Here is a 49,617-nt window from a genome sequence, read left to right as displayed (position 1 = left end):
TCCGAATTGAAGCCCCGGTAAACGGCGGCCGTAACTATAACGGTCCTAAGGTAGCGAAATTCCTTGTCGGGTAAGTTCCGACCTGCACGAATGGCGTAACGACTTCCCCGCTGTCTCCAACATCGACTCAGCGAAATTGAATTACCTGTCAAGATGCAGGTTTCCCGCGGTTAGACGGAAAGACCCCGTGCACCTTTACTACAGCTTCACATTGGCATCAGGCACAACATGTGCAGGATAGGTGGTGGGCTTTGAAGCAGGAACGCCAGTTCCTGTGGAGCCTCCCTTGAGATACCACCCTTGTTCTGCTTGATGTCTAACCGCGGTCCGTTATCCGGATCCGGGACCCTGTGTGGCGGGTAGTTTGACTGGGGCGGTCGCCTCCCAAATCGTAACGGAGGCGCGCGAAGGTTGGCTCAGAGCGGTCGGAAATCGCTCGTTGAGTGCAATGGCAGAAGCCAGCCTGACTGCGAGACTGACAAGTCGAGCAGAGTCGAAAGACGGCCATAGTGATCCGGTGGTCCCGAGTGGAAGGGCCATCGCTCAACGGATAAAAGGTACGCCGGGGATAACAGGCTGATGGTGCCCAAGAGTCCATATCGACGGCACCGTTTGGCACCTCGATGTCGGCTCATCTCATCCTGGGGCTGGAGCAGGTCCCAAGGGTACGGCTGTTCGCCGTTTAAAGAGGTACGTGAGCTGGGTTTAGAACGTCGTGAGACAGTTCGGTCCCTATCTGCCGTGGGTGTAGGATACTTGAGAGGAGTTGCCCCTAGTACGAGAGGACCGGGGTGAACGATCCACTGGTGGACCAGTTGTCATGCCAATGGCAGTGCTGGGTAGCTATGATCGGAAAGGATAACCGCTGAAGGCATCTAAGCGGGAAGCCCCCCTCAAAACAAGGTATCCCTGAGAGCCGAGGTAGACCACCTCGTCGATAGGCCGGAGATGTAAGCGCAGCAATGCGTTCAGTTGACCGGTACTAATTGCTCGATAGGCTTGATTTGATCCAGTAAAAGCCAGGTTCAGCCTGCTTTACGGACAAGTCATACACACACAAAGTGAAATACTTGGACTTCTGATGGTGTTTTGAAGTTTCTTTCTCGGTTTGGTGGTCATAGCGCAAGTGAAACACCCGATCCCATCCCGAACTCGGCAGTTAAGCACTGTTGCGCCGATGGTACTGCGTCTTAAGGCGTGGGAGAGTAGGTCACCGCCAAACCTAGTAAGAAACTTGAGAACACGTATCTCTCTGACGATGATCAATAGCTTCAGGCCGCCCCTTGGGGCGGTTTTGTTGTTTCTGGACCAGTCTTTCCTTTGTATTCCCGCACGGACAGGCGACACTCAGCCCATGGATTTTGTTCCGACTCGCCCAACCACCACGATGTTTTTGCTTCGGCATGCGGAGGCCGAGGGATGGGGGCTATCTGACGGATTGACCATCGAGGGCGCGCAGGCTTCCGAGGCTCTTGTTCCCGTGTTCCAATCGCTCGAAATTGACGGCGTTTTTACAAGCCCAGCAATCCGCGCGCGTGAAACCGTTCAGCCTTTCGCGGATGCTGCCGGGTTAGCGCTGACGACATTGCCAGATCTGCGCGAGCATCAGACGTCACTTCAGGGCCATATCCCCGACGACGCACTCATTGAGCGCCGCTTCAAGGAACGTAACTTGTCCCGTCCGGGTGGAGAAAGTTTCAACGACGCCGCAACTCGATTACGAAATGCGATCAAGTCGCTATCTCGAAGGCCAGTTTATGCACCCCTTTTATCGACCCATGGCGGCCTGATCGCCTCTGTGATGAGCGCGCTTTATTCAGACTTTGGCTATGATCAATTCTTGCAGATGCCCCGGCCTGCCCTGTTCAAGGTGACGCATAATCACGGAACGATCCGAGAAATTCAGCCATTGACCCTTCCTTAGCGGCTTCACACCTAGACTGTCAGAAATTCGTTACGTTTTCGTCCCGCTAGGGGTTGCGACTCCCTGCGCAAAGGCCTAAATCCCTCACACGTTGGCGCGGGATGGAGCAGCCCGGTAGCTCGTCAGGCTCATAACCTGAAGGTCGTAGGTTCAAATCCTACTCCCGCAACCAACGCAAAATGGCCGCCTTTCGGGGCGGTTTTTTCGTTTCTGGAGGTCGGTCTCTATAAAGATGTGTCTCTAAAACCATCAAACAGGTACAAATCCTTGCTCGATAAGCGGTTTGGTGGGATCGTCTGTTACCTAATGACGGCAGAGCATATATGACCCCTCGCCAACAAACCGCTGCTCTCTCGATGCTGTCCACTGCGATGGACGAGACCCATGACGGGTTGGCGCAGTTCACCCACCAGATGAGTACCTTGCAGGACATGCCGTCGTTCTGGTGGAATGACGTTCCTGTCTGGCTGACCGAGACGCCTGTCGATCCGTTGCATCGTTGGCCTATCCTGTCGACGCGCGAAGACATGGTGTCCATCACTCGTTCTGTAAGGGCGGGCGCGTTCCAACTGCCCCTCACCGCGTTGGCGCAAGTCTTAAATGACAAACAAGAGACACCCCTCAGCACCGCTGAATTTTGCCTTTTCGTGGATCTCGCCCAAGGCCTCACCCTTGAAGAGAGCGCAGCACGCGCCGGGCTTGCAACCTCGACCCGGCGCAAGCAGTTACAGAGCGTTTTTGGCAAGCTGTGTGTCAAAAGTCAGGCCGAGCTCATCAGCCTTGCAAGCCAGCTGGTCCACCGATTGCAAACCCATCTCGAAGACCAGTTAAAGGGACAGTCAGAGCATTGGGGCGCTTACCTGCCGCATCTTCCAAATGGTGTGCGCTACGGCACCTTGGGAACGCGCGGCACTTCGCAGGTCCGTTACCTTGATATTGGCCCGGTGAGTGGCCAGCCGGTGCTGATCCTGCACCCGATGATCTTCCCGAATATTGATGCCATGGATGTAGCGTTGTTTCACCAGCTTGGGTGGCGCACGATCTGGCCCATCCGCGAAGGATGTCTGAGCCTGCAAACATCGAGGGATAAGAACTGGGCACGCCATTGCGCAAAAACCGTCAAAGATCTCTATACGACTTATCAGTTTATGGCCGACACACCCATCCCGGTGATCGCGCTTGTTTCCTCGGGCAGTTATGCCGTTGAGTTTGCCCGCACTCATTCCAATTGTGTCTCGCGGATCGACTTTGTCTCTACCTGCTTTTCAGCCGGAGGGCGAAAGACGCGCGATGTCTATTTCGGTGATTTCCTGCTGCGCAACTTGCGGTCCAACGGACGCATGGCGATGCTTGCGATCCGCCATCTTGCAGGTCGAGTTCATGATAAGGACCGACTGGAGAAAACGCTGCGCCGCGTCTTCGCCAGTAGCCCGCCAGATCAAGTCCAGCTTGATGCCGATTTCGCGACCGAGGCGCGAACAGACCGTTTGAAGACGGCGATCCTTAGCTCCATCGACGCGATGCGTCATGATTATCTGGCTCAACTGCATTTCTCCTGGCGCATTGCAAAGTCGCTAGGCGTCCCAATGCAGTTCTGGCATGGCGCCGAGGATAAGGTGCACTGCCTTGACGATCTTACCGATTTGGCGCGCAATGTATCGGGGCACGCGCCCGAGGTGATCCCGACCATGGGGCATTTGACCCAAGGCGCGCCCTTGCGCGACGCGTTCGAAGGTATCGCGGCTGCATACCTCAAATGAGGTAAAGCCTTCATATTCTGTCTTCTGATGTTGCCTCTCTGCTGCCACTTATTGCGCAAGCGGACCTTTGATCGCGCGTGTTCCCAAGACACCTCGTCCGCAGCACTAATTCTGGAGACCGAAATGAGAGCACTTCTTCTAACCGCAGCCCTGGGCCTTCTGACCGCCTGTATGTCACCTACATCTGATGGCGATAGCAGCATGGCGGACAAGGCAAGCATGGCTGCCGACGGTGCCGTAACAACCGAAGCCCAGTTTCGGGAAACGCTTGTGGGCCGGACGTTGACCTTTGAAGGCAAGTCGCTTGTCGTGAATGCGGACGGCACGATTTCCGGGCCGTGGGACGGGCAGGGCATCACAGGCACGTGGACCTGGAACGACGGTGCGGTCTGCCGCGATGCCAAGATTGGCTCGCGTGTTCTGGCTCCTGATTGCCAAGTTTGGACGCTTGACGGGTCCACCGCCATTGTGACCCGCGATCGCGGTAACGGGGCCAGCTTCGTTTACACGATCAGCTAACCGATCCTTACTGGGTCACAAAGGATAGCCGCTCCGAACATTCGGGGCGGCGTTTTCACGTGTGTCACCCGTTTCTTGGCCCAAAGCGCGCCTGCGCGCAGAGCGGGTGAACACTGTGCGAAAATCCGGGTTTAGCTTGCCCGTCTCCCCCTCTACGGTGCGCCCAAGAGGAGAGTTCATGCCAGCCATTGTTCAGGTCAGCGATGTTGTAAAACGCTACGAGTCCGGTTTCGAGGCGCTCAAGGGCGTAGATCTTGAAATAGAGGAAGGTGAAATCCTTGCCTTGCTTGGCCCGAACGGTGCCGGCAAGACGACACTGATTTCGACGATCTGCGGCATCAGCCATCCGACCAGTGGCACGATCACTGTCTCTGGTCATGATGTGGTCAAAAATTATCGCAAGGCGCGCGCTTTGATCGGTCTGGTGCCGCAAGAAATTGCGTTGGAGCCGTTTGAGACCGTTTGGAACTCTGTCAGCTTTACCCGTGGTCTGTTCGGCAAGGCCAAAGACGACGCGCATCTCGAAAGCATCCTGCGGCAGTTGTCGCTCTGGGATAAGAAAGACGCTCAGACAAAGGAACTGTCGGGCGGCATGAAGCGGCGTGTTCTCATCGCCAAAGCACTGAGCCATGGGCCGCGCATCCTGTTTCTGGATGAGCCCACCGCAGGCGTCGATGTCGAGCTGCGCAAAGACATGTGGGAGATTGTCGGCAAACTGAAACAAGACGGCGTCACGATCATTCTGACGACCCACTACATCGAAGAGGCCGAGGCCATTGCCGACCGCGTGGGCGTGATCAACCAGGGTCAAATTCTGTTGGTGGAGGACAAAGCCACATTGATGGCTCAAATGGGCCGCAAGCAATTACGCATTGCCTTGCAAGAGCCGATCAGTGCGGTTCCAGAGAGTCTTGGAAGCTACACGCTTGAGATCGCCCCTGAAGGCGACGCTCTTGTCTATCACTACGATACGACGAATGAACGGACCGGGATCACCACCTTGCTGAACGACTTGCAAACCGCTGGTCTGACGATGACGGATCTTAAGACACAAGAGAGCAGCCTTGAGGATATCTTCGTTGATCTCGTGAAGGAAAAGCCATGAACCTGCAGGCGATCAAAGCGATCTATGTGCATGAAATGGTGCGTTTTTTTCGCACACTTATGCAGTCTTTTCTGTCCCCGGTTTTGTCGACATCTCTTTACTTCGTAGTGTTTGGTGCAGCCATCGGCAGCCGTATCGACCAGATTGAAGGCGTCAGCTATGGGGCGTTCATCGTGCCTGGTCTCATCATGCTGAGCGTCATGACGCAGAGCGTCTCGAATGCGTCTTTCGGCATCTATTTTCCGAAATTTATCGGCACGGTGTACGAGCTTCTCTCGGCCCCGGTCAGCTTTCTGGAAATCGTGATCGGCTACGTGGGGGCCGCAGCGACCAAGTCGTTCTTCATTGGCGTGATCATTCTGGTGACGGCTCATTTCTTCGTGGATCTCGACATTCAACACCCCGGTGCGATGCTCGCTTTTCTGGTGCTGACCTGCCTTAGCTTTTCGCTGTTCGGTTTCATCATCGGCATCTGGGCCGGTAATTTTGAGCAGTTGCAGATTATCCCGCTTCTCATCATCACACCGCTCGTTTTTCTGGGTGGCAGCTTTTATTCGATCACGATGTTGCCGGGGATTTGGCAGACGATCACCTTGTTCAATCCGGTTGTTTATCTGATCTCGGGCTTCCGCTGGTCTTTCTTTGGAACAGCCGATGTACCGATCATCGCATCCTTGCTGGCAATCAGCGCATTTACGGCGATCTGCCTTGCGATCATCTGGTGGATTTTCCGCACAGGCTACAAGATCAGATCGTAAAAACCGTTGACCTGCCGCAACAGTGATCCGCGCGGATACGGCGTCCCTTGTTCCGGGGGCATGTGCACTCTACATGGCAGTGAATGAAACGCTTTCTTCCTTTCGTAAAATCAGACCCGCGCGTCGCCGTCATTCGTTTGCAGGGCTCTATCGCTGCCGGGACGCGTGGCACCTTGTCGGATCAAGGGCTTGCCCCGCTTATCGAACGTGCTTTCAAGAAGGGTAAGCCGCAGGCGGTTGCACTGGTGATCAACTCCCCCGGAGGATCGGCCGTGCAGTCGTCTTTGATCGCCTCGCGCATTCGACGCCTCTCGAAAGAAAAGGACATTCCGGTCTACGCGTTTGTAGAGGATGTTGCCGCCTCGGGTGGGTATTGGCTCGCCTCTGCGGCAGAAGAGATCTGGATTGACCCGGCCTCTATCGTCGGGTCCATCGGGGTGATCTCAGCCTCGTTCGGCGCACATGAATTTCTTGACCGCTACGGGTTGGAGCGTCGGGTTTATACCGCTGGTAAATCGAAATCCATGCTGGACCCGTTCAAGCCGGAAAACCCTGACGATGTGGCGCGCCTGAAAGATATTCTTGAGCACTTGCACGAGGTCTTCAAAACACAGATCACCACCCGTCGCGGGGCCAAGCTGCCCGAGGACCAGGATCTTTTTACCGGAGAGATCTGGGTTGGCGAGAAGGCAATAGAGGTTGGCCTTGCCGATGGCATCGGGCATGTTGTCCCGAAGATGAAAGAGCTCTTCGGTGATAAAGTGCAGTTTCAGGTGTATGGGCAGAAAAAGCCGCTTTTGCAGCGGCTGGGTGCGCAGATCGTCGGGGACGGTTTTGCAGCACTTGAGGAACGGGCGCTCTATGCCCGGTATGGCCTCTAAGTGATCTCGAAGATCGTCTTTCTGTTTCTGATTTTCATCGCGGTGTTGGCGATGTTCGGCAAGCGTCGCTTTCCCGGGCAGGCCCGTCTGGCATCGAAGAAATGTGCGTCTTGTGGCCGGTTTCGCATCGGTAAGGGGCCATGCCCCTGCCAGAAAGGCACCTGATGCTGATGGACTGGGTCTATACCGGGCTGGGTTTGTTGATCCTGCTGCTGGCCGGTGACGCGCTGGTCCGCGGCGCTGTGAATTTCTCGCTTCGGCTTGGGATCCCGGCCCTGATTGTCAGCCTGACGATTGTTGCGTTCGGCACCTCGGCGCCAGAACTGCTGATCGCGATCGCGGCGATCAAAGACAATGCGCCGGGCATCGCGATGGGCAATGTCGTCGGATCGAACACCGCCAATGTGCTCTTGGTGTTGGGCGTGCCTGCGTTGCTGGCCACGCTTCATACCAGCGAATGCGATACGCGGCAGAACTACGTTTACATGATCCTCGCAACGTTGCTGTTCATCGCGGTTTGTGCCGTAAGTCCGATCACCTGGGTGCACGGCCTGGTGCTGGTGGGGGCGCTTGCTGCGATCCTGACCAAAGCGTTCTTTGACGCAAGGGCCCATCGAAATGGCGATGGGGAGGACGATCTCGATGATCTGGAAGGCGCCGATCCGTCCCTGCCATGGTGGCGGATCATCCTTTATCTTGTACTGGGCCTCATCGGTTTGCCGCTGGGGGCGGATTTGCTGGTAGATGGCGCCGTTTCGATCGCAACGGATTTCGGGGTCTCGGAAACGGTGATTGGACTTACGCTTGTGGCGATTGGCACATCGTTGCCAGAGCTCGCCACCACCGTGATGGCTGCATTGCGCCGTCAGGCGGATGTCGCCATTGGTAACGTTATCGGCTCGAACATGTTCAATCTGCTTGCGATTATCGGGATCGCCAGCTTCGTAGGCGACATCGAGGTCGGCCCGGAGTTCCTGCGATTTGACCTTTGGGTAATGCTGGCTGCGTCACTGATCCTTTTGCCATTCGTCTTTTTCAAACAAAACATTACCCGGATATGGGGTGTGCTGTTGACCGGGCTTTATGGGCTCTACCTTATCGTCATCTTGATCTGACGGAGGGTGCAATGGCTCAGGCTTTGGTGACAGGCGCGGGGAAGCGTCTGGGGCAGGCAATGGCGTTATTCCTCGCAGACAAGGGGTTCGACGTGGCTGTGCATTATGCGGCGTCGCGCGATGCCGCCGATGCGCTGGTTGCCGAAATCAAGGCCAAGGGCCAGCGCGCGATTGCCGTGCAGGCAGATCTTCTGAATGAAGACGAAATGCACGCTTTGGTTCCGCAGGCGGTCGAAGGATTGGGCGGACCTCTGACCTGTCTGGTGAACAATGCGTCCATCTTCGAATACGACACGATCCAGAGCGCGACGCGTGCTACTTGGGATCGCCACATGCAAAGCAATCTGCGTGCGCCCTTTGTGCTGACCCAAGCCTTCGCCGCACAAGTCCCGAACGCTGTTCTGGATGCGCAGGACGAGCCTGTTGCCCAAGGTTTGATCGTCAATATGATCGACCAGCGGGTCCGTGCACTGACGCCGGAGTTCATGACCTACACGCTGGCCAAGATGGGGCTGTGGTCGCTGACCCAGACCGCAGCGCAAGCGCTGGCACCGCATGTGCGTGTGAACGCAATAGGACCGGGACCGACCTTGCAAGGAGGGCGCCAAGCGCCTGATCAGTTTAGCAAACAACGCGGTGCGACGATCCTGAGACGGGGTGCGAACCTAGACGATATCACCGCCGCTCTAGGCTATTTCCTGTCGTCGCCAGCAATCACGGGGCAGCTTTTATGCGTAGATGGTGGTCAGCATTTGGCGTGGGAGACGCCGGATGTGTTGGGCGTCGAGTGATACGGCCCGGATAAGTTGTGCACCGCTCACGCCGCCGTTACAAATCGTTTACAGTTTTGTTAAGTTTTTCAATGGTTTGTGCTGTGGAAAGAAAAATAAGCCTTACAATCAATGGCTTATGTTTGCGCCTAAAAATTAGGCAAATTAACGACTGGCCCGAAAAACAAAGGAAAATTCGCGCTGCCCAAAACATACACACGGAGTTATCCACAGATCGCGTGGACAGGTTTCCTCTTGAGCCTCTCGCGATATCATTGCAGCGCAGCATAGAATCGCCCACCTCAACGCCATGACAGACGAGACACAAAAAACCGAGACGCCTTTGAAGGGCCATGAGCGTATTCAGGCATATCTGAAGACGCTCGATGGCTCACCCGGCGTCTACCGCATGCTCGATGAGCAGGCGCGGGTTCTCTATGTTGGCAAGGCCCGCAATCTGAAAGCGCGCGTCAGTAGTTACGCGCGGCCGTCCGGCCATTCGGGCCGTATCGCCCGCATGATCCGCGAAACCGCGTCGATGATGTTTCTGACGACCAAGACCGAAACCGAAGCGCTTTTGCTTGAGCAGAACCTCATCAAGCAACTCAAGCCGCGCTACAACGTGCTGTTGCGCGACGACAAGAGCTTTCCGAATATCCTGATGACAAAGGATCACCCGTTTCCCGAGATCAAAAAACATCGTGGGAAGAAGTCTCAGAAGGGCAGCTATTACGGTCCTTTTGCCAGCGCGGGTGCTGTGAACCGCACGCTGAACCAATTGCAAAAGGTCTTCTTGCTGCGCAACTGCTCGGACTCGGTCTTTGAAAGTCGGTCGCGCCCCTGCCTGCTGTATCAGATCAAACGCTGCAGTGGGCCTTGTGTTGGCCATATCTCGGAAGAGGACTACGCCGAAAGCGTCCGCGATGCAGAGAAGTTTCTGTCTGGCAAATCCACTGGGGTGCAAGAGCGTTTGGCCAAGCAAATGGCCGAGGCGTCTGAGGCGATGGAGTTTGAACGCGCCGCTGCATTGCGTGATCGTATCCGTGCGATGACCCAGGTGCAGACTGCGCAAGGTATCAACCCGCGTGGCGTGACCGAAGCCGACGTGATCGCGTTGCATATGGAAGGCGGACAGGCCTGTGTGCAGGTCTTCTTCATCCGCGCCAACCAGAACTGGGGCAACCGCGATTACTATCCGCGGGTGGGCAATGAGGTTGATGAGACCGAGGTGATGGAGGCGTTTGTCGGCCAGTTCTATGGTGACAAGCAGCCGCCGAAACTGGTTCTGCTTTCTCACCCGGTTGAGAATGAGGATCTGGTTGCCGAGGCGCTGAGCCAAAAGGCCGAGCGCAAGGTCGAGATTGCCGTGCCTTTGCGCGGCGAAAAGGCAGAGCTGGTGTCAGGTGCGGCCCGCAATGCCCGCGAAAGCCTGGCCCGGAAAATGTCCGAGACAGCGACGCAAGGAAAGCTGCTTAAAGGACTGGCCGAGGCCTTTGATCTGGACGCCCCGCCACAGCGGATCGAAGTCTATGACAACTCTCATATCCAAGGCACGAATGCCGTCGGTGGCATGATCGTGGCAGGCCCCGAAGGGTTCGTGAAAAGCCAATATCGCAAGTTTAACATCAAGGGCGACGACATCACCCCCGGCGACGATTTCGGAATGATGAAAGAAGTGCTGACCCGGCGGTTCAAGCGGCTTTTGAAAGAGGACCCCGACCGCAAAGGTGACACCTGGCCGGACCTTCTGTTGATCGACGGCGGGGCCGGGCAAGTCAGTGCGGTGCGCGAGATCATGACCGAGATGGGCGTGACGGATATCGCCATGGTGGGTGTGGCCAAGGGGATCGACCGCGATGCGGGTAAGGAGGAATTTTACCGCACCGGTCAGCGCCCCTTCGCGCTAAAACACAACGATCCGGTGCTCTATTTCGTCCAACGCCTTCGGGATGAGGCGCACCGCTTCGCCATTGGCACGCATCGCGCCAAACGTGCGAAAGCCATCGGTGCGACCCCTCTGGATGACGTGCCGGGTGTCGGCGCCACGCGCAAACGCGCGCTGCTGGCGCATTTCGGATCGGCCAAAGCTGTGGGTCGCGCGAACCTTGCAGATCTTAAGGCAGTTGATGGTATCTCGGACGCGATGGCCGAGACGATCTACGACTATTTCCACGAGCGTGGTTAAGCCCTTTCTCACGTTCCTCAGACGCGATAGACCAAGAGTATGGTTTGGAACCTCCCCAATATTCTGACGGTCCTCCGTCTGCTTGCAGCCCCCGGCGTTGCGGTGATGTTTCTTTACTTCACAAGACCTTACGCGGATTGGTTTGCGTTGATTCTATTTGTCAGCGCCGCCGTGACAGACTGGTTTGACGGTTATCTGGCGCGCGCGTGGAAGCAGGAAAGCAAGTTCGGGGCAATGCTTGATCCGATTGCCGATAAGGCGATGGTGGTGATCGCGCTTTTGGTGGTGACGGGCTTTTCCGGCATGAACCCTTGGATTTTGCTGCCTGCGACAGTGATCCTTTTTCGCGAGGTTTTCGTCTCGGGCCTGCGCGAATTTTTGGGTGACACTGCCGGTACGCTCAAGGTCACGCAACTGGCCAAATGGAAAACCACAGCGCAGATGGTGGCGCTGGCGGTGCTGTTTGCCCAAGGCGTCTTTGAGCATTACTTTGGCATGCATGCATGGGGCATGGATGAGGCGCTGGTCAGCGACATTCTGAACGGGCGCGAAGAGGATGTTCTGGGCCTGAACTGGAAGTATCACGCGATGAATATCAGCTGGATCGTCGGTGTGATCTTGCTGTGGATCGCAGGGCTTTTGACGATGATGACGGGCTGGGATTACTTCACCAAGGCAAGGCCTTACTTGAAGGATAACTGATGGACGTTTTGTATTTCGCATGGGTTCGTGAGCGGATCGGGATGCCGAAGGAAACGGTTGAGACAAACGCCGCGACCGTGATGGAACTGGTCGAGGAATTGCGCGCCCGCGAAGAGCGGTATGAGGCTGCCTTTGCCGATCTCAGCGCGCTCCGTGTTGCAGTGGATCAGGACCTAACCGAATTTGACGCCCCGCTAAAAGGCGCGCGTGAAGTGGCGTTCTTTCCGCCGATGACGGGCGGGTGACATGACGGTTCGCGTTCAGGAGGCTGCGTTTGATCTGGGGGCCGAGGCGAACAGCTTTGCCGCAGGCCACAGCGATATGGGCGCGATGGTGACCTTTGCCGGTATTGTCCGCGATTTGGCGCAAGGTGATCTGGATCGCATGGTGATCGAGCATTACCCGGGCATGACTGAACGCGCCTTGGAAAAGATCGCTGGTGAGGCAAAAGACCGGTGGGGTCTTGGGGATGTGCTGGTCATTCACCGCTATGGCGAGATGGCTCCGGGTGAGCAGATCATGATGGTTGCGGCGCTGGCTCCGCACCGCAAGGATGCGTTCGAGGCGGCGGAGTTTCTGATGGATTACCTGAAATCGCGCGCTCCGTTCTGGAAGAAAGAGTTTACCTCGGACGGGGCCGATTGGGTTGCCAGCAAAGCCGAGGATGAGGACGCTTTGACCCGCTGGTAGGTGGGTTTGCGCCGCTGGGCGCAAGTGGCCCTTGCTCCTGTCCGGAAAGCCGGTATCCGTCACCGTAATTTCTGAGTTCCGCAGGCAAATAAGTCATGCCACGACCACACATATATCGACGAGATTTCCTGGCGCTGGGCGGCGCAACTGTTCTTTCCGCATGCGCACCGCGCGGTACGTTAGCTGTCCATCCGGGGCTGTCTGTTTCGCAAACTCAAAGTGTTTGGGCTGTCGCAATTGGTGAACAGCACCCGCTCGCTTTGCATGGCACAACGTCTCTGGAGACGACGGGGCTGTCGCGGTTCGTGCGTCATGAAGTGTCGATTCCGCAAGATCGCGAGGTTGGCCAGATCAGTTGGCCCGGCGAGCGGATTGACCCGATGCGGGATTTCTACGTCGCTGGGCTAGAGCAGTTGGACGGCATAGACGCGATGCTGGATCAGGTCGCGGCGCGCGTGCAACCGGGTCAGGACGTCACGGTTTTCGTGCATGGCTACAACACCAACTATGCCGAGGCCGTTTATCGCCACGCGCAGATGGCCCATGATTTTGAAGATGGCGGCGCGCATATCTCGATTGTCTGGCCTAGCGAGGCCTCGACCACGGGTTACCTGACGGATCGCGATTCCACGCTGATCGCACGGGATTATCTAGAGCGGATATTGCCGCGTCTCGTGCGGCGCTTTCCGGGGCGCGTTGTTTTGGTTGGCCATTCAATGGGCGCTTTTCTGACAATGGAAACGCTTCGCCAGATGTCCATCGGCGGGACGGATATTACGGGTGATCTGGGCGGTCTTGTGCTGGTCTCCCCAGATATTCGGATCGACGTCTTTCAGGCGCAGGTTGCGCGGATGGCGCAGCTGCCCGAGGTGACAGTCGTGATCTTGTCGCAACGTGATCGCGCCTTGCAATTGTCCAGTCGGCTGGCCGGTGGCAAGCCTCGGCTTGGGTCAGCTGCCGATATGGAAGTGCTGTCGGATATGGATCTGCTGGTCGTCGATCTCAGCGATTTGCCCAATAGCGGGCAGGGCAACCATCTTGCGATCACCACCTCACCAGCCGCCGTCGCGTTTATTCGCGGGCTGAGTTCCGATGATCCTGTTTTGCGTGACCGCCGCGAGTCCGGGCTGTTGGTCGTGCGTGTGCCGTTGCTTATCCCGCGTTGATCCGCTCGATATAGGCGCGCATCTCTTCGGCTTCCTGGCGTGCATCTCGCAGGCCGTCCATGGCGGCGCGCAGCTCGGCTTCGGTCTGGCTAAGCTGGTTCGTCATCTCGGCTTCACGCTGCTGCAGATAGGTGATGGCCTGATCTCGCGTTTCCTCGGCCTCGTGCAAGGCTTGCGCCATCTTGTCCAACTCTCCGATATCGCTGCGCGAAACGCGGGTGAAACGGTGGATCAGCCAATTGGCGAACCATCCAAGGCAGAACGCGACGAAAAGAATGATCGCTGTGACGATGATAAACTCGGTTCTATTCATCGGTGGCCTCGGTTTCTTCAGTCTCTGTTGCGTCGGACGGGGCTTCTTCACGGTTCGGTGCGAGGAAGACCCGTTTGAACTCGATCCGGCGGTTGGATTCTCGCCCTTCTTCGGTCTCGTTATCGGCGATTGGGCTGGTTTCGCCGTAGCCCACAGCGGTTAGTTTTAACGTGCTGACGCCGCGCTGCAAAAGTTGCTCCAGCACTGCCTGCGCGCGTTGTTCGCTGATCCGCTGATTACCTTCTTCGCTGCCTTGGCTGTCGGTATGTCCGCCAATCTCGATCTCGAAATCAAGGACATCGCATTCTTCAAAAACAGCCGAGATTGCATCCAAAGTGGGCCGCGCAGAGGCATCGACAACGGCAGAACTGGGCTCGAATGTGATCTTTTGCTCAGTGCCGATACGCTTGATGTCGCCCACGCATTCATCAACCGTCGGCAATGAGGCAATAGGGTCCAGCGCTTCTTTATAGGTCACGAAAATCTCGAACCGCGCCCCTTCGCCAAGTTTATCGGACAGAAGGCGCGAGATCGCGGCGCGCGCATCCACATTGCCGGTGTCACCGCGCACGGTCACCAGATCGGGCTGCACGATGACCGCCCCGTTGGCCAGTTCGGACAACGCTTCAAGTGCCGCCAGCACCCGCACGGGCCAACCGTCAGGCAGGTTGTCGACATTGCGGGTCGCGACATAGACTTTGTCGATACCAAAGCGCGCCTGGGCAAAGTTTTCTGTTACGCCGCGCACCAGATCGCTGGGAAGCCGTCCACGCAATTGCACTTGGCCTTCCGGACTAAGCGTCGCGATGAACTCGGGCGGTCCGTCGCCATTATTTGCGTCGGATTTGGGTAAGACAGCGGTCAGCGAAAAGACCTCGGGCAGGGCGGTGTTCAACTCGCCGGCAACGCGGTCGAAAAGACCTTCATCGGTACCTTCGAGCGCTGCGAGTGTCACATCTGCATCGGCAAAGGTGATTGACCCGCCGCCAAGTTCGGTCAGCGATTCGATGCCAAGGGCGACACCGTTGCCCCATTGAGGGGTCGGGACGCCAAGACCCAGAACACAGTCGATCTGCCCTTCCAGACCAGCGGCGCGTGCGGCGGCCAGAATGCGGTCGCGCGAGGGCTCATTATCGGCCGAACAGGTGTCAAAACGCGCGCCATCCGCGTCGATCAGGAAGCGCGCGGTGAAAGGCGTTATGACGGGGCGCGGTGCTGAAATTTCCATCGCGAGCCGCACGTCGTTGGGCTTGGCCCGCGCGATGTCGGTTTCCAGACGGCGCTTGTCTTCGGTGCTTTCCGAGATGGCCGTAATTTCCACACCGTCTTCGCTGACCGAGATTTTCGAGCGCGGCAATTGTGCGAGCGCGTCAAAACTGAACGAAAGCGCGACATCGAAGCCATCAGGCGTCGGGTAATCTGCGCTTTCCAGCAGGTCCGTCACAGGTGTGTCCGGCGCGAGTTCGGTGATAGCTTGCGAGATATCCTCGCGATTGATTTCAGTCGGGATCAGCCCGATCAGAGAGATACCACTTTCGTTGCGCAAAATCTCGACCGAAAAGCGCGGGGCGGCGAGGGCTGCCATATCTTCAACCTGCATGCGGTCGATAACACGGGCCGCGTCGACAATGCGCCCGGCGGTCGAGATCGCACGAAAGCGCTGGGCTTCGTCCGGGGCGGTGCCTGTCAGCTCTACGCGCAGCCCGTTGGATTGCACTTCTGCCCAACTCAGTTGGTTTTCGTCCAGCGCGAACCGCACGTCGATCTCGGAGCGTTGCTCGATAAAAGTCGCGCCGGTGCTTGCGGCCAAGAAAGCTCCTAGCCCGGCAGCGCCGAAGGTCGCGACAAGTATGAGGGCAGAAGACAGGCGCATCGAACAGAGGCTGCTTTACTCAGGATCGGTTGCGATCTGTCTATGCGTGTTGGCGAGCGGGTGCAATCACGCCAGAAGGCACAAGGCGAAAAACAGCACCGGGATCAGGCCTGCATCCCGGTTGGACCTGAAGATGCGGGTCAAGCCTTCGTGATCGTCCGCATCAAAGCGCCTAAGCTGCCATGCAAGGTGCCAGCCCATTGCCCAAGGGGCGGCCAGCGCAAGGACCAGTTGCAGCGGGTTTCCGTTTGGTAGCAGGGCTAGAAGGATGGCCAGCGCCATCAGCATAACCGTAGCCATCAAAAAATTGCGCAGCCATCGGGGCGAGTTTTCGGCAAACAGGCGCGCGGTGGATTTGATGCCGATCAGGGCGTCGTCTTCGGTGTCCTGATGCGCATAGATCGTGTCGTAGAACAGCGTCCAGGCAATGCCTGCAAGGTAAAGCAGGACAGGCGGCCAATCGAGGCTGCCGGTATGGGCGACCCATGCCAGCAGCGCGCCCCAGTTGAAGGCGATGCCAAGAAACGCCTGCGGCCACCATGTGAAGCGTTTGGCGAAAGGGTAGATCGCAACGGGCACCAGCGCGATGACACCCATGAGAATCGCAGCGGGCGGGAAGGTCAGCAGGATGCCAAAGGAGATCAGGGCTTGGGCCACCATCCAGATCACAGCGCCTTTGACCGTGACTTGGCCCGACGGGATGGGGCGCGATTTGGTGCGCTCGACCGAGCCGTCGAAGTCGCGGTCGGTAATGTCATTCCAAGTGCAACCTGCGCCGCGCATCAGGAAAGCCCCGATCGCACAGCCAAGCGCGATCCATGCGTCGTAAAGCGTTGCGGTGCCGGTGTGCAGGGTCGCAAGCATCAGGCCCCACCAACAGGGCAGCAGCAAAAGCCATGTGCCGATGGGCCGGTCGGCGCGGCTGAGGCGCAGATAGGGGCGCGTCGAAACCGGGGCGAGCGTGTCGACCCAGTTGCCTTTCACGGCGTCGGCAACTTGGCCGTTCTGCTCTGGTCTCTGGCCGGTGTCGGTCATAAGGTCCGCCCATGGCATCCATCGTTCGGCTTTATGTAGATCACGCCTTGGGGCAGGGGCAAACGGTTCCTCTGACCCGCGACCATGCGCACTACCTGTTTGGGGTGATGCGGCTGGGGGTCGGGGCCGAGATTTTGCTGTTTAACGGTGTCGATGGCGAGGTTGCGGCCGAGGTTGTGGAGGCGGGCAAGCGGGGCGGTGTGCTGCGCTGCGTTCGTCAGACCAAGCCGCTGCAACCACCGCCCGATCTTTGGTTGCTCTTTGCGCCGATCAAGAAGGCGCGGACGGATTTTATCGTCGAGAAAGCGACCGAAATGGGGGCCTTGCGAATTTGCCCGGTGCAGACCGCGTTTACCAACTCTGAGCGTATCCGCCAGGACCGCTTGCAGGCCCATGCGGTTGAAGCGGCAGAGCAATGCGGCGGCACCTTCGTGCCAGAGGTGGCTGCGCTGCAAAAGCTGGGTGCTGTGCTGGATCACTGGCCGGAAGGGCGGCGGTTGATGTTTTGTGATGAAGAGCAGGTCGGCGCTGGGTTGGAACTGGATGGCGATCCAGGGCCGTGGGCGATCCTGATCGGGCCCGAGGGCGGCTTTTCACCACAAGAACGCGCGCGGTTGGCGGCGTTGCCGTTTGCCACCACGGTCAGCCTTGGGCCGCGTATCCTACGCGCCGACACGGCGGCGGTCGCAGCGCTCACGCTTTGGCAAACGGCGCTGGGCGATTGGCGATGAGCTTTATTCGACCAGAGGCCCAGAAGACCATCATGCGGTTCCGCGAGGTGCTGGTGGGTGCCGGGCTGGATGTCCTCGGGCTTGTACTGATCCTGACCGGGCGCGGTCTTGCGGTCTGGATCGGGGTCGCGATCTGCATTGGGGCAAGCATCCTGCTCGTTGCCGGTATTCAGCGCGCGCGTTTTCGCAACGGGGCTGGCGGCGCAGGCGTTGTGAACGTCGTTGAGGGCGCTGTGAGTTACTTCGGGCCGCTGACTGGTGGCGCCGTTTCGATCCGCGAAATGAACCGCCTCAGCTTTGACCCTCGCCAGACGCCACCTCATTGGGTGCTGGAACAGACCGGCCATGACCCGCTTTTTATCCCGATGGACGCAGAAGGGGCCGAGGCGCTTTTTGATGCGTTCGAAGGGCTCAAGGGCCTTAACACCCAGTATATGTTGCGCGTGATGAACGATCCGCCCGCTGCGCCAGTCACAATTTGGCAGCACGAGAGCAGCACGGTGCGTCGCCTCACATAATCTTGTGCATGGGCACAGCCCTTGCCGTGATTGACAGCCACGCCATTTCGTCTCACCACTGACATCCTTAGACCCTAACGCCCGGAGCCCCCCAGCAATGTCTATTCCCCAATCCGGCGGTGGCCAGATAGAGCGCCACGAGCAACTGGCTGAGTATTTGGCTGACGGGAGTAAGCCCAAGAAAGACTGGCGTATCGGGACCGAGCACGAGAAGTTCGGGTATTGCAAAGATACGCTCAAGTCGCTGCCTTACGAAGGTGAACGGTCGATCCGCGCGATGCTGGAAGGGCTGCGCGACGGCTATGGTTGGGCCCCTGTCGAAGAGGCGGGCCATATCATCGGTCTGACCAAGGACGGCGCGAATATCTCGCTGGAACCGGGCGGCGCGCTTGAGCTGTCGGGTGCGCCTTTGGAGACGATCCACGAGACTTGTGACGAGGTGAATGTCCACTTGCGCGAGGTTAAGGACATCGCTGACAAGATCGGCGTGGGGTTCATCGGGCTGGGGGCGGCTCCGATCTGGGAGCATAAGGACATGCACCAGATGCCCAAGGGGCGCTACAAGCTGATGGATGCTTATATGGACCGTGTCGGAACCATGGGAAAATCCATGATGTATCGGACCTGCACGGTGCAGGTGAACCTCGATTTTTCCTCCGAGGCCGACATGGTTCAGAAGATGCGCGTGGCGATTGCGTTGCAACCCGTGGCCACCGCCCTTTTCGCCAATTCGCCGTTTTTCGAGGGCAAGGTAAACGGGCACAAAAGCTGGCGTTCGCGCATCTGGCGTGACCTTGACCCGGATCGTACGGGCACGGTGCCGTTTGTGTTCGAGGATGGCTTCGGATTTGAGCGTTGGGTGGAATATGCGCTCGATGTGCCGATGTATTTCGTCTATCGCGACGGCGTTTATATCGACGCATTGGGCCAGTCTTTCCGCGATTTCATGAAAGGCGAACTGCCCGCATTGCCGGGTGAGAAACCGATGCTTTCAGACTGGGCGGATCATCTGACAACGATCTTCCCAGAAGCCCGTGTGAAGCAGTTTATCGAGATGCGCGGCGCTGACGGTGGCCCGTGGCGGCGGCTTTGTGCGCTGCCTGCTTTCTGGGTTGGTTTGACCTATGACCAAGGCGCGCTGGATGCGGCATGGGATCTGGTGAAGGGCTTTGATGCGGACACCCGCGAGGCGCTGCGCGTGGCCGCGTCACAGGATGGTTTGCAAGCGAAGGCTGGCGGCGTGAACATGCACGATCTGGCGCGCGAAGCGGTTGCGATAGCCGAGGCTGGCCTAAAAGCCCGCGCCCGCCCCGGTGCGGGTGGTATGGTGCCGGACGAGACCCATTTCCTGAACGCGCTGAAGGACAGCATCGAAAGCGGGAAGACCCCCGCCGACGAGCTTCTGGAACGCTATCACGGCGACTGGGGCGGCGATCTGACGAAGATTTACGGCGAGTATTCCTACTAGTCGCGCGGCACGTTCGGCACGCGGGACGGCGTCAGCGCGTCGTCGAAATCCGCGGGGTCGAAACGGGGGCCGCCCGAGCTTCCGCCATCGCCCGAGCCTCTGCGCAACGGGTCAAGGCCGAAGCGGTTGGGGCCTTCGGTGCCGCGCGAGCAGGCGAAGTACAGGAAAACGAAAAAGCCGACGATCGGGACCAGTTGAATCCACCACCACCAACCTGACCGGTCCGTGTCATGCAAGCGCCGCACCGCGACCGAGATCATCGGTAGCAGAATGGCCAGACCGACAAGGCTTTGGATCGGGCCGTCTCCGTCATCGTTGAAGGTGATGCCCAACAGATTGTCGAGGATCGCCGCTGCGACACAGACCAGAATGACGAACAGCACGAACCACCAGTATTCCGAGCGCTGGGCGCGGCCCGAAAAGGTCACGTAGTTGGACAGACATTTCTGAACGGCAATGGCGAACGGCATCTGCATCGGAAGGCTCCTTGTCTATGAGCGCAGGTTGGCTCAGGCGATGGGGCGAAATCAACCCTCGATCACAACGCCCGTGACAAAGGCGATGACCTTTTCGGCGGGCATCTCGCACGGTTTGAGCAGCGGGCCGCTGGCAGGCTGATAAGGGTTGAGGCTGATATAATCAGGGCCGCCCAACTCTTCTGCGACCAGCTTTATCGACTTTCCACCGGCATAGGTCGTCTTGCTGATCGCGTAAGGACGGCCGTTATAGCGCCCGCGCGATGTCCCGCGTGGAATCGCAGTGAGCGCGTCGAGAAAAGATGTCACTTCTGACCGATCTTGCTTTCTGTGCCCGCGCGCAGGCGCTGGATGTTCTGCCAATGGCGCGCATAGGTCAAAAGACCCAGCACAAAGCCCAGTAAAATCGCGCTGCCCGCGCCCAACAGGGCGGCCCAGACCGGAGCCATGCCCGCGGCAAGCAGCGCTGACAAGGATGAATAGCGCGAGATTACCGCGCAGACGAGCCAGGTCGCGCAGACCGCGAGGCCCAAGGGGAAATAGAGCGCAAGATAGATGCCGATCAGCGTGGCGACGCCTTTGCCGCCCTTGAACTTTAGCCAGACCGGAAAGCAATGGCCGATGAAGGCCGCAAGGGCGGCAAGTTGAGCGGCATCTTCGCCCGCGAAATGGCGCGCAAGCAAAAGCGGCACGATGGCTTTGCCAGCATCAAACAGCAGCGTCAGCGCGGCGGCGGCCTTGTTGCCGGTGCGCAGGACGTTGGTGGCTCCGATATTGCCGGACCCGATCTCGCGCAGGTTTCCAAGGTTCATCACCCGCGCAAGGATCATGCCGGACGGGATCGAGCCAAAGAGGTAACCAATAACGGCCCAAAGCATCAATGTCGTCGGATCAGAGGTCAGGAACGGCATCTCAAAGGTCCCCGTAGACGCAGGTGCCGCCAACGAATGTCGCCAGCACCCGGCCTTGCATGCGCTGGCCATCGAAAGGTGTATTCTTTGACTTGGAACGTAGCTTCTCGCGGTCGAGCACGAAAGGCGCATCCGGGTCGAAAAGGATCAGATCGGCGGGGGCGCCGACCTCCATGCGGCCTGCGTTCAGGCCGAGCCGTTTCGCGGGGTTCAACGACAGCGCGCGGAACAGTTGCGGCAGGCTCAGATCGCCGGAATGAAACAGGCGCATCGCGGCGGGCAGCAGGGTTTCAAGGGCCACGGCACCGCTGGCAGCTTCCTCGAACGGCAGGCGCTTGCTTTCCTCGTCCTGCGGGGTGTGGAAGCTGGAGATGCAGTCGATCAAACCGCTCGCGACAGCGGCGACCATGGCTTTGCGGTCGTCCTCGGACCTCAGCGGCGGCTTGATCTTGAAGAAGGTGCGGTAGTCACCGACGTCGAGTTCATTGAGCGTGAGGTGGTGGATGTTGACCCCAGCTGTCACGTCCAGACCGGCGGCCTTGGCACGTTCCAGAACAGGCAGAGACAGCGCGGTCGTCAAGCTGTCGGCGTGATAGCGCGCGCCTGTCATTTCAACCAGCGCCATGTCGCGCTCCAGCCCCATGCGTTCGGCCATGGGCGACACGGCAGGCAAACCGCGGAGCGAGGCGAACTTGCCCGAGGTCACTGCCGCCCCGGACGACATCACCGGTTCCTGCGGATGGGCCATGACCAGAGCACCGAGGCTGCGGGCATAGGTCAGGCAGCGCGACAGCACCTTGTTGTTGGTCGTGACGTGATCGCAATCGGTGAACGCAACGGCGCCTGCGTCTTTCAAAAAGCCGATCTCGACCATTTCGCGCCCGTCGCGGCCTTTGGTCAGTGCGGCCATGGCGACAACGTTGACGGGGGCAGCTTCTTGCGCGCGGCGGTTCACAAATTCCAGCGTTTCAGGGCTGTCGATGGCGGGAAGCGTATCTGGCCGGGTGACCATCGTGGTCACGCCACCAGCAGCAGCGGCAGCCCCTGCGGTGCGGAAACTTTCCTTGTGACGCTCGCCCGGTTCGCAGATTTTCACGCCGATATCGACGATGCCGGGGGCCAGCACCTTGCTGCCGCAATCGGTGCCGTCGCGATGGCCTTCACCGATTTCCGCGATGCGGCCCGCCTCAATCCGCAGCCAGCCTTCGGTTTCGGTGCCAGCTTCAGGGTCGATCAGACGAAGGTTTGTCAGAATTTTCGGCGTCATGATGTGCCACCCAGAGATGCGAGCAAAACGTAAACTCCGTAGCCGACCACCACCAGCCCGATGAGGATGACCAGCAGGCTGGTTAATGGCATGCGCGGCGGCGGATCGGTTTTGCCCGACACACGGGCATCAATCACGCCTTGCGCGCTTGTCGTGCTGAGATCGATAAACGCGGTCTGCGGTTTGTCTTCGCGCAGGGCGGTCACAAAGGTGACGGGCGCAGAGGGGACGATGATGTCGGGGCCCTCGAATGCGGCGCTGGCGATCACGGCGATATGGCCCTCAAGGCTGTTGAGACGCGGCAGGGCATCGGCGTAGACATCCTTTGGCACGCCCAACCCGTCGGTGATATAGGTCTCGATCCCGATGGTTTTGAGTTCTGTCTGATCAAGGATCTGGACATGCTGTTCATCCAGATAGGACAGCCCCAGCGCATCGCGCAGGGGATAGTCATCATCGCCAATGGCGTTGGGTTCCGGCGTTGTGAACGCTTCGATTTGCGCCGGTGGCAGATCAATCGAGAAGATACGGTAGAGGCCGGTTTCATTGGCGCTGACGGCGAGTTGGTCGCTCATTCCGGGGCCCCGCTGGCGGCGCGCAGACGGGCGATCACGGCGTCTTTGTCGGCCTGATATTTGATCAGATGCTTGTCGCCCTTTTCGGTGACAACCTGCACGGCGCTGCCCAGACCACGGACTTTGGTGATGTCGCGCAACATCACCGTTCGGCCTGGCGGGCCAAGCAGGCGGCTGTCGGTCAGAAGCCATGTCACGGACAATTCTTCGGATTGCAGATACCATCCGCGAATTGCGATGGCGGCAAGGCCTGCGACAGCGCCGGTCCAGATATGCGGGTTGCCCATCCACCATAGAACCAGCATCGCGCCGCCCATGGCAATCGCGGCCATGACGGAATGGTCGCGCAGATAGGTGGCGCGATCCGCGGGAAATTCCGCGATCAGGTGCTCACCATCAGCCAAGGCGCGTGGGTCACTCATCAGCCGCTTCCCACAACAAGAAGCACGACGAGCGCCGCCATGACGATCAGTGCAATCATCGCAACGCGGCCAGACATTTTGGGGTCTTTGGGTTCGTTCATACCATCACCTCTTGCGGGGTGGCCCGCTGGTTGCGCGCCAGAAGATCCATCGCGGCCATGCGCACGGCAACGCCCATCTCGACCTGCTCCTGAATGACGGATCGGTTGATGTCATCAGCCAGCGTCCCGTCGATTTCAACGCCGCGATTCATGGGGCCGGGATGCATGACGATGGCGTCGTCTTTGGCAAAGCCCAGCTTTTCCGCGTCGAGCCCGTAGCGGTGATAATACTCACGTTCCGACGGGATAAAGCCGCCATCCATACGCTCTTTCTGAAGCCGCAGCATCATGACAACATCGACGTCCTGAAGCCCCTCGCGCATGTCCTCATAGACCTCGACACCGAACTGGTCGATCTGGGAGGGCATCAGCGTTGGCGGGCCGATCAAGCGGATGCGGTTCTCCATTTTGCCAAGCAGCAGGATGTTCGATCGCGCCACGCGGCTATGAGCAATATCCCCGCAAATCGCGATGTTGAGGCGATGCAGGCGGCCCTTCTCGCGCCTGATGGTCAGCGCATCCAGAAGCGCTTGGGTCGGGTGCTCATGCTTGCCGTCGCCTGCGTTCAGCACCGCGCAATTCACCTTTTCAGCCAGCAGGTTCACGGCCCCGGAATGGGGGTGGCGCACGACCAACAGATCGGGATGCATCGCGTTCAGCGTCATCGCCGTGTCGATCAGCGTCTCGCCCTTTTTGATCGAGGAGGCCTGCATCGCCATGTTCATCACATCCGCACCCAGCCGCTTGCCTGCCAGCTCGAAACTGGCCTGCGTGCGGGTCGAGTTCTCGAAGAACATGTTGATCTGGGTCAGGCCCGCCAGCGCGTCGCCATGCTTGATCTGTTGGCGGTTCAACCGCACGTAATCATCGGCCAAATCCAGCAATGTCGTGATTTCATCGGGGCCGAGATGCTCGATCCCCAGAAGATGCTTGGCCCGAAAACTCATGCTGCGCGTCCCGATGATTTTCGGGTTTATATTCAGCGCGTGCGCGGGCGGCAAGGCATTTACCTTGCGCGCGTTCGGGCATAGCTTCGGCATATGACCGACATGAGCGATTTTCATCAGATGAAGGCGCTGCTGGACTGGCAGATCGAACTGGGCGCGACGGACGCGATCAGTGACACGCCGGTGAACCGCTATGCGTTGGAGGCCAAACCGCCGAAGCTGGAAACGAAGGCGGCGACCCCTGCGCCGGTCGTTCCGATGGCCGAGGTTGATCCGGTTGCCGTCGCGCGCAAAGCGGCTGAAGCGGCGGGCGATCTGGAAGGTTTGCGCGCTGCGATGGCCGCGTTTGAGCAGTGCGAGCTGAAAAAGGGCGCGCGCAATCTGGTGTTCTCTGACGGGGTGCCGGGCGCGCGAGTCATGGTGATAGGCGAGGCGCCGGGACGCGATGAGGACCAGCAGGGCAAGCCCTTCGTGGGGCGGGCTGGTCAGCTTCTGGACAAGATGTTTGACGCAATTGGGATGGGGCGTGCCGCTGAGACGCCGATCTACATCACGAATATTCTGCCATGGCGCCCCCCGCAGAATCGCGACCCCAAGCCTGATGAAATCGCGATGATGATGCCGTTTGTCGAAAAGCATGTGGCTCTCGCCGCGCCGGAACTGATCGTCGTGATGGGCAATATCGCCTGTCAGGGTGTGCTGGGGCGCAAGGGCATCACCAAGTTGCGCGGCAATTGGGGAGAGGCGCTGGGCAAGCCGGTGCTGCCTATGTTCCACCCGGCGTATCTGCTCAGAAACCCGGCGGCCAAGCGCGAGGCTTGGGCCGATCTGCTGTCCCTTCAAGCGCGCCTGAAAGGCTGACCCATGTCGAGAATTGACGAAAGCCTTGAGTTTATCCCGGTGCGGATCGCCGTGCTGACCGTGTCTGATACCCGCAAGATCGAGGAGGACCGTTCGGGCCAAGTGCTCGTTGACCGGCTTGAAACTGCAGGCCATGTCTTGGCCGCGCGCGAGATAATTCGGGATGAACGCGACCAGATTGCAGAGCAATTGCGCAGTTGGTCCAAAGATCCCGAGATCGACGTCATTATCTCGACCGGTGGCACAGGGCTGACCGGGCGCGATGTGACGGTCGAAGCCCATCGCGATGTTTACGAAAAAGAGATCGACGCGTTTGGCACCATTTTCACCATTATCTCGATGGAGAAGATCGGAACCTCCGCCATTCAAAGTCGTGCGACGGGGGGTGTGGCGAATGGCACGTATCTTTTTGCGCTGCCCGGCTCGCCCGGTGCGTGCAAGGACGCCTGGGACGGTATCCTCGCCAAACAGCTCGATTTCCGGCACCGCCCCTGCAACTTTGTCGAGATTTTTCCGCGTTTGGACGAACATAAGCGACGGAAATAGCCCGCGCATCCGTATCACATCTGTGATTTGGTGATCGGTGATGTAAGCCTATGTTTACAGAACGACTTACCCATCCTTCAGAGAGGGACTGTTGATGCGATTTCTGGGACGCAGCCTGATTGGCCTGTTCCTTTGGGCGATGACGCTGGGCTTGCTTGCCTGGGCCGGTGCCGTGGTGACCGGCGCGGTGCAAGAACGCATGGCTCAGGAAGATCGCGCGTTTCCGGCCCGCGAGCGGGTTTTCGCGGTGAATGTCCAGGAAGTGACGCCGCAAATAATCGCGCCCACGCTGACCGCTTTTGGCGAGGTGCGAAGCCGCCGCACGCTTGAGCTTCGCGCCACAGAAGGCGGACGCGTTGTGGCGCTGGACGAGGCGTTTGAGGAAGGTGGTGTGGTTGCGGCTGGCACAGAATTGGTGCGCATTGACCCCTTTGAGGCGGACGCAAACCTTGCCCGTGCACGCACCGATCTGCGTGAGGCTGAAGCGGAGGAACGCGATGCTGCCCTCGCGCTGGAGCTGGCCCGAGAGGAAGCCGCCGCTGCCCAAAGCCAGCTTGATCTGCGGGCGCGGGCGCTCCAGCGTCAGCGCGATCTGCAGACACGCGGAGTTGGCACGGAAGCGGCGATTGAAACGGCCGAATTGGCCGCCCAAGCCGCGCAGCAAACGCTTCTGGGTCGCAGGCTGGCTGTGGCTGCCGCGCAAGCCCGGCTGGAGCAATCCGCCATCAGTTCCGAACGTCAGCGCATTGTGCTGGACGAGGCTGCGCGCCGGGTCAGTGAAACGGTCATCACGGCACCTTTTGACGGCACATTGTCCGATGTGGATCTGGTCGTTGGCGGCGTCGTTGCCCAGAACGAGCAGATCGCGCAATTGATCGACCCCAATGCGCTGGAAGTCGCGTTTCGGGTCTCAACCGCGCAATATGCCAGCTTACTTAGCGATACCGGCAGCCTGATAAATGCACCGATTGAGGCGGTGTTAGATGTGTTCGGGGCTGACATTGTCGTGCCCGGTAAGGTCTCTCGTGAAAGTGCGGCGGTTGGGGAAGGCCAAACAGGCCGCGAGCTTTTTGCCCAGCTCGAGCAGAACGCTGCCCTGCGCCCCGGTGATTTCGTCACCATCCGCGTGCGTGAGCAGGAGTTGGACAATGTCGCACTGATCCCCGCGGCTGCCGTGAGCGGGGCTGGCACAGTGCTGGTTTTGTCCGAAGATGAGCGGCTAGAGGAAGCGCCTGTCACCGTGCTGCGCCAGCAAGGTGATGATGCGCTGATCGAAGCCACCGCGCTTGCGGGCCGCGAGGTTGTCACCGCGCGTTCTCCTCTGCTGGGAGCGGGCCTGAAAGTACGCCCCTTGCGCGGTGGTCCGGCCCCGGAACCCGACATGATCGAGCTGACAGAGGAGCGCCGCGCCAAGCTCGTCGCGTTTGTCGAGAATAACGACCGCATGCCTGACGCCGCGAAAGAGCGGCTTTTGGCGCAGCTTCAGCAAACCGCCGTTCCGGCCCGCATCGTCACGCGGCTGGAAGGGCGTTTGGGCGGGTAAGCCATGCGCGCGCAGGTGCAGGGTCTGACTGGCGGTGTTCTTTCCTATTTCGTGCGCCATAAGACGGCGGCGAACCTGCTGTTGGTCGTTCTGATCTGTATTGGGATCGCTGCCAGCCCTCGGATGCGGGCGCAGTTTTTCCCCGATGTGATTGTCGAAAACGTCAGTGTAAATGTCACCTGGCAAGGTGCCGGGGCGGAGGATGTGGATGCGGCCATCGTGCAGGTCTTGGAACCTGCCTTGCTGGCGGTTGATGGTGTCGACGAGACCGAAAGCCGGTCCCGTGAAGGAAGCGCCTCTATCACATTGGAGTTTGAGCCGGGTTGGGACATGGCCCGCGCGACAGATGATGTGCGCGTTGCGGTCGATGCGGTGACAACATTACCCGAAGAGGCCGAAGAGCCGACCGTGCGCCGCGGTGCGTGGCGGGACAGGGTGACGGATGTGGTTATCACAGGCCCCGTCTCGGTCGATCAACTGGGGCTTTATACGGACGAGTTGGTCACCCGGCTTTTCGCCGAAGGTGTCACCCGCACGACTATTCGCGGGATCGCCGCGCCAGAGCTGTTGGTCGAGGTGCCCTCGGTCGCTTTGATCAAGAACGATGTGTCCATGGCCGAGATCGCAGAGGCGATTGCGGGCGAAGTGGCCACTGATCCTGCGGGCGATATCACCGGTGGCAGCACCCGCGTGCGCACCGGTGTCGAGAAACGCACGGCGCAGGATATTGCGGCGATTGTGCTGCGCTCGAACACAGATGGCACGACGCTGACGGTGGGCGATGTCGCGACGGTCACGGCTTTGGGCATCGACCGGGAACGTGCCTATTTCGTAGGCGACGAACCCGCCATGTCGATCCGCGTGGACCGGTCCGATCAAGGGGATGCCATCGGTATTCAGGAAACCGTTGAAGAGGTCGCCGCTCGGATGGAGGCGACGCTCCCCGAAGGCGTCTCGGTCGATCTGATCCGCACGCGGGCCGAGGCGATTACAGGGCGACTCAACATTCTTCTGGATAACGGCCTGATGGGGCTGGGCCTTGTGGTGATGCTGCTGTTCCTGTTCCTGAACGCGCGCACGGCATTTTGGGTCGCGGCAGGTATCCCCGTGGCGATGCTGACCGCCGTGGGGATCATGTATCTGGCTGGGATCACGCTGAACATGATCTCGCTTTTCGCTCTGATTATCACGCTGGGCATCGTGGTGGATGACGCCATTGTCGTGGGCGAACACGCCGATTTTCGCGCGCGACGATTGGGCGAAGACCCGGCAACAGCGGCAGAAATGGCAGCGCGGCGCATGGCCTCTCCGGTCTTTGCGGCGACGCTGACGACCATCATTGCATTCTTTGGGCTTGTGGCCATCGGCGGGCGCTTTGGCAATCTGATCGCCGACATCCCCTTTACCGTGATCGCGGTGCTGGCGGCGTCTTTGGTCGAGTGCTTTCTGATCCTGCCGCACCATATGAAAGGTGCTCTGATCCACACGGCGAAAGAGCATTGGTATGACTGGCCTTCCCGGCAAGTGAACAAGGGTTTCCGTTGGGTTCGCGAGAGCCTGTTCCGCCCGTTCATCGCTTTGGTGATCCGCGCCCGCTATCCGGTCTTCGCGCTGGCGGTACTGGCGCTGGCCTCCCAAGCCGCGCTTTTCATCAAGGGCGACGTGGATTGGCGCTTTTTCAACGCGCCAGAGCGTGGCTCTGTGACCGGCAATTTCGCTATGGCGCCGGGGGCCACGCGCGAGGATGCACTTGAGCAGATGCGCATGATGCAAGACGCCGTCGACACACTGGCTGCGGATTACGAGGAACGCTATGGGCGCAACCCGGTTGATTTCGTCATGGCCGAGATTGGGGGCAATGCGGGGCGTGGTTTGTCAGGCAGCGATACGAAAGACATTGACCAGCTTGGCGGTATCTCGATCGAGTTGATCGACGCGGATTTGCGGCCCTATTCGTCCTTTGCATTTGTTGGCGAACTGCAAGACGCCGTTCCGCGCCACCCGCTGGTCGAAACGGTCAGCTTCCGTGGCTGGCGCTCGGGTCCCGGTGGGGACGCATTGGCGGTCGAGTTTTCGGGCGCGAGTGCCGAGACGCTGAAAGCCGCGTCCGAGGCGTTGCAGGATGCGCTGCGGGTCTATCCCGAGGTTTCGGCTGTGCAGGACAATCTGGCCTATGACAAGGAAGAGCTGGTGCTTGAGCTGACTGCCCAAGGCCAAGCACTGGGCTTTGATATCGACACGCTGGGTGGCGTTCTGCGCAACCGTCTGAACGGTATCGAGGCGGCGACATTCCCGGATGGACCTCGCTCGGCTGAGATCAGGGTCGAGCTGCCGACAGGCGAGTTGACGGCGGATTTCCTGACCCGCACCCAGATGCGCACCGAGGCGGGTGATTACGTGCCACTGGCCGATATCGTCTCGGTCGAAAGCCGGACAGGTTTCTCCACCGTGCGGCGCGAAAACGGCATTCGGCTGATCGAAGTGACAGGCGATATCTCTGAAGATGATCCGGCCCGCGCGACCGAGATTATGGCAGCCTTAGAGGCTGATATCCTGCCGCGCATCGCGTCCGAGCAGCAGGTCGAATGGCGGCTTGCAGGGCTAAGCGAGCAGGAAGATGAGTTCCTGAATGACGCGCGCCTTGGGCTGATTTTCTGTCTGACGGGGATCTACCTGACGCTGGCCTGGATTTTTGCCTCATGGACACGGCCTGCGGTGGTGATGTCGATCATTCCCTTCGGGCTCGTTGGAACGATCTGGGGGCATTACGTCTGGGACGTGCCGCTCAGCATGTTCTCGGTCGTGGGGCTGATCGGCATGACGGGGATCATCATCAACGACTCGATTGTGATGGTTACGACCATCGACGAATACGCCAAGACGCGGGATCGGATCACTGCGATCATCGACGGGGCAGCGGACCGCCTGCGGGCGGTTTTGCTGACGACGCTGACGACAGTGCTGGGCCTGACGCCGCTGCTATACGAGCAATCCTCTCAAGCGCAATTCCTCAAGCCGACAGTGATCACGCTGGTCTATGGCTTGGGCTTCGGGATGCTGCTGGTGCTGATCGTGGTGCCTGCGCTGATGGCCATGCAACTGGACGTCTCGCGCCAATTAACCGCGATGCGACGCGGCTTGCGCGCACCCCATCCTGCGCGCCGGTTGGTCTGGGCGGCGGTCGGTCTGACGGGTCTCGCCTTTGTGGTCCTCGTCGGCCCCGTCGCCTTGCAAGGCAGCCTTGCCGCGCCGCTCGTTCAGGTATTGCCGATGCTTGAAGGTGCGCCAGCGTTCCCGACAGCGCTGGGCCTTCTGGCCGTTGTGGTTTCAGTCATCGGAGTGGGGGGTTACGCCCTCGCCGCACTCACACGGAGACGCGTGGCTTAACCCGCTTCGCAGCCGCGAATGTCGACGGCTTGTCCGGCGCTGAGGACGGTGATCCTGACATCGCTCCGGTTCAGTGCGAAAGGCTGTCCGGACGGGCTGACCATTTCTGCAGAGGCAGTCAACATATTGCCCTCACGCCGGGTGGCGGCTTCGGAAATCCAAATCTTGGGGTCGGCTGTCTCGAAGACGGCAACCTCGCCTTGGCCCAAGGCGGGCATCGCGATTGAGGCTGTGATACGCAGGCCGTCGGCAATCGGATCGACGGCACAGGTTACGGCAGCCACGCTCGCCTCTGCCTCGCTGTGAGGCCGGTCTGACAGCGCTGCGCGGATCGCGCCATCAGGCGCACCCTTGGCTGGAAGAGCTTCGTCAAACTTCAAGGTGACTGGCACGCAAATCTCTTCACATACACCGATCTGGACCGAGCCGCGCATTCGGATTTCTCCATCTGCGTGCGGTGTGACCTGCATCGGAATAACCACCTGATTTTCATAGCCGATCGTGCGCATGCCGTTGGTCATATAGACATCCGGCACCGGCCAGTGAAACGCGACGGCTCGCATGTTGTCAGCCCCGCGCCAGTCAAATTGGGGCGGGATGCCTGCATCTCCAGGGGCACGCCAATAGGTCTTCCAACCGGGATCAAGCGTCACCCGCAAAGCGGCCATATGTGTACCATCGGCTTCGCGCCAACCGGGAAGCACGTCCAGCTCAACCATATCCTGCGCCAGCGTCGCCGCAGGAGCAGCGAGCAGGGACGATGTGATGAGAAATGCGCGAAAGGTCATATTCGCAAGATACGGGGCCGCGCGAGGATGGAAAGTCACATCCGCGCGAATTGTCGTGAGGCGCGTCTTTCTAGACACTTGCGTGAACCCCAGCGCGCGCCCATCCTTGAACGCATGCAAAGCGAGTCGTCTGATTTCACGAGTAAACTGTTGATCGCGATGCCGGGGATGAGTGATCCGCGGTTTGAGAAAAGCGTCATCTACATGTGTGCACATTCAGACGAAGGCGCGATGGGGCTGATCGTCAACAAGCCCGCAGAAGACCTCGCCTTTGCGGATCTGTTGGATCAGCTGTCGATCAAGCCTGCCTCCATCAGCCGTGATGTACCGGTGCATTTCGGAGGACCCGTTGAACATGGTCGGGGCTTCGTTTTGCACACGTCTGACTACAGGTCGAACGCATCCACGCTGGAAGTGGATGATCAATTCGGGATGACCGCGACGTTGGATATCCTGGAAGACATTGCGCGCGGTGAGGGGCCTGCAGCCTTGGTTATGGCGCTTGGCTATGCGGGCTGGGGGCCGGGTCAGCTGGAAAGCGAGATTGTGCGCAACGGGTGGCTGACCTGCGATGCGACGCCTGAGATTGTCTTTTCGGTTCCCGCAGAACGCAAATGGGAAGCCGCACTGAAAACCTTGGGTGTGGATGCGCTGACCTTATCAGCGGCAGCGGGACGGGCTTAGGCCGTTTTTAAGTATTTTTGCAAAGATGAAACAGCTACCGGGGCGCTGCGGCGCGGCGCAGACGGTCATTGATCGCGCGGCCTAGCCCTGTCTCTGGGATGGGCGCGACATGGATGATGTCTGTGCCCGTATCGAGCTGGCGCAGATAGGCAAAGAGGTTGGCCGCAGCCTCGGTCAGATCCCCGGCGGGGGAGAGGTTGAGCGTGCTTTGCATCGCGCCGAAGCCGAGCAGAGTGCCGTCCGTTTCGGTGATGTTCAGGCGCACCGTTGCATCAGGGGCGTAGTGCGACGCCAACTGTCCGGGCGCGTTCGGCGTATCGGGTTGGCGAGTGAGAAGCGGTGCGCCAAGGGCGGCCTCCAACGCTTCCTGTGGCAGGCCGCCGGGGCGCAGCAGTGTCGGGGCTGGATCAAACCCCAGGATCGTGGACTCCAGCCCGACCGCGCAGGGCCCTCCATCGAGAATCGCTGCGATCTGTCCATCAAGACCGGCGATAACATGATCGGCGGTTGTGGGGCTGATCGCGCCCGAAGGGTTGGCAGAGGGCGCGGCGATGGGGCGGTTTGCCTGACGCAGAAGCTCTTGTGCGAGAGGGTGCGCAGGCAGGCGGATCGCCAGTGTGGGCAGGCCTGCGGTCACCAGATCGCTGACGGCGCCGGGTTTCACGGGAAGCACCAGTGTCAGTGGACCCGGCCAGAAGGCTTGCGCAATATCGCGCGCGGTTTGTGGAAATTCCACCAGCGTTTCAGCGGTTTCCAGATCCGGCACATGCACGATCAGCGGATTGAAGCTGGGCCGGTTCTTGGCGGCAAAGATGCTTGCCACAGCTTGTCCATTGGTCGCATCCGCCCCCAGCCCATAGACGGTCTCGGTTGGGAAGGCCACCAAAGCGCCCTTTTGCAGCAGGGCTGCGGCGTCAGTGATCCCTTCACGGGTCGGCGCAAGGCGTTGGGTGGAAACAGGGTTCATGCGGTCTGACGCTGCGTTCTGGTTGCGGGGGGCGCTTGGGCGGTTACCTTCGCATCACGAGGATATCCCCGCATAGCTGCTTCGTGCGCCTATGTGAAGGTCGCGAAACCCGGAGAAAACAATGCCCTATCGTGCCCCTGTGCAAGAGTTTCAGTTCTTGTTCGACCAGGTTGTCGGTCTGGATCAGGTCCGCGCAACGGACCGGTTCGCGGATGCCACGCCCGATCTGACAGAAGCGATTCTGACCGAAGCAGGCCGGATGTGCGAGCAGGTGCTGTCGCCATTACAACGCAGCGGTGATCTGACGCCCGCGCGTCTGGAGAACGGTGTGGTGCGCTGTTCGCCCGGTTTCGACGGTGGATACAAGGCGATTGCCGAGGGTGGCTGGATGTCGATTGCCGCTGATCCGGCCTACGGAGGCATGGGCCTGCCGATGGCAATCACGTCGGCGGTGAACGAGATGATGTCCTCGTCCTGTCTGGCGATCCAGCTGAATCCGCTGATGACCCAAGGCCAGATTGAGGCATTGGAGAACCATGCCAGCGACGAGATCAAGGCGCTCTATCTGCCAAAGCTGATTTCGGGCGAATGGTATGGCACCATGAACCTGACAGAGCCGCACGCGGGCAGCGATGTCGGTGCACTGCGCACGAAAGCCGAGCCGAATGGCGACGGCACATATGCGATCACGGGCCAGAAGATTTACATCAGTTGGGCCGACAATGATTTCACCGACAATGTCTGCCATCTGGTTCTGGCGCGGCTCCCGGATGGCAAGCCTGGCACCAAGGGGATCAGCCTTTTCATGGTGCCCAAGCGCTTGCCGGATGAGAACGGCAATGCCGGTGTCGCGAACACGCTAAAGGTGGTCAGCCTTGAGCATAAAATGGGTCTGCACGCTTCGCCCACAGCCGTCATGCAATATGACGGCGCGACCGGGTGGTTGGTTGGCGAGCCGCACAAGGGCATGGCTGCGATGTTCACCATGATGAACAACGCGCGTTTGGGTGTTGGTGTGCAGGGCGTTGGCGTTGCCGAAGGGGCGATGCAACACGCGGTGGCTTATGCGCTGGATCGCAAGCAGGGTGCGACGCCGATCGAGGGTGGAACCGGCGCCATTGTCGATCATGCGGACGTCCGCCGGATGCTAGCGACAATGAAGGCGGATGTGTTCGCCTCCCGCGCGATTGCGCTGTCTTGTGCGGTCGCGATTGATATGGCCCATGCGACCGATGATCCCGAGTGGGAGGCGCGGGCGGCCTTCCTGACGCCTATCGCGAAAGCCTTTGGCACGGATGTCGGCGTGGCTGTCGCGCAAACCGGCATGCAAGTGCATGGCGGCATGGGCTTTGTGGAGGAAACCGGTGCGGCGCAGTTTGCCCGTGATGTGCGGGTGACGACGATCTACGAAGGCACCAACGGCATTCAGGCCATGGACCTGGTGGCGCGCAAGATGATGGATGGCGGCGAGGCGGCTTACCGTCTACTCGACGAGATGGAAGCCTCTGCCGAAGAGGCGCGCGGCTCTAACCCTGTCATGGCCGAAGCGGTGTGGCAGGCCTGCGAAAGCCTGCGCGAGACGACCGAATGGCTGGTGTCGCAAAGCGATCTAAACGAACGCTTCGCAGGCGCGGTGCCGTTTCTGCACGCATTCGCACGGGTCCTGGGCGGGCATTATCACTTGCAGGCCGCACAAGCTGACAAGGGCGGCCCGCGTGAAAAACTCGCGCGCTTCTATATCAAGCGGTTGCTGCCCGAACATGCCGGACTGCTCATCCACGCCCGGTCTGGCGCGTCTGAGCTTTATGATCTCAGCGCTGATGAGCTTGCTGCGTGAACCACGCCGGACTGCGTTACCCGTTTGAGGTGCCACCCGCAGAGGGTGAAGCGGTTGAGGTGGCAGATGGCGTTTTGTGGATCAGAATGCCGTTGCCGATGGCTCTGGATCACGTCAATTGCTACGCGCTGGACGAGGGCGATCACTGGAGCATCGTTGACACCGGCTTTGACTCTAAACGCAGTCGGGCGATTTGGCAGGCGGTGCTTGGCGGGCCTTTGAAGGGCAAGCCGGTGGGGCGTGTGATCGTCACCCACCACCACCCCGATCACATTGGTCTGGCAGGCTGGATGCAATCCGGGATTGGTGCACCTTTATGGGCGACCCGGACCACTTGGCTTTTCGCACGGATGCTGACGCTGGATGCGCAGGATCGCCCGGCGCCCGAAACGCTGGCTTTTTGGCAGGCTGCCGGGATGGATTTGGATATTTTGGAAAAGCGAAAGCAGGAGCGTCCGTTTAATTTTGCGGATGTGGTCGCGCCGTTGCCGCTGGGGTTTCAGCGCCTTCGCCAAGGCGATGTGCTGCGCGCTGCGGGGCGCGACTGGGACGTGCATATCGGCAATGGGCATTCGCCGGAACACGCAACATTCTGGAGCCGCGACGACAATCTGGTGCTGTCGGGGGATCAGATTTTGCCCTCAATCAGCCCCAATATCGGGGTTTACGCGACCGAGCCGGAGGCGGACCCCGTGGCGGAATGGCTTGAGGCTTGCGAGCGGCTGGCAGGGCTTGCGCGCGAGGATCATCTGGTGCTGGGCGGGCATAAACTGCCGTTCACCGGACTGCCGCTGCGCATGAAGCAACTGATTGAGAACCATCACGGCGCGCTGGCGCGGCTTGAGGCTTATCTGGACGAGCCCAAAACGGCAGGGGAGGTTTTCGCACCGCTTTTCAAGCGCCGGATCGGTGAAGGAGAATACGGACTGGCATTGGTGGAGGCTGTCGCCCATCTCAATCACCTGCATCAAACCGCTCGCATTACGCGGGAAATGCGCGATGATGGGGCGTGGATCTGGCAGCGCAAAAGGTAAGCGATGGACGATAAGATCAGAACGACCGCCGAAGCGGTGGAGGGCGACGCCCTGCCGCGTCTGAACGAGGTGCATACCGATCCCGATCATAAATGCCCTGAGCCGATCAAAGCTCCTGCCGCTCAGAAAAGCCCTGCGCAATGGGCCTACGAGCGGATAATCCTTTATATCCAGAACTTCGAGAAGCAGCTTGATAACGCCCATGAGGTCGCGATGGGTTTTACAGGCGGCGATGCCGGCGTCTTGCGGATCGAAGGCATGGGCTATTACGACCCCGATATCGTGACGTTTTACGGCAGCGATGCGAGCGGTGCGAAGACGCAATTGGTGCAGCATGTCAGCCAGTTGAGCGTGTTGCTGCGCGCCTTGCCCAAAGAGGTTGATCAGGCCGAACCGAACCGCATCGGGTTCCGCCTTGCTAAAGCGCTGGAAGAGGATGAGGCGGGCTCGTAAGGCGCGCCAATTTGCCCACAGCCTCTCCGTGACATAGGGGGCGGAATCGGCTAAGTCGCGAATAACCAGAAACGGGAGGCCATGATGGCAGATCACAAGCACGGCGAGATGGACGTCACCACCCACGAAAAGACGTTCTCGGGCTTCATCAAATTCACGACCTATTCGGTCTATATTATCATTGCAATTCTGATCTTTATGGCGATTTTCGCCCGTTAAAGGCTGCTTGACTGGAAGAGCTTCAATGCGTCGTATCTTGGTGATTTTGGCGCTGCCGCTGATGCTGGCAGCTTGCATGGGCGAGCAAGTCTGGTCCGAACAACATGAAATTGACGCTGTCGCGTATCGCGACCCCGGCCCTGCGACGCTGACGCTGGTGACGGTGATGAACAAGCGCTCTGGCAATGGGGCGCATACCGGTTTGATCATCAACGCGTCTCAGCGTGTGATCTGGGACCCTGCAGGCACCTTCAAGCATGAAGCGATCCCTGAGCGAAACGACGTGATCTACGGGGCATCACCGCGGGTTGTGAATTACTACACCGATTATCATGCGCGCGAGACCTTTGACGTGATCTTGCAAACGGTTGAGGTTTCGCCCGAGATTGCAGAGCGTATCAAGCGCGCGGTCGAGGCCAATGGCGCTGTTGCCAAGGCGCAATGCGGCACGGTCACCTCTCGTATCCTGCGGGGCATTCCCGGGTTCGAGAGCCTCCGACAAACGCCGTTCCCCAAGAAAATCCGCGATGATTTTGCGGAACTGCCGGGGGTGCGCACCCAGTTCATTCAGGATGATGATCCTGATGACAACTGGCAGAATTTGCTGGATATCCAGCTCTAGGCGAGCAGATACATCATTCCGTAAAGCGTGATTGCACCGCCAAAAATAGCGGCAAGCACATTGCGGGTTGTGATGCCGATCAGCAATGTCGCAGCCGCCGCGCAAAGACGCGCAGGCTCCAACTCTCCCCCAGTGGCAGCGGGCCAGAGAACAAGCGGTGCAATCAGGCCGGGAAGCACGGCAACAGCCGTATAGCGAAGATGGCGCAGCACCCATTCGGGCAAGGGCCGTTTGCCGATGATCCCCAGAAACGAGAAGCGCAGTGCAAAGCTGCCCGCACCAAGCCCCAGGATCACAGTCCAAAGCTGCGTGCTGTCAATCATGGTTTGACCCTCCGGCTGAGCATCAGTTCTGCCTGTGCGCCAACCATCATCGCGCCGAGAGCGGCGATCAGTAGACCGAGGTTGTAGGGCACCCACGCGAAGCTGAGGGCAAGGATGACGGATGTGGCGCAGGCCAGCACATGAGGCAATGTGCGCAAGAGCGGCGCGATGATAGCAAGAAAAGTGATCGGGATTGCGAAATCGAGGGCAAACTCAGGTGGAATTGCTGTGCCAGCATAGGCTCCGATCCATGTCACGACATACCACATCGGGCAAACCGGCGTGACTGCGCCGAAAAAATAGGCAATCTTCTGCGATAATGTCCAATCGGGCGTTTTCTCGAACTGCGCCGCACTGACCGCATAGCTTTGATCGACTGTAAAATAGGCAATGCAGGCGCGCTGCCAAAGTGGCGCCGAGCCAAGATGCGGGGTCAGAGCGGCGGAATACATCGCCATGCGCAAGTTCACTGCAAGGGCTGTGGCTAGCACGATCAGGGTGGGCGCTTCGTCCTGCATCAACTGGATCGCTGTGAACTGAGCGGCGCCTGCGATGACCATGATCGAAAAGGCCATCGTTTCGGTGATGTTCAGCCCGGCTTCGGTGGCGACGACGCCAAAAAGCACCCCGAATGGCCCTACGACCAACAGGAATGGCGCGCCATCCTTGAAGCCTCTCCAATAGGCGGATTTGGAACTGGCAGACGCCATGATTTGCCCCTAGGTTGGTCCAGCCAGACAGATGTAGAGGCTTGGGGAGGCAGACGCAATTGGCCACGCGCGATGATCTTGAAGACTATCTGATTGCGCCCGATCCTGGCCGTGCGCGGCTGACCCGCGCGGTGTCGGGATTTGATCAGGACGGCGCCGCGCAAGAAATTTCCGTGGTCGAAGAACGGCCTTTGACGATCTTTCTGAACGCTCAGGAGATCGTCACCGCGATGACGATCGGCGACTATCCTGAATACCTCGCGCTGGGATTTTTGCGCAATCAGGGCATGTTGGCGGATGGCGAAAACATCATCGGCGTCGAGTATGACGACGACCTAGAGGTCGTGATCGTCCGCACCGCCTCGAAGACAACATTTGAAGAAAAGCTCAAGAAGAAAACCCGCACCAGTGGCTGCGCTGTCGGTACGGTGTTCGGCGATATGATGGAGGGTCTCGAAGGCCTCGAATTGCCCGCTGACGAGGTGCGGACCTCGTGGCTTTATGCGCTGGCGTCCAAGATCAACCGCACGCCCAGCCTCTATCTGGAGGCCGGCGCGATCCATGGCACAGTCTTGTGCGAAGGGGATCGCCCGCTGGTCTATATGGAAGACGTGGGGCGTCATAATGCCGTCGATAAAATTGCGGGCTGGATGTTATCGGAAGGCGTCTCGGCGCAGGGTAAAATCCTTTATACGACGGGGCGTCTGACGTCTGAGATGGTGATCAAAACCGCGATGATGGGCATTCCGGTGCTGGCCTCGCGGTCCGGTTTCACCGCTTGGGGCGTCGAGATTGCGCGCGAGGTTGGCCTGACCTTGATCGGGCGCATGCGCGGCAAGCGGTTCATTTGCCTTTCGGGCGAAGACCGCCTTTTGCGGGATGCTGACCCGGCACAGATTGCCGATGAAGGCCGCAAACATGGTCGCAAGGGGGCGATGACATGAGCAAACCATTGGGTGTAATCCTTGCAGGTGGCCAAGCCCGGCGCATGGGTGGCGGCGATAAAGGGATGCTGGTGCTGCAAGGCATGACGCTTTTGGACCGCGTCATTGACCGACTTGGACCGCAAGTCGACCGGTTGGTGCTCAATGCCAATGGCGACGCTGCCCGCTTCATCGAATACGGGCTGCCTGTTGTCCCTGATACAGTTGGCGACGATATCGGCCCGTTGGCCGGGGTTCTCGCGGGCATGAATTACGCTGTTGATCATGGGTATGACCGGATCGTCACGGCCGCCGCTGATACCCCGTTCTTCCCCCATGATCTTGTCGAGCGGCTTGAACGCGCCTCTGACCGCGCGACAACGCCCATCGCTTTGTCGGCCACCCATGAAGAGGGCCGCCTTGTGCGGCATCCCACCTTTGGTCTCTGGGAGGTCCGCTTGCGCGATGACCTGCGTGCGGCATTGCAAGACGGTCTGCGCAAAATCGTGATGTGGACAGACAAACACGGCGCGGCCTCAACTGCGTTTGAGGATAACGCGTTTTTTAATGTGAACACGCCCGACGATCTTGAGCAGGCCGAGGCGATCCTGAAAGGCTCGGCTTGATGCGACTCTACGGCGTTGTCGGGTGGAAGAACGCGGGCAAGACTGGGTTGATGGAGCGTCTGGTCGAAGAGATTACCGGGCGTGGGTTCACCGTTTCAACGATCAAGCACGCGCATCACTCGTTTGACGTGGACCATCCCGGTAAGGACAGTCACCGCCACCGTGTCGCGGGCGCGCGAGAGGTGCTGCTGGCTTCGCGTAATCGCTGGGCGCTGATGCATGAACTGAGCGCAGAAGACGAGCCGCCGCTCTCGCATCTGCTGACCAAGCTGGAGCCGGTCGATCTGGTATTGATCGAAGGCTACAAGCGGGATGGGCATCCCAAGGTCGAGGCGCATCGAGGCGAGACAGGTAATCCGCTGATTGCCGATGCCACTGTTAAGGCGATCGCGAGCGATACCTTGAGCAAAGCAGATCGGCCCGTTTTCCATCTGGACGATACAGCCGCGATTGCAGAATTCATTCTTGCCGAGGTGGGCCTGTGAGCTTTGACAGCGTCATCATGGTCGATTGGTCGGCATCGAACACGCCGTCCCCTGCCAAGCCCAAGAAAGACGCGATCTTTGTAGGGCAGGATGACCGACAGCCTGTCTATTGCCGAACGCGGGCTGACGCGATGGCGCTGATCGAAGAGCGGCTGCGCAGCACGCCGGGGCGCATCCTTTTGGGGTTCGATTTTGCTTTCGGATTCCCTCCAGGCTTTGCCGAGGCGTTGACAGGCAGGGCTGAGGCGCGGGCGGTTTGGGCCGATCTCGCATGTCGTATCCGCGATGGGAAAAACAACGAAAACAATCGGTTTCAGGTAGCTGACGCGATAAATGCAGCGACACCGGGAGAGGGGCCGTTTTGGGGAAGGCCAGTGGGTTTGACGCTTCCGCATCTGGATATGACGAAGCGCAGAACGGCGGCCTATCCCGAGTTTCGCGCGATAGAGGGGCATTCGAAAGGCGCGAAATCGGTTTGGCAGCTTGCAGGTGCTGGCGCCGTTGGCTCGCAAACGTTGATTGGCCTCGCACATCTTCATCGGCTTTGTGAGGCTTTCGGCGATGAGATTGCGGTGTGGCCGCAAAATACAGGCTGGTCCAAACCGGACGCCCGCATCACGTTGGTCGAGATTTACCCGGCACTTTTGAACCGTGCCCCGCTTGATGCGCTTTGCGAAGGATGGGACAAAAGCGATCCGGTCTACGAAATCCCCGACGCCGTTCAGGTTCGCGGCCTTTGTCACGCTTTTCATCAGGCGCAGAAGCAAGGGCTTCTCGATCGCTTTTTTGCTGAGCCAGCGGGCTTGCCTGATCCCGCCCAGATCGCGCGCGAAGAAGGTTGGATTCTTGGTGTGACAACGGATGAGATCAAGCCGCAGAAAACCCTGCAGCCTCCTCCCTTGCGCAACGACTGCTTTGCCTTGCCCCCCGGTGTTGACTGGACGCCTGTGGACGATGCTCTGGCGCTTTTGAAAGAGCGGCTGACTGTTGTCACGCCGGTCGACACCGCCCCGCTGAGCGCCGCCCTTGGCCGTGTTTTGGCAGACCCTCTCACAGCGCCCCGCGCGCAGCCGCCAGCGCCGAACTCAGCCGTAGATGGCTATGGATTCGCCCATGCGAGCTTGGGCGACGGGCCGCACCGTTTGCCCTTGTTGCAAGGTCGCGCGGCAGCGGGTGTTCCCTTCACTGATCCGGTGCCACACGGGGCGGCCATCCGTATCCTGACGGGTGCGATCCTGCCGGACGGCGTCGATACGGTGGTCCTTGAAGAAGATGTCTCGACCGACGGTCAAGCGATTGCGTTCCGCGACGGCGTGAAGCCGGGGGCGAACACCCGCAAGGCTGGGGAAGATGTCGAGAAGGGCGAGCATCTGCTGACCAAAGGCCATGTGATGCGACCCGCCGATATCGCGCATTTGGCTTCGGTTGGAATTGAAACCGTACCGCTGCATCGACGGTTGCGCGTCGCCGTCATCTCGACCGGGGATGAGCTGCGAGATCCCCATGAAGACGCCGGAACAGGGCAGATTTATGACGCCAACCGGCCGATGCTGCTCTCGTTGATTGCTGATCTTGGATATACGCCTGTGGATATGGGCCGCTTGCCCGATGATCGCAGGGTGATCCGGGAGGGGCTAAGCGATGCGGCGCAGAAAGCCGATGTGATCCTGACCTCTGGCGGGGCCTCGGCAGGGGACGAAGACCATATCTCTGCGCTGTTGACGGAAACCGGGGCCATGTCGATGTGGCGGATCGCGATCAAACCGGGGCGCCCGCTGGCGCTGGGCATGTGGGACAACACGCCTGTGTTTGGCCTGCCGGGAAACCCAGTGGCGGCGCTTGTTTGCGCGCTGATTTTCGCGCGTCCTGCAATGTCGGTGCTTGCGGGCGCGAAGTGGAGAACGCCGCAAGGGTTTGATCTGCCAGCGGCCTTTACCAAGCGCAAGAAACCTGGACGGCGGGAGTTTCTGCGGGCGCGGGTCGTGGATGGCACCGTGCAGGTCTTCGCCTCGGAAGGCTCGGGTCGTATCTCGGGTCTCAGCTGGGCTGACGGGTTGGTGGAAATCGAGGATGGTGCGCGGGACATCGCGCCGGGCGATATGGTTCGCTATATCCCTTACGCCAGTTTCTTGGCCTGTAACTTTTAGTCGAACATCCCTGTCACGCGTCCCAACAGCATGAACGCGCGCGCGGTGCGGGTGTCGGAGAGTGCGGCCAATTCGGCGTCGTTCGCAGTCGGTTCAAACGCGATCAGCATCTGATCGAAGCGGCGCAGGAAGTGATGCGCAGCATCGCGAAAAATCGTGTCTTGCTTCATCCGGCCCGCGCTGAGCGCCAATGAGGACCTGTCACGCACACCCCCCAGACCCGCAACACCGCGTCCGCGTTCGCCCATGGCAAAACGCCGCCACAGCTCGGGCCGGGCGCGGTCATAGCGCAGATCATCCATGTAGATACCGTCCTGGCTGAGCAGGGTCAGAACGTCCTGAGCGGCCTGAATGAGACCGGCGGCTTGACGATCCCGCAACGCCCGGCGCAAAGCAGCGAAGCCGCTGGTGTCTTCGGCGTTCTCAGGGAAGTGCAAGGCACGCAGCAGGTCTTCTGTAGACAAGGGCGGGCCAAGCTCATCGGCGGGGGTGCCAAGCTCCAACGCAGGTTGGTCCTGTGCGGGCGTTTCGCTTTTGGGGGCCAGCGTGGCCCGTGCAGGCTCTCGCGTGGTGGTAAAGGTCGCGATCGCGCTTTCGGCCTTCTTTGTGGATTGCGCGATCTCGTCAATCTTGCGCTCCACGGCGGGCTTCAACGCCATACCCGCCGTCTGCTGCTGCGCGATGTAGCTTTTGCGCATCCAATCGACCGCCGCCTGCAGGCGCGCGGCCTCCTCGCGCATGATCCGGGTGGATCGCGCGGCAGAGGCGGCGATCCAGATCATCGCGACGGGCATGAAAATGGCCAGAAAGACCACGATGAACCGCACACCATCGAACCCGCCCTGCTCGGACGGGGTCATCCAGAAAAAGATCGCAACGCCCAGCACCCAGATCAGACTGACAGCAATCGCAATCATCTCGGGCGCGCTGATCACAGGCGGCGCGCTGGGCTTGGAAGCCAGATCTGCAGAGGCGATCTTGTCAGACGGAGGCAGCGCCATCGCTTAGCCCTCAGACATACTCAATGGAGAGGATCTCGTAGGCTTTTTCGCCGCCCGGGGTCTTCACCTCGACGCTGTCGCCATCTTCCTTGCCGATCAGCGCACGCGCCAGCGGAGACTTGATGTTCAGCTTACCGTTCTGGATATCTGCCTCGGGCTCTCCAACGATCTGATAGGTTTTCTCCTCATCAGTATCCTCGTCCACAAGGCGCACGGTCGCGCCAAATTTGATCGTGCCGGACAGCTTGGAGGGGTCGATCACGTCGGCCAGCCCAAGGATGCCCTCAAGCTCTTTCACGCGGCCTTCGATGAAGCTCTGCTTCTCGCGGGCGGCGTGATACTCGGCGTTTTCCGACAGGTCGCCATGTTCGCGCGCTTCTGCAATCGCCTTGATGACGGCGGGGCGCTGAACCGATTTCAGCTCTTTCAATTCTGCATTCAACGCGGTGTGTCCCGCGCGGGTCAGTGGGATTTTGTCCATAAAATTACCTTGGAGTTGGCCGAAAATGGGCAATCGCTGCCACGGTGTTAACTCAATCTACACCTAGAAAGTCAATGGAGGGGCTGCAAGACCAATGCATGTTTTGCGGCAAGACGTTGCTTTTAAGGGCTGAGACGCAGTGAAACGGCTTGCGATTTTTTCGGGCATTTATCTGGCGATTTCGGTCGTCATAGCCTTCATGTTCCGTGATGACATGTGGCTGAAACTGCAAAGCACGGTCCATAAATCGCGCAATTTCGCGGAGGCGATGGTCGAAGTGGGATATCTTTTCGCCGCCGCTTTGTTCCTGATTTTCGCGCTTTATGGCGTGGCAGAGCTGAAGCGCCGCGCGGTGGATATCGGCTGGGCGATGTTGGCGCTGATCCTGTTTCAGCCCGCCTTTACGCTTTTCAAAACGACAATGCCCGCGATTGTGCCGTTCTTTGCGGACCCGTTTTTCGCAGAGTTGGACAAGGCTTTGCATTTCGGGACCGATCCGTGGGTGTTCGCGCACAAGCTGGACGCGTGGTTCGACGTGCAGCTTTTGATGGAGTTCTACCTGACCGGCTGGGCGATCCCCGCGTTCTTCCTGCCCATCGTCATGGCCGCAACCGACCGCGACAGCGCACGGGTCAATCGCACGCTGATCGTTTTCATGTTCGCCTGGGTTGGCATCGGCAATGTCTTGGCGTTGGCTGGGCTGTCGGCGGGGCCGGTCTATTACGACCGTCTGTTGGGCACTGATCGCTATCCGGAAATGATGGCGATGCTGGAGGCGAAGGGCATCTTCGCGTCCTCCATCGGCGAGACGCAAGAGATGTTGTGGCAATTTTATACAGACGGCGCGCAAGCGCTGGGATCAGGTATCAGCGCCTTCCCGAGTGTGCATGTAGCAGTCGCCACGGCGGTGGCGCTTTACATGTACGAACGCCACCCAGTGCTGGCGATTCCGGGCGGGCTTTTTTGGGCAGCGGTGATGATCCTTTCCGTCTACACGGGCTATCACTATGCCATCGACGGATACGTCTCGACCCTTCTGGTCGGGGCTTTGTGGGCCATCCTTGTGCGCAAGGAAAATCGACAGGCAGTATTAACGCCAGCGACGGTATAACGCACCGTCTCGATTGACCTTTCCAAGGCCTTTAAGATACTCCGCTCTAGATTTATTTCTAAGGGTGTGCGCAGCCAACCGCCCCGCCACATGAGGAGAGCCTGATGGCCGAGATTGAACGCGAAGCAATGGAATATGACGTCGTTATCGTCGGCGCAGGCCCCGCTGGCCTGTCTGCTGCGATCCGTCTGAAGCAGCTTGATGCCGATCTGAACGTCGTCGTTCTCGAAAAAGGCTCGGAAGTGGGCGCGCATATCCTGTCTGGTGCAGTTCTTGACCCTGCGGGCATCGACGCCCTGATCCCCGATTGGAAAGAAAAAGGCGCGCCGATCACGGTGCCGGTGAAGGACGACAGTTTCTACATGCTGGGCGAGGCAGGCGGTATCCGTCTGCCCAATTTCGCAATGCCGCCGCTGATGAACAACCACGGCAATTACATCGTCTCGATGGGCAACGTATGCCGCTGGATGGCCGAACAGGCCGAAGAGCTGGGCGTCGAAGTCTTCCCCGGCATGGCCTGTTCCGAACTGGTCTACGCCGACGACGGCTCGCTCAAAGGTGTTGTTGCGGGCGAGTTTGGCCTGAACCCGGATGGCACCCAAGGTGATGGGTATGAGCCGGGTATGGAGCTGCACGGCAAATATGTGTTCCTGTCAGAAGGCGTGCGCGGATCGCTTTCCAAGGAAGCTATTGCGAAGTTCAGCCTCGACAAGGATTGCGACGTGCCGAAGTTCGGCCTTGGTATGAAAGAGATTTGGGAGATTGATCCCGAGAAGCATAAAGAAGGCAGCGTCACCCACACGATGGGCTGGCCTTTGAATGGCAATGCCGGTGGCGGGTCGTTTATCTACCACCTTGATAACAATCAGGTTTACGTGGGCTTTGTGGTCCACCTGAACTACGAAAACCCGTACCTTTTCCCCTACATGGAATTTCAGCGGTTCAAGCATCACCCGATGGTGGCGGACCTGTTGAAAGGCGGCAAGCGCATCGCTTACGGCGCGCGCGCGATTTCCGAAGGCGGCTGGCAGTCGATCCCGCAGGTGGCCTTCCCCGGTGGCGCGCTGCTGGGCTGTTCGGCGGGTCTGGTGAACGTGCCGCGGATCAAGGGCAACCACAACGCGATGCTGTCGGGCATTCACGCCGCCGAGGCTGCGCATGCGGCGATCAAGGACGGCCGTGCTTCCGATACGCTGGAGATGTACGAGCAAGAGCTGCGCTCTGGTCCCATCGCGAAAGATCTCAAGCGGGTGCGCAACGTCAAACCGCTCTGGTCCAAATACGGCCTGCTGGGCGGTCTGGTGCTGGGCGCTGTCGATATGTGGACGGCCAATATCACCGGCTGGAACCCTTTCGGCACCATCAAGCATGGCAAGAATGACGCCGATGCGACGGGCAAGGCGAAAGATCACAAAGAAATCACCTATCCCAAGCCGGACGGGAAACTTTCTTTCGATCGTCTGACAAATGTCAGCTTCTCGATGACGAACCATGAGGAAAGCCAGCCTGCGCACCTCAAACTTGGCGATGCATCCATCCCGACCGAGATTAACTTGCCGCAATATGCAGGCCCTTCGGCGCGGTATTGCCCCGCAGGCGTCTACGAATTTGTGGAAGAGGAAAACAAAGACCCGCGCTTTGTCATCAACTTCCAGAACTGCGTGCATTGCAAAACCTGCGACATCAAAGATCCGTCCCAGAACATCAACTGGACCACGCCGCAGGGCGGGGATGGGCCGAACTACCCGAATATGTGATTGCAAAAGGGGCGGCCAAAGGGTCGCCCCTCATTGCTTTAGGGCGCAGGCACCGCTACCTTTCTGGTTCAGGCCCCAAACGGGCCTAAGGGCAAGGGGGCACATCACGTGCGTTTGACAACCACAGGTATTTTCGCAGCATTGGTTCTAGGGCTGATGCCGACACTTCCCGTGAAAGCTGACGGCATCGCCGGGGCGTATCTGGCAGGGCGCGCCGCAAGCTTCCAGAGCGACTATGAGCATGCCGCACAATATTATGCGCAAGCGTTGATCGCGGATCCATCAAACCCCCGCCTTCTTGAGAACGCCACATCCGCTTTCGTCAATCTGGGCCGCGTCCCGCAAGCGCATGTGGTTGCGCAGAAGATGCAGATGAGTGGGTTTGAAAGCCAGATCGCACATCTTGTGATCACTGCCGAGCAGTTCAAGCGGGGCGACTACGACCAATTGCTGGATGATATCGCGGCCGGTCGCCGGATCGGTCCGCTTGTCGACGGGCTTGCCACCGCATGGGCTGAACTGGGTCGTGGGCGTATGACCGAAGCACTGGCGCGGTTTGACGAGTTGTCTGAGCAGAACGGTCTACAAGGCTTCGCCTTTTATCATAAGGCTTTGGCGCTTGCCTCCGCCGGGGATTACGAGGGGGCCGATGCGCTCTTTTCCGGTGAAGAGCAGGGGCCTTTGCGCCAGACCCGGCGCGGGGCGATGGCACATATCGAAGTGCTCAGCCAACTGGACCGCAACGGCGATGCGCTGCAACTTCTTGATCTTCTCTTCAGCAATGACACAGATCCCGGCATCGGTGATGTCCGCGCGCGCCTTGAAGCGGGCGAGACGCTTCCCTTTACCCATGTGACCAATGCCGGCGATGGCGCTGCCGAGATGTTCTTTTCGGTCGCCGGGGTGCTGAGCACTGATGCGGCCCCCGGATACACGCTGCTTTATTCCCGGCTCGCCGAGTATTTGCGCGAGGATCATGTAGACGCGATCCTGCTTTCTGCTGCGATGCTCGAAGATCTAGAGCGCTATGAACTGGCGACGCAAAGCTACAACCGTGTTCCGCGTGATCATCCAGCGTTCCACGCTGCCGAGCTCGGGCGCGCCGACACGCTGCGCCGTGCGGGTAAGGATGATGCGGCTATTGAAGTGCTCCAACAGCTTGCCAAAAGCCATGGGGACCTACCTGCGGTGCACACCGCAATGGGTGACATGATGCGCGGCTTGCAGCGTTTTGAAGAAGCGATTCCCGCCTATGATCGCGCCCTTGAGCTGACCGGTGAAGGCGACGCCCTGTGGTTCGTTCATTACGCGCGCGGCATCAGTCATGAACGCTCTGGCGATTGGGACAACGCAGAGGCTGATTTCCGCCGTGCCCTGGAACTTCGGCCCAACCAGCCGCTGGTTCTGAACTACCTCGGATATTCGCTTGTCGAGAAGAAGATCAAGCTGGATGAAGCGCTTGAGATGATCGAGACCGCCGCCGCCGAACGTCCCGACAGCGGGTTCATCATCGACAGTCTTGGCTGGGTTCTGTACCGCCTTGGGCGCTATGACGAAGCCGTCGGCCATATGGAGCGCGCGGCTGAGTTGATGCCTGTCGATCCGGTCGTCAATGATCACCTTGGCGATGTTTATTGGGCGGTGGGTCGCGAGACCGAGGCACAGTTCCAGTGGAAGCGCGCCCTCTCCTTCATCGACCCTGAGGACACCGATGGAGAGGCTGATCCCGACCGCATCCGGCGTAAACTGGAAGTCGGGCTGGACGTGGTTTTGGACGAAGAAGGCGCACCGCCGCTTCGGGTGGCCAATGACGGTTAGCGCCTTCGCGCCCGCCAAGATCAACCTGACGCTTCACGTCACAGGTCAACGCACCGATGGCTACCACTTGCTGGATAGCCTTGTGTGTTTTGCAGATATCGGGGACCTCGTTACAGTGGCGTTTGATGCGGCTTTGTCGCTTACGGTGACCGGCCCGCGCGCTAAAGGTGTACCCACGGATGACAGCAATCTGGTTTTGAAAGCCGCGCGGTTTCTTGATCCGAACGGCATGGCGCATATCACGCTCGACAAACATCTCCCTGCAGCGGCGGGGATCGGTGGCGGCTCTTCAGATGCGGCGGCGACCTTGCGCGCTTTGTCTGAGCTGTGGGAGGTGCCGCTACCCGACAGCACCGTCACATTGGGCGCTGACGTGCCGGTTTGCCTGCACCCGATGGCGTTACGCATGCAAGGTGTTGGCGATCTACTGACCCCCGTCGCGCCCCTACCGGAAACCCATGCAGTGCTGGTCAATCCTGGTGTGGATGTGCCAACTCCTGCAGTCTTCAACGCATTGAAACACAAAGACAATGCGCCGATGGAGGGTGTCCCGACCTTCGCAGACACCCGCGCTTTGGCGCGATGGCTGGCAGAGCAACGCAACGACCTGCAAGCGCCTGCAATTGGACAAGCGCCGCTGATCCTTGATGTTCTGGACCGGCTTGATGACGGGCTTTTTGCGGCGATGTCCGGCTCGGGCGCGACTTGCTTTGCGCTTTATACCTCTGCCGCAGAAGCGCGGGCGAAGGCCAGAGATCTCAGCCAGGATCAGCCCGGCTGGTGGGTCGCCCCGTGCCGTCTTAGCTGACCCGCGCGACGACGTAGTCGGCCAGATCAAGAAGCATCATGCGCAGTTCCGTCTCGGGCAGTTTGGCCATTGCGGCTTTGGCTTTCCCAGCCCAAGCAAGCGCATCCTGACGCGTCGCCTCCAGCGTGTCATGCTTGGCCATCAAGGCCATCGCATGTTCCAGATCGCCGTCCCGCTGATCGCCTTTCTCGATGGTGCGCGCCCAAAACGCGCGCTCTTCTGCATCGGCGAGCGCCACGGCCTTGATGACTGGCAGGGTCAACTTGCGTTCGCG

General features: G+C 59.5%; 51 protein-coding genes, 1 tRNA gene and 2 rRNA genes (2 of these 54 only partly in view). 37 read left to right on the top strand and 17 right to left on the bottom strand.

What is annotated here, in order from left to right:
- The 16 genes from KUW67_RS08910 to KUW67_RS08835 all read left to right on the top strand — a co-directional run.
- Window positions 1–1,007: ribosomal RNA gene (locus KUW67_RS08910) — 23S ribosomal RNA — on the top strand (it extends 1,821 nt beyond the left edge of the window).
- Window positions 1,008–1,107: 100 nt separating this feature from the next.
- Window positions 1,108–1,222, top strand: a 5S ribosomal RNA gene (gene rrf, locus KUW67_RS08905).
- A gap of 132 nt (window positions 1,223–1,354) precedes the next feature.
- Window positions 1,355–1,924, top strand: coding sequence for a histidine phosphatase family protein (locus KUW67_RS08900; RefSeq protein ID WP_224824945.1), 570 nt, complete (start codon window positions 1,355–1,357; stop codon window positions 1,922–1,924).
- Between the two features lie 95 nt (window positions 1,925–2,019).
- A tRNA-Met gene (locus KUW67_RS08895) sits at window positions 2,020–2,096 on the top strand.
- A gap of 151 nt (window positions 2,097–2,247) precedes the next feature.
- A complete protein-coding gene (locus KUW67_RS08890; protein WP_224824944.1) occupies window positions 2,248–3,684 on the top strand; it encodes a hypothetical protein in 1,437 nt (478 codons plus the stop codon).
- Between the two features lie 123 nt (window positions 3,685–3,807).
- Complete coding sequence (locus tag KUW67_RS08885; RefSeq protein ID WP_224824943.1) at window positions 3,808–4,203, top strand: hypothetical protein; 396 nt, start codon at window positions 3,808–3,810, stop codon at window positions 4,201–4,203.
- 178 nt (window positions 4,204–4,381) lie between these two features.
- Window positions 4,382–5,308, top strand: coding sequence for an ABC transporter ATP-binding protein (locus KUW67_RS08880; protein WP_224824942.1), 927 nt, complete (start codon window positions 4,382–4,384; stop codon window positions 5,306–5,308).
- Window positions 5,305–6,066, top strand: coding sequence for an ABC transporter permease (locus KUW67_RS08875; RefSeq protein ID WP_224824941.1), 762 nt, complete (start codon window positions 5,305–5,307; stop codon window positions 6,064–6,066). Before KUW67_RS08880 ends, KUW67_RS08875 begins: the two co-directional genes overlap by 4 nt.
- An 83-nt stretch (window positions 6,067–6,149) precedes the next feature.
- Entirely contained in the window at window positions 6,150–6,947 is a 798-nt protein-coding gene (locus tag KUW67_RS08870; protein WP_224824940.1) for a S49 family peptidase, read from the top strand.
- Between the two features lie 167 nt (window positions 6,948–7,114).
- A complete protein-coding gene (locus KUW67_RS08865; protein ID WP_224825144.1) occupies window positions 7,115–8,062 on the top strand; it encodes a calcium/sodium antiporter in 948 nt (315 codons plus the stop codon).
- An 11-nt stretch (window positions 8,063–8,073) separates the two neighbouring features.
- Entirely contained in the window at window positions 8,074–8,853 is a 780-nt protein-coding gene (locus KUW67_RS08860; RefSeq protein WP_224824939.1) for an SDR family oxidoreductase, read from the top strand.
- Window positions 8,854–9,142: 289 nt separating this feature from the next.
- On the top strand, window positions 9,143–11,017 hold the full coding sequence (uvrC, locus tag KUW67_RS08855) for an excinuclease ABC subunit UvrC (protein ID WP_224824938.1): 1,875 nt from the start codon (window positions 9,143–9,145) through the stop codon (window positions 11,015–11,017).
- A 39-nt stretch (window positions 11,018–11,056) separates the two neighbouring features.
- Entirely contained in the window at window positions 11,057–11,719 is a 663-nt protein-coding gene (pgsA, locus tag KUW67_RS08850) for a CDP-diacylglycerol--glycerol-3-phosphate 3-phosphatidyltransferase (RefSeq protein ID WP_224824937.1), read from the top strand.
- The gene (gene moaD, locus KUW67_RS08845; protein WP_224825143.1) at window positions 11,716–11,964 is read left to right on the top strand and encodes a molybdopterin converting factor subunit 1; all 249 of its coding nucleotides are present in this window, start codon (window positions 11,716–11,718) and stop codon (window positions 11,962–11,964) included. The genes pgsA and moaD overlap by 4 nt, the downstream gene beginning before the upstream one ends.
- Before the next feature lies 1 nt (window position 11,965).
- Complete coding sequence (locus KUW67_RS08840) at window positions 11,966–12,409, top strand: molybdenum cofactor biosynthesis protein MoaE (protein WP_224824936.1); 444 nt, start codon at window positions 11,966–11,968, stop codon at window positions 12,407–12,409.
- A 95-nt stretch (window positions 12,410–12,504) separates the two neighbouring features.
- Complete coding sequence (locus KUW67_RS08835; protein WP_224824935.1) at window positions 12,505–13,575, top strand: alpha/beta hydrolase; 1,071 nt, start codon at window positions 12,505–12,507, stop codon at window positions 13,573–13,575.
- On the opposite strand, the gene KUW67_RS08830 is transcribed toward KUW67_RS08835, so the two are convergent.
- From KUW67_RS08830 to ubiA, 3 genes are all read right to left on the bottom strand, one after another.
- On the bottom strand, window positions 13,562–13,888 hold the full coding sequence (locus KUW67_RS08830; protein WP_224824934.1) for a hypothetical protein: 327 nt from the start codon (window positions 13,886–13,888) through the stop codon (window positions 13,562–13,564). The two genes, KUW67_RS08835 and KUW67_RS08830, sit on opposite strands and share 14 nt — an antisense overlap.
- Window positions 13,881–15,761, bottom strand: a complete 1,881-nt coding sequence (locus KUW67_RS08825) for an OmpA family protein (RefSeq protein WP_224824933.1) — start codon at window positions 15,759–15,761, stop codon at window positions 13,881–13,883. The genes KUW67_RS08830 and KUW67_RS08825 overlap by 8 nt, the downstream gene beginning before the upstream one ends.
- A gap of 66 nt (window positions 15,762–15,827) precedes the next feature.
- Window positions 15,828–16,796, bottom strand: a complete 969-nt coding sequence (ubiA, locus tag KUW67_RS08820) for a 4-hydroxybenzoate octaprenyltransferase (RefSeq protein ID WP_224824932.1) — start codon at window positions 16,794–16,796, stop codon at window positions 15,828–15,830.
- 11 nt (window positions 16,797–16,807) lie between these two features.
- On the opposite strand from ubiA, the gene KUW67_RS08815 reads away from it, so the two are divergent.
- The 3 genes from KUW67_RS08815 (at window position 16,808) to KUW67_RS08805 (ending at window position 19,513) form a co-directional block, all read left to right on the top strand.
- Window positions 16,808–17,527 (top strand): 16S rRNA (uracil(1498)-N(3))-methyltransferase, encoded by a 720-nt coding sequence (locus tag KUW67_RS08815; RefSeq protein ID WP_224824931.1) that lies wholly within the window; start codon window positions 16,808–16,810, stop codon window positions 17,525–17,527.
- Window positions 17,524–18,045: a hypothetical protein gene (locus KUW67_RS08810; RefSeq protein ID WP_224824930.1), complete on the top strand. Its 522-nt coding sequence runs from the start codon at window positions 17,524–17,526 to the stop codon at window positions 18,043–18,045. Before KUW67_RS08815 ends, KUW67_RS08810 begins: the two co-directional genes overlap by 4 nt.
- A 97-nt stretch (window positions 18,046–18,142) precedes the next feature.
- The gene (locus KUW67_RS08805) at window positions 18,143–19,513 is read left to right on the top strand and encodes a glutamate--cysteine ligase (protein ID WP_224824929.1); all 1,371 of its coding nucleotides are present in this window, start codon (window positions 18,143–18,145) and stop codon (window positions 19,511–19,513) included.
- Here KUW67_RS08805 and KUW67_RS08800 read toward each other — a convergent pair.
- The 7 genes from KUW67_RS08800 to KUW67_RS08770 form a co-directional block, all read right to left on the bottom strand.
- On the bottom strand, window positions 19,510–19,989 hold the full coding sequence (locus tag KUW67_RS08800) for a DUF805 domain-containing protein (RefSeq protein WP_224824928.1): 480 nt from the start codon (window positions 19,987–19,989) through the stop codon (window positions 19,510–19,512). The two genes, KUW67_RS08805 and KUW67_RS08800, sit on opposite strands and share 4 nt — an antisense overlap.
- Window positions 19,990–20,040: 51 nt before the next feature.
- Complete coding sequence (locus tag KUW67_RS08795; protein WP_224824927.1) at window positions 20,041–20,298, bottom strand: hypothetical protein; 258 nt, start codon at window positions 20,296–20,298, stop codon at window positions 20,041–20,043.
- The gene (gene plsY, locus KUW67_RS08790; RefSeq protein ID WP_224824926.1) at window positions 20,295–20,900 is read right to left on the bottom strand and encodes a glycerol-3-phosphate 1-O-acyltransferase PlsY; all 606 of its coding nucleotides are present in this window, start codon (window positions 20,898–20,900) and stop codon (window positions 20,295–20,297) included. The genes KUW67_RS08795 and plsY overlap by 4 nt, the downstream gene beginning before the upstream one ends.
- 1 nt (window position 20,901) lies before the next feature.
- Entirely contained in the window at window positions 20,902–22,167 is a 1,266-nt protein-coding gene (gene pyrC / locus KUW67_RS08785; protein WP_224824925.1) for a dihydroorotase, read from the bottom strand.
- On the bottom strand, window positions 22,164–22,742 hold the full coding sequence (locus KUW67_RS08780; protein WP_224824924.1) for a hypothetical protein: 579 nt from the start codon (window positions 22,740–22,742) through the stop codon (window positions 22,164–22,166). Before KUW67_RS08780 ends, pyrC begins: the two co-directional genes overlap by 4 nt.
- Window positions 22,739–23,164: a hypothetical protein gene (locus tag KUW67_RS08775; RefSeq protein ID WP_224824923.1), complete on the bottom strand. Its 426-nt coding sequence runs from the start codon at window positions 23,162–23,164 to the stop codon at window positions 22,739–22,741. The genes KUW67_RS08780 and KUW67_RS08775 overlap by 4 nt, the downstream gene beginning before the upstream one ends.
- 97 nt (window positions 23,165–23,261) lie before the next feature.
- Window positions 23,262–24,212 (bottom strand): aspartate carbamoyltransferase catalytic subunit, encoded by a 951-nt coding sequence (locus tag KUW67_RS08770; RefSeq protein WP_224824922.1) that lies wholly within the window; start codon window positions 24,210–24,212, stop codon window positions 23,262–23,264.
- A 93-nt stretch (window positions 24,213–24,305) separates the two neighbouring features.
- Between KUW67_RS08770 and KUW67_RS08765 the strand changes: the two genes are divergently transcribed.
- The 4 genes from KUW67_RS08765 to KUW67_RS08750 all read left to right on the top strand — a co-directional run bounded on the left by KUW67_RS08765 (window position 24,306) and on the right by KUW67_RS08750 (window position 30,549).
- The gene (locus tag KUW67_RS08765) at window positions 24,306–25,073 is read left to right on the top strand and encodes a uracil-DNA glycosylase family protein (protein WP_370634940.1); all 768 of its coding nucleotides are present in this window, start codon (window positions 24,306–24,308) and stop codon (window positions 25,071–25,073) included.
- Between the two features lie 3 nt (window positions 25,074–25,076).
- Window positions 25,077–25,619, top strand: a complete 543-nt coding sequence (moaB, locus tag KUW67_RS08760) for a molybdenum cofactor biosynthesis protein B (protein WP_224824920.1) — start codon at window positions 25,077–25,079, stop codon at window positions 25,617–25,619.
- Between the two features lie 94 nt (window positions 25,620–25,713).
- Complete coding sequence (locus tag KUW67_RS08755; protein ID WP_224824919.1) at window positions 25,714–27,162, top strand: efflux RND transporter periplasmic adaptor subunit; 1,449 nt, start codon at window positions 25,714–25,716, stop codon at window positions 27,160–27,162.
- Window positions 27,163–27,165: 3 nt separating this feature from the next.
- Complete coding sequence (locus KUW67_RS08750) at window positions 27,166–30,549, top strand: efflux RND transporter permease subunit (protein ID WP_224824918.1); 3,384 nt, start codon at window positions 27,166–27,168, stop codon at window positions 30,547–30,549.
- On the opposite strand, the gene KUW67_RS08745 is transcribed toward KUW67_RS08750, so the two are convergent.
- Window positions 30,546–31,337, bottom strand: coding sequence for a protein-disulfide reductase DsbD domain-containing protein (locus KUW67_RS08745; RefSeq protein ID WP_224824917.1), 792 nt, complete (start codon window positions 31,335–31,337; stop codon window positions 30,546–30,548). The genes KUW67_RS08750 and KUW67_RS08745 overlap by 4 nt on opposite strands.
- Window positions 31,338–31,451: 114 nt before the next feature.
- Here KUW67_RS08745 and KUW67_RS08740 point away from each other — a divergent pair, with 114 nt between their 5' ends.
- Window positions 31,452–32,021 carry a YqgE/AlgH family protein gene (locus tag KUW67_RS08740; protein ID WP_224824916.1) on the top strand — a complete coding sequence of 190 codons (570 nt, stop codon included), beginning with the start codon at window positions 31,452–31,454 and terminating at the stop codon, window positions 32,019–32,021.
- A 34-nt stretch (window positions 32,022–32,055) separates the two neighbouring features.
- On the opposite strand, the gene KUW67_RS08735 is transcribed toward KUW67_RS08740, so the two are convergent.
- The gene (locus tag KUW67_RS08735) at window positions 32,056–32,988 is read right to left on the bottom strand and encodes an L-threonylcarbamoyladenylate synthase (protein ID WP_224824915.1); all 933 of its coding nucleotides are present in this window, start codon (window positions 32,986–32,988) and stop codon (window positions 32,056–32,058) included.
- Window positions 32,989–33,109: 121 nt separating this feature from the next.
- Between KUW67_RS08735 and KUW67_RS08730 the strand changes: the two genes are divergently transcribed.
- The 5 genes from KUW67_RS08730 (at window position 33,110) to KUW67_RS08710 (ending at window position 37,153) form a co-directional block, all read left to right on the top strand.
- Window positions 33,110–34,825, top strand: coding sequence for an acyl-CoA dehydrogenase (locus KUW67_RS08730; RefSeq protein WP_224824914.1), 1,716 nt, complete (start codon window positions 33,110–33,112; stop codon window positions 34,823–34,825).
- Entirely contained in the window at window positions 34,822–35,859 is a 1,038-nt protein-coding gene (locus KUW67_RS08725) for an MBL fold metallo-hydrolase (protein ID WP_224824913.1), read from the top strand. Before KUW67_RS08730 ends, KUW67_RS08725 begins: the two co-directional genes overlap by 4 nt.
- A 3-nt stretch (window positions 35,860–35,862) precedes the next feature.
- Entirely contained in the window at window positions 35,863–36,312 is a 450-nt protein-coding gene (locus tag KUW67_RS08720) for a DUF6173 family protein (protein ID WP_224824912.1), read from the top strand.
- A gap of 84 nt (window positions 36,313–36,396) precedes the next feature.
- Complete coding sequence (locus KUW67_RS08715) at window positions 36,397–36,531, top strand: aa3-type cytochrome c oxidase subunit IV (RefSeq protein WP_224824911.1); 135 nt, start codon at window positions 36,397–36,399, stop codon at window positions 36,529–36,531.
- Window positions 36,532–36,556: 25 nt separating this feature from the next.
- Window positions 36,557–37,153 (top strand): hypothetical protein, encoded by a 597-nt coding sequence (locus KUW67_RS08710; protein WP_224824910.1) that lies wholly within the window; start codon window positions 36,557–36,559, stop codon window positions 37,151–37,153.
- Here the strand turns inward: KUW67_RS08710 and KUW67_RS08705 are convergent.
- Complete coding sequence (locus KUW67_RS08705) at window positions 37,150–37,476, bottom strand: AzlD domain-containing protein (RefSeq protein WP_224824909.1); 327 nt, start codon at window positions 37,474–37,476, stop codon at window positions 37,150–37,152. The two genes, KUW67_RS08710 and KUW67_RS08705, sit on opposite strands and share 4 nt — an antisense overlap.
- Window positions 37,473–38,186: an AzlC family ABC transporter permease gene (locus KUW67_RS08700; protein WP_224824908.1), complete on the bottom strand. Its 714-nt coding sequence runs from the start codon at window positions 38,184–38,186 to the stop codon at window positions 37,473–37,475. The genes KUW67_RS08705 and KUW67_RS08700 overlap by 4 nt, the downstream gene beginning before the upstream one ends.
- Window positions 38,187–38,245: 59 nt before the next feature.
- Between KUW67_RS08700 and KUW67_RS08695 the strand changes: the two genes are divergently transcribed.
- Genes KUW67_RS08695 through glp form a run of 4 tightly spaced genes read left to right on the top strand, consistent with a single transcriptional unit; the run spans window position 38,246 to window position 42,367 of the window.
- Complete coding sequence (locus KUW67_RS08695) at window positions 38,246–39,130, top strand: formate dehydrogenase accessory sulfurtransferase FdhD (protein ID WP_224824907.1); 885 nt, start codon at window positions 38,246–38,248, stop codon at window positions 39,128–39,130.
- Window positions 39,127–39,735: a molybdenum cofactor guanylyltransferase MobA gene (mobA, locus tag KUW67_RS08690; protein ID WP_224824906.1), complete on the top strand. Its 609-nt coding sequence runs from the start codon at window positions 39,127–39,129 to the stop codon at window positions 39,733–39,735. The genes KUW67_RS08695 and mobA overlap by 4 nt, the downstream gene beginning before the upstream one ends.
- Window positions 39,735–40,220 carry a molybdopterin-guanine dinucleotide biosynthesis protein B gene (gene mobB, locus KUW67_RS08685; protein WP_224824905.1) on the top strand — a complete coding sequence of 162 codons (486 nt, stop codon included), beginning with the start codon at window positions 39,735–39,737 and terminating at the stop codon, window positions 40,218–40,220. The genes mobA and mobB overlap by 1 nt, the downstream gene beginning before the upstream one ends.
- A complete protein-coding gene (glp, locus tag KUW67_RS08680) occupies window positions 40,217–42,367 on the top strand; it encodes a gephyrin-like molybdotransferase Glp (protein ID WP_370634939.1) in 2,151 nt (716 codons plus the stop codon). The genes mobB and glp overlap by 4 nt, the downstream gene beginning before the upstream one ends.
- Here the strand turns inward: glp and KUW67_RS08675 are convergent.
- Both KUW67_RS08675 and greA read right to left on the bottom strand, forming a co-directional pair.
- Window positions 42,364–43,368 carry a hypothetical protein gene (locus tag KUW67_RS08675; protein ID WP_224824904.1) on the bottom strand — a complete coding sequence of 335 codons (1,005 nt, stop codon included), beginning with the start codon at window positions 43,366–43,368 and terminating at the stop codon, window positions 42,364–42,366. The genes glp and KUW67_RS08675 overlap by 4 nt on opposite strands.
- Before the next feature lie 10 nt (window positions 43,369–43,378).
- Entirely contained in the window at window positions 43,379–43,849 is a 471-nt protein-coding gene (greA, locus tag KUW67_RS08670) for a transcription elongation factor GreA (protein WP_224824903.1), read from the bottom strand.
- A gap of 139 nt (window positions 43,850–43,988) precedes the next feature.
- Here greA and KUW67_RS08665 point away from each other — a divergent pair, with 139 nt between their 5' ends.
- The 4 genes from KUW67_RS08665 (at window position 43,989) to KUW67_RS08650 (ending at window position 49,343) form a co-directional block, all read left to right on the top strand.
- Window positions 43,989–44,960, top strand: a complete 972-nt coding sequence (locus KUW67_RS08665; RefSeq protein ID WP_224824902.1) for a phosphatase PAP2 family protein — start codon at window positions 43,989–43,991, stop codon at window positions 44,958–44,960.
- Window positions 44,961–45,064: 104 nt separating this feature from the next.
- The gene (locus tag KUW67_RS08660; protein WP_224824901.1) at window positions 45,065–46,717 is read left to right on the top strand and encodes an electron transfer flavoprotein-ubiquinone oxidoreductase; all 1,653 of its coding nucleotides are present in this window, start codon (window positions 45,065–45,067) and stop codon (window positions 46,715–46,717) included.
- Window positions 46,718–46,873: 156 nt separating this feature from the next.
- A complete protein-coding gene (locus KUW67_RS08655; protein ID WP_224825141.1) occupies window positions 46,874–48,535 on the top strand; it encodes a tetratricopeptide repeat protein in 1,662 nt (553 codons plus the stop codon).
- Window positions 48,525–49,343 carry a 4-(cytidine 5'-diphospho)-2-C-methyl-D-erythritol kinase gene (locus tag KUW67_RS08650; RefSeq protein WP_224824900.1) on the top strand — a complete coding sequence of 273 codons (819 nt, stop codon included), beginning with the start codon at window positions 48,525–48,527 and terminating at the stop codon, window positions 49,341–49,343. Before KUW67_RS08655 ends, KUW67_RS08650 begins: the two co-directional genes overlap by 11 nt.
- Here KUW67_RS08650 and KUW67_RS08645 read toward each other — a convergent pair.
- Window positions 49,336–49,617, bottom strand: partial view of a polyprenyl synthetase family protein gene (locus KUW67_RS08645; protein ID WP_224824899.1) — the end only. 720 nt of this gene lie beyond the right edge of the window; only the last 282 of its 1,002 coding nucleotides appear in the window; its start codon lies beyond the right edge, outside the window — the gene reads right to left on this strand; it ends in the stop codon at window positions 49,336–49,338. The two genes, KUW67_RS08650 and KUW67_RS08645, sit on opposite strands and share 8 nt — an antisense overlap.

The sequence above is a fragment of the Cognatishimia sp. MH4019 genome (assembly GCF_020177595.1).
GTDB lineage: Bacteria > Pseudomonadota > Alphaproteobacteria > Rhodobacterales > Rhodobacteraceae > JAHTBL01.
Note: the sequence above shows the minus strand (reverse complement) of the source record. Positions and strands in the feature narration are given on the sequence as shown.

Bases quoted from the DNA above. Each gene is read 5' to 3' on its own strand.
- KUW67_RS08800 (WP_224824928.1), bottom strand. From the start codon at position 19,989: ATGCAGATGCCGTTCGCCATTGCCGTTCAGAAATGTCTGTCCAACTAC.
- KUW67_RS08835 (WP_224824935.1), top strand. From the start codon at position 12,505: ATGCCACGACCACACATATATCGACGAGATTTCCTGGCGCTGGGCGGC.
- uvrC (WP_224824938.1), top strand. From the start codon at position 9,143: ATGACAGACGAGACACAAAAAACCGAGACGCCTTTGAAGGGCCATGAG.
- KUW67_RS08815 (WP_224824931.1), top strand. From the start codon at position 16,808: ATGGCATCCATCGTTCGGCTTTATGTAGATCACGCCTTGGGGCAGGGG.
- KUW67_RS08745 (WP_224824917.1), bottom strand. From the start codon at position 31,337: ATGACCTTTCGCGCATTTCTCATCACATCGTCCCTGCTCGCTGCTCCT.
- KUW67_RS08770 (WP_224824922.1), bottom strand. From the start codon at position 24,212: ATGAGTTTTCGGGCCAAGCATCTTCTGGGGATCGAGCATCTCGGCCCC.
- pyrC (WP_224824925.1), bottom strand. From the start codon at position 22,167: ATGACGCCGAAAATTCTGACAAACCTTCGTCTGATCGACCCTGAAGCT.
- KUW67_RS08715 (WP_224824911.1), top strand. From the start codon at position 36,397: ATGGCAGATCACAAGCACGGCGAGATGGACGTCACCACCCACGAAAAG.
- KUW67_RS08810 (WP_224824930.1), top strand. From the start codon at position 17,524: ATGAGCTTTATTCGACCAGAGGCCCAGAAGACCATCATGCGGTTCCGC.
- KUW67_RS08890 (WP_224824944.1), top strand. From the start codon at position 2,248: ATGACCCCTCGCCAACAAACCGCTGCTCTCTCGATGCTGTCCACTGCG.
- KUW67_RS08705 (WP_224824909.1), bottom strand. From the start codon at position 37,476: ATGATTGACAGCACGCAGCTTTGGACTGTGATCCTGGGGCTTGGTGCG.
- KUW67_RS08860 (WP_224824939.1), top strand. From the start codon at position 8,074: ATGGCTCAGGCTTTGGTGACAGGCGCGGGGAAGCGTCTGGGGCAGGCA.
- KUW67_RS08735 (WP_224824915.1), bottom strand. From the start codon at position 32,988: ATGAACCCTGTTTCCACCCAACGCCTTGCGCCGACCCGTGAAGGGATC.
- KUW67_RS08755 (WP_224824919.1), top strand. From the start codon at position 25,714: ATGCGATTTCTGGGACGCAGCCTGATTGGCCTGTTCCTTTGGGCGATG.
- KUW67_RS08880 (WP_224824942.1), top strand. From the start codon at position 4,382: ATGCCAGCCATTGTTCAGGTCAGCGATGTTGTAAAACGCTACGAGTCC.
- KUW67_RS08730 (WP_224824914.1), top strand. From the start codon at position 33,110: ATGCCCTATCGTGCCCCTGTGCAAGAGTTTCAGTTCTTGTTCGACCAG.
- KUW67_RS08900 (WP_224824945.1), top strand. From the start codon at position 1,355: ATGGATTTTGTTCCGACTCGCCCAACCACCACGATGTTTTTGCTTCGG.
- KUW67_RS08675 (WP_224824904.1), bottom strand. From the start codon at position 43,368: ATGGCGCTGCCTCCGTCTGACAAGATCGCCTCTGCAGATCTGGCTTCC.
- mobA (WP_224824906.1), top strand. From the start codon at position 39,127: ATGAGCAAACCATTGGGTGTAATCCTTGCAGGTGGCCAAGCCCGGCGC.
- KUW67_RS08870 (WP_224824940.1), top strand. From the start codon at position 6,150: ATGAAACGCTTTCTTCCTTTCGTAAAATCAGACCCGCGCGTCGCCGTC.
- ubiA (WP_224824932.1), bottom strand. From the start codon at position 16,796: ATGACCGACACCGGCCAGAGACCAGAGCAGAACGGCCAAGTTGCCGAC.
- KUW67_RS08650 (WP_224824900.1), top strand. From the start codon at position 48,525: ATGACGGTTAGCGCCTTCGCGCCCGCCAAGATCAACCTGACGCTTCAC.
- KUW67_RS08775 (WP_224824923.1), bottom strand. From the start codon at position 23,164: ATGAGTGACCCACGCGCCTTGGCTGATGGTGAGCACCTGATCGCGGAA.
- plsY (WP_224824926.1), bottom strand. From the start codon at position 20,900: ATGCCGTTCCTGACCTCTGATCCGACGACATTGATGCTTTGGGCCGTT.
- moaB (WP_224824920.1), top strand. From the start codon at position 25,077: ATGTCGAGAATTGACGAAAGCCTTGAGTTTATCCCGGTGCGGATCGCC.
- KUW67_RS08780 (WP_224824924.1), bottom strand. From the start codon at position 22,742: ATGAGCGACCAACTCGCCGTCAGCGCCAATGAAACCGGCCTCTACCGT.
- KUW67_RS08875 (WP_224824941.1), top strand. From the start codon at position 5,305: ATGAACCTGCAGGCGATCAAAGCGATCTATGTGCATGAAATGGTGCGT.
- KUW67_RS08660 (WP_224824901.1), top strand. From the start codon at position 45,065: ATGGCCGAGATTGAACGCGAAGCAATGGAATATGACGTCGTTATCGTC.
- KUW67_RS08765 (WP_370634940.1), top strand. From the start codon at position 24,306: ATGACCGACATGAGCGATTTTCATCAGATGAAGGCGCTGCTGGACTGG.
- pgsA (WP_224824937.1), top strand. From the start codon at position 11,057: ATGGTTTGGAACCTCCCCAATATTCTGACGGTCCTCCGTCTGCTTGCA.
- KUW67_RS08720 (WP_224824912.1), top strand. From the start codon at position 35,863: ATGGACGATAAGATCAGAACGACCGCCGAAGCGGTGGAGGGCGACGCC.
- KUW67_RS08655 (WP_224825141.1), top strand. From the start codon at position 46,874: ATGCCGACACTTCCCGTGAAAGCTGACGGCATCGCCGGGGCGTATCTG.
- KUW67_RS08825 (WP_224824933.1), bottom strand. From the start codon at position 15,761: ATGCGCCTGTCTTCTGCCCTCATACTTGTCGCGACCTTCGGCGCTGCC.
- KUW67_RS08750 (WP_224824918.1), top strand. From the start codon at position 27,166: ATGCGCGCGCAGGTGCAGGGTCTGACTGGCGGTGTTCTTTCCTATTTC.
- KUW67_RS08740 (WP_224824916.1), top strand. From the start codon at position 31,452: ATGCAAAGCGAGTCGTCTGATTTCACGAGTAAACTGTTGATCGCGATG.
- KUW67_RS08805 (WP_224824929.1), top strand. From the start codon at position 18,143: ATGTCTATTCCCCAATCCGGCGGTGGCCAGATAGAGCGCCACGAGCAA.
- KUW67_RS08700 (WP_224824908.1), bottom strand. From the start codon at position 38,186: ATGGCGTCTGCCAGTTCCAAATCCGCCTATTGGAGAGGCTTCAAGGAT.
- mobB (WP_224824905.1), top strand. From the start codon at position 39,735: ATGCGACTCTACGGCGTTGTCGGGTGGAAGAACGCGGGCAAGACTGGG.
- KUW67_RS08885 (WP_224824943.1), top strand. From the start codon at position 3,808: ATGAGAGCACTTCTTCTAACCGCAGCCCTGGGCCTTCTGACCGCCTGT.
- KUW67_RS08830 (WP_224824934.1), bottom strand. From the start codon at position 13,888: ATGAATAGAACCGAGTTTATCATCGTCACAGCGATCATTCTTTTCGTC.
- greA (WP_224824903.1), bottom strand. From the start codon at position 43,849: ATGGACAAAATCCCACTGACCCGCGCGGGACACACCGCGTTGAATGCA.
- KUW67_RS08710 (WP_224824910.1), top strand. From the start codon at position 36,557: ATGCGTCGTATCTTGGTGATTTTGGCGCTGCCGCTGATGCTGGCAGCT.
- KUW67_RS08840 (WP_224824936.1), top strand. From the start codon at position 11,966: ATGACGGTTCGCGTTCAGGAGGCTGCGTTTGATCTGGGGGCCGAGGCG.